This is a genomic window from Ruminococcus intestinalis (assembly GCF_014288065.1).
Classification (GTDB): domain Bacteria; phylum Bacillota; class Clostridia; order Oscillospirales; family Acutalibacteraceae; genus Ruminococcoides; species Ruminococcoides intestinale_A.
The window spans coordinates 115,344-171,513 of the sequence record NZ_JACOPS010000003.1 but is presented as its reverse complement, the minus strand read 5'-3'; the positions used below and the strand labels follow the sequence as shown (position 1 = coordinate 171,513).

65 protein-coding genes (2 of these 65 only partly in view) are annotated in these 56,170 nt (G+C 41.4%); 57 read left to right on the top strand and 8 right to left on the bottom strand.

Features of this window, described 5'->3' with window-relative positions:
- The 10 genes from H8R91_RS07730 to H8R91_RS07685 all read left to right on the top strand — a co-directional run.
- Positions 1–402, top strand: the 3' portion of a protein-coding gene (locus tag H8R91_RS07730) for a hypothetical protein (RefSeq protein ID WP_022234073.1). The gene continues 144 nt to the left of window position 1, outside the view; 402 of the gene's 546 nt are visible here — the last part of the coding sequence; the start codon falls outside the window, past its left edge; the stop codon is at positions 400–402.
- Between the two features lie 281 nt (positions 403–683).
- Positions 684–1,535 carry a hypothetical protein gene (locus tag H8R91_RS07725; protein WP_186935514.1) on the top strand — a complete coding sequence of 284 codons (852 nt, stop codon included), beginning with the start codon at positions 684–686 and terminating at the stop codon, positions 1,533–1,535.
- 18 nt (positions 1,536–1,553) lie between these two features.
- The gene (locus H8R91_RS07720; RefSeq protein WP_186935513.1) at positions 1,554–2,378 is read left to right on the top strand and encodes an Mrp/NBP35 family ATP-binding protein; all 825 of its coding nucleotides are present in this window, start codon (positions 1,554–1,556) and stop codon (positions 2,376–2,378) included.
- A 252-nt stretch (positions 2,379–2,630) separates the two neighbouring features.
- Positions 2,631–3,740, top strand: a complete 1,110-nt coding sequence (locus tag H8R91_RS07715) for a leucine-rich repeat protein (RefSeq protein ID WP_186935512.1) — start codon at positions 2,631–2,633, stop codon at positions 3,738–3,740.
- Between the two features lie 259 nt (positions 3,741–3,999).
- Entirely contained in the window at positions 4,000–4,971 is a 972-nt protein-coding gene (locus H8R91_RS07710) for a leucine-rich repeat protein (protein WP_186935511.1), read from the top strand.
- Between the two features lie 299 nt (positions 4,972–5,270).
- On the top strand, positions 5,271–5,690 hold the full coding sequence (rpsL, locus tag H8R91_RS07705) for a 30S ribosomal protein S12 (protein WP_022234078.1): 420 nt from the start codon (positions 5,271–5,273) through the stop codon (positions 5,688–5,690).
- A gap of 150 nt (positions 5,691–5,840) precedes the next feature.
- Positions 5,841–6,311: a 30S ribosomal protein S7 gene (gene rpsG / locus H8R91_RS07700; protein WP_022234079.1), complete on the top strand. Its 471-nt coding sequence runs from the start codon at positions 5,841–5,843 to the stop codon at positions 6,309–6,311.
- 36 nt (positions 6,312–6,347) lie between these two features.
- Positions 6,348–8,447, top strand: a complete 2,100-nt coding sequence (gene fusA / locus H8R91_RS07695) for an elongation factor G (RefSeq protein ID WP_022234080.1) — start codon at positions 6,348–6,350, stop codon at positions 8,445–8,447.
- 135 nt (positions 8,448–8,582) lie between these two features.
- A complete protein-coding gene (gene tuf / locus H8R91_RS07690; protein WP_186935510.1) occupies positions 8,583–9,785 on the top strand; it encodes an elongation factor Tu in 1,203 nt (400 codons plus the stop codon).
- A 672-nt stretch (positions 9,786–10,457) separates the two neighbouring features.
- Positions 10,458–11,936: a uracil-xanthine permease family protein gene (locus H8R91_RS07685; RefSeq protein WP_186935509.1), complete on the top strand. Its 1,479-nt coding sequence runs from the start codon at positions 10,458–10,460 to the stop codon at positions 11,934–11,936.
- A 303-nt stretch (positions 11,937–12,239) separates the two neighbouring features.
- Here H8R91_RS07685 and H8R91_RS07680 read toward each other — a convergent pair whose 3' ends face one another.
- A complete protein-coding gene (locus tag H8R91_RS07680) occupies positions 12,240–12,866 on the bottom strand; it encodes a superoxide dismutase (RefSeq protein WP_186935508.1) in 627 nt (208 codons plus the stop codon).
- A 218-nt stretch (positions 12,867–13,084) separates the two neighbouring features.
- On the opposite strand from H8R91_RS07680, the gene trxA reads away from it, so the two are divergent.
- Genes trxA through H8R91_RS07660 form a run of 4 tightly spaced genes read left to right on the top strand, consistent with a single transcriptional unit; the run spans position 13,085 to position 16,492 of the window.
- Complete coding sequence (gene trxA, locus H8R91_RS07675) at positions 13,085–13,405, top strand: thioredoxin (RefSeq protein WP_186935507.1); 321 nt, start codon at positions 13,085–13,087, stop codon at positions 13,403–13,405.
- Positions 13,405–14,322: a DMT family transporter gene (locus H8R91_RS07670; RefSeq protein WP_186935506.1), complete on the top strand. Its 918-nt coding sequence runs from the start codon at positions 13,405–13,407 to the stop codon at positions 14,320–14,322. The genes trxA and H8R91_RS07670 overlap by 1 nt, the downstream gene beginning before the upstream one ends.
- A complete protein-coding gene (locus H8R91_RS07665; protein ID WP_301965634.1) occupies positions 14,319–14,990 on the top strand; it encodes an HAD family hydrolase in 672 nt (223 codons plus the stop codon). Before H8R91_RS07670 ends, H8R91_RS07665 begins: the two co-directional genes overlap by 4 nt.
- A gap of 41 nt (positions 14,991–15,031) precedes the next feature.
- Positions 15,032–16,492 carry an alanine/glycine:cation symporter family protein gene (locus H8R91_RS07660; protein ID WP_243237790.1) on the top strand — a complete coding sequence of 487 codons (1,461 nt, stop codon included), beginning with the start codon at positions 15,032–15,034 and terminating at the stop codon, positions 16,490–16,492.
- Between the two features lie 228 nt (positions 16,493–16,720).
- Here the strand turns inward: H8R91_RS07660 and H8R91_RS07655 are convergent, their stop codons facing one another.
- The 4 genes from H8R91_RS07655 to hflX all read right to left on the bottom strand — a co-directional run bounded on the left by H8R91_RS07655 (position 16,721) and on the right by hflX (position 19,551).
- Positions 16,721–17,389 (bottom strand): acyltransferase, encoded by a 669-nt coding sequence (locus H8R91_RS07655; protein WP_022234088.1) that lies wholly within the window; start codon positions 17,387–17,389, stop codon positions 16,721–16,723.
- A 32-nt stretch (positions 17,390–17,421) separates the two neighbouring features.
- Positions 17,422–17,640 carry a hypothetical protein gene (locus H8R91_RS07650; RefSeq protein WP_186935505.1) on the bottom strand — a complete coding sequence of 73 codons (219 nt, stop codon included), beginning with the start codon at positions 17,638–17,640 and terminating at the stop codon, positions 17,422–17,424.
- The gene (locus tag H8R91_RS07645; RefSeq protein ID WP_022234090.1) at positions 17,637–18,215 is read right to left on the bottom strand and encodes a phosphatase PAP2 family protein; all 579 of its coding nucleotides are present in this window, start codon (positions 18,213–18,215) and stop codon (positions 17,637–17,639) included. Before H8R91_RS07645 ends, H8R91_RS07650 begins: the two co-directional genes overlap by 4 nt.
- Positions 18,216–18,300: 85 nt before the next feature.
- Positions 18,301–19,551: a GTPase HflX gene (hflX, locus tag H8R91_RS07640; RefSeq protein ID WP_186935504.1), complete on the bottom strand. Its 1,251-nt coding sequence runs from the start codon at positions 19,549–19,551 to the stop codon at positions 18,301–18,303.
- 154 nt (positions 19,552–19,705) lie between these two features.
- Here hflX and H8R91_RS07635 point away from each other — a divergent pair, with 154 nt between their 5' ends.
- The 4 genes from H8R91_RS07635 (at position 19,706) to H8R91_RS07620 (ending at position 23,860) form a co-directional block, all read left to right on the top strand.
- Positions 19,706–21,169, top strand: a complete 1,464-nt coding sequence (locus H8R91_RS07635) for an L-aspartate oxidase (RefSeq protein WP_186935503.1) — start codon at positions 19,706–19,708, stop codon at positions 21,167–21,169.
- A complete protein-coding gene (gene nadC, locus H8R91_RS07630) occupies positions 21,169–22,011 on the top strand; it encodes a carboxylating nicotinate-nucleotide diphosphorylase (protein WP_186935502.1) in 843 nt (280 codons plus the stop codon). The genes H8R91_RS07635 and nadC overlap by 1 nt, the downstream gene beginning before the upstream one ends.
- 34 nt (positions 22,012–22,045) lie before the next feature.
- Positions 22,046–22,633 (top strand): energy-coupled thiamine transporter ThiT, encoded by a 588-nt coding sequence (gene thiT, locus H8R91_RS07625; RefSeq protein ID WP_186935501.1) that lies wholly within the window; start codon positions 22,046–22,048, stop codon positions 22,631–22,633.
- Between the two features lie 210 nt (positions 22,634–22,843).
- Entirely contained in the window at positions 22,844–23,860 is a 1,017-nt protein-coding gene (locus H8R91_RS07620) for a CPBP family intramembrane glutamic endopeptidase (RefSeq protein WP_186935500.1), read from the top strand.
- A 117-nt stretch (positions 23,861–23,977) separates the two neighbouring features.
- Here the strand turns inward: H8R91_RS07620 and H8R91_RS07615 are convergent, their stop codons facing one another.
- Both H8R91_RS07615 and H8R91_RS07610 read right to left on the bottom strand, forming a co-directional pair.
- Positions 23,978–24,796 carry a COG1361 family protein gene (locus H8R91_RS07615; RefSeq protein WP_186935499.1) on the bottom strand — a complete coding sequence of 273 codons (819 nt, stop codon included), beginning with the start codon at positions 24,794–24,796 and terminating at the stop codon, positions 23,978–23,980.
- 181 nt (positions 24,797–24,977) lie between these two features.
- Positions 24,978–25,493: a cob(I)yrinic acid a,c-diamide adenosyltransferase gene (locus H8R91_RS07610; protein WP_186935498.1), complete on the bottom strand. Its 516-nt coding sequence runs from the start codon at positions 25,491–25,493 to the stop codon at positions 24,978–24,980.
- 487 nt (positions 25,494–25,980) lie between these two features.
- On the opposite strand from H8R91_RS07610, the gene rpsJ reads away from it, so the two are divergent.
- The 32 genes from rpsJ (at position 25,981) to rplQ (ending at position 41,339) form a co-directional block, all read left to right on the top strand.
- Positions 25,981–26,292: a 30S ribosomal protein S10 gene (gene rpsJ, locus H8R91_RS07605; protein WP_022234099.1), complete on the top strand. Its 312-nt coding sequence runs from the start codon at positions 25,981–25,983 to the stop codon at positions 26,290–26,292.
- A gap of 75 nt (positions 26,293–26,367) precedes the next feature.
- Entirely contained in the window at positions 26,368–27,000 is a 633-nt protein-coding gene (gene rplC, locus H8R91_RS07600; protein ID WP_178586381.1) for a 50S ribosomal protein L3, read from the top strand.
- Positions 27,001–27,016: 16 nt separating this feature from the next.
- The gene (gene rplD / locus H8R91_RS07595; RefSeq protein ID WP_022234101.1) at positions 27,017–27,640 is read left to right on the top strand and encodes a 50S ribosomal protein L4; all 624 of its coding nucleotides are present in this window, start codon (positions 27,017–27,019) and stop codon (positions 27,638–27,640) included.
- The gene (gene rplW / locus H8R91_RS07590; protein ID WP_022234102.1) at positions 27,637–27,930 is read left to right on the top strand and encodes a 50S ribosomal protein L23; all 294 of its coding nucleotides are present in this window, start codon (positions 27,637–27,639) and stop codon (positions 27,928–27,930) included. Before rplD ends, rplW begins: the two co-directional genes overlap by 4 nt.
- A gap of 78 nt (positions 27,931–28,008) precedes the next feature.
- Positions 28,009–28,842 carry a 50S ribosomal protein L2 gene (gene rplB, locus H8R91_RS07585; protein WP_022234103.1) on the top strand — a complete coding sequence of 278 codons (834 nt, stop codon included), beginning with the start codon at positions 28,009–28,011 and terminating at the stop codon, positions 28,840–28,842.
- Positions 28,843–28,864: 22 nt separating this feature from the next.
- Complete coding sequence (gene rpsS / locus H8R91_RS07580; protein WP_022234104.1) at positions 28,865–29,137, top strand: 30S ribosomal protein S19; 273 nt, start codon at positions 28,865–28,867, stop codon at positions 29,135–29,137.
- 20 nt (positions 29,138–29,157) lie between these two features.
- A complete protein-coding gene (rplV, locus tag H8R91_RS07575) occupies positions 29,158–29,496 on the top strand; it encodes a 50S ribosomal protein L22 (RefSeq protein ID WP_117705194.1) in 339 nt (112 codons plus the stop codon).
- 14 nt (positions 29,497–29,510) lie between these two features.
- On the top strand, positions 29,511–30,182 hold the full coding sequence (gene rpsC, locus H8R91_RS07570) for a 30S ribosomal protein S3 (RefSeq protein WP_022234106.1): 672 nt from the start codon (positions 29,511–29,513) through the stop codon (positions 30,180–30,182).
- Positions 30,182–30,601: a 50S ribosomal protein L16 gene (gene rplP, locus H8R91_RS07565; RefSeq protein WP_015523195.1), complete on the top strand. Its 420-nt coding sequence runs from the start codon at positions 30,182–30,184 to the stop codon at positions 30,599–30,601. Before rpsC ends, rplP begins: the two co-directional genes overlap by 1 nt.
- Positions 30,601–30,804 (top strand): 50S ribosomal protein L29, encoded by a 204-nt coding sequence (rpmC, locus tag H8R91_RS07560; RefSeq protein ID WP_022234107.1) that lies wholly within the window; start codon positions 30,601–30,603, stop codon positions 30,802–30,804. The genes rplP and rpmC overlap by 1 nt, the downstream gene beginning before the upstream one ends.
- Positions 30,805–30,821: 17 nt before the next feature.
- The gene (rpsQ, locus tag H8R91_RS07555; RefSeq protein WP_022234108.1) at positions 30,822–31,079 is read left to right on the top strand and encodes a 30S ribosomal protein S17; all 258 of its coding nucleotides are present in this window, start codon (positions 30,822–30,824) and stop codon (positions 31,077–31,079) included.
- Positions 31,080–31,111: 32 nt separating this feature from the next.
- The gene (gene rplN, locus H8R91_RS07550) at positions 31,112–31,480 is read left to right on the top strand and encodes a 50S ribosomal protein L14 (protein ID WP_022234109.1); all 369 of its coding nucleotides are present in this window, start codon (positions 31,112–31,114) and stop codon (positions 31,478–31,480) included.
- A 16-nt stretch (positions 31,481–31,496) separates the two neighbouring features.
- Positions 31,497–31,814: a 50S ribosomal protein L24 gene (rplX, locus tag H8R91_RS07545; protein WP_022234110.1), complete on the top strand. Its 318-nt coding sequence runs from the start codon at positions 31,497–31,499 to the stop codon at positions 31,812–31,814.
- Between the two features lie 14 nt (positions 31,815–31,828).
- Positions 31,829–32,368, top strand: coding sequence for a 50S ribosomal protein L5 (gene rplE, locus H8R91_RS07540; RefSeq protein ID WP_022234111.1), 540 nt, complete (start codon positions 31,829–31,831; stop codon positions 32,366–32,368).
- Positions 32,369–32,380: 12 nt separating this feature from the next.
- A complete protein-coding gene (locus tag H8R91_RS07535; RefSeq protein ID WP_022234112.1) occupies positions 32,381–32,566 on the top strand; it encodes a type Z 30S ribosomal protein S14 in 186 nt (61 codons plus the stop codon).
- A 21-nt stretch (positions 32,567–32,587) separates the two neighbouring features.
- Positions 32,588–32,986 (top strand): 30S ribosomal protein S8, encoded by a 399-nt coding sequence (gene rpsH / locus H8R91_RS07530; protein WP_022234113.1) that lies wholly within the window; start codon positions 32,588–32,590, stop codon positions 32,984–32,986.
- 13 nt (positions 32,987–32,999) lie between these two features.
- A complete protein-coding gene (gene rplF / locus H8R91_RS07525; protein ID WP_022234114.1) occupies positions 33,000–33,542 on the top strand; it encodes a 50S ribosomal protein L6 in 543 nt (180 codons plus the stop codon).
- Positions 33,543–33,559: 17 nt separating this feature from the next.
- Complete coding sequence (rplR, locus tag H8R91_RS07520) at positions 33,560–33,919, top strand: 50S ribosomal protein L18 (RefSeq protein ID WP_022234115.1); 360 nt, start codon at positions 33,560–33,562, stop codon at positions 33,917–33,919.
- A gap of 17 nt (positions 33,920–33,936) precedes the next feature.
- Positions 33,937–34,434 (top strand): 30S ribosomal protein S5, encoded by a 498-nt coding sequence (gene rpsE, locus H8R91_RS07515; RefSeq protein WP_022234116.1) that lies wholly within the window; start codon positions 33,937–33,939, stop codon positions 34,432–34,434.
- 17 nt (positions 34,435–34,451) lie between these two features.
- Complete coding sequence (gene rpmD, locus H8R91_RS07510) at positions 34,452–34,622, top strand: 50S ribosomal protein L30 (RefSeq protein ID WP_022234117.1); 171 nt, start codon at positions 34,452–34,454, stop codon at positions 34,620–34,622.
- Between the two features lie 18 nt (positions 34,623–34,640).
- Positions 34,641–35,084 carry a 50S ribosomal protein L15 gene (gene rplO, locus H8R91_RS07505; protein ID WP_022234118.1) on the top strand — a complete coding sequence of 148 codons (444 nt, stop codon included), beginning with the start codon at positions 34,641–34,643 and terminating at the stop codon, positions 35,082–35,084.
- Complete coding sequence (secY, locus tag H8R91_RS07500) at positions 35,085–36,389, top strand: preprotein translocase subunit SecY (RefSeq protein WP_186935497.1); 1,305 nt, start codon at positions 35,085–35,087, stop codon at positions 36,387–36,389.
- 36 nt (positions 36,390–36,425) lie between these two features.
- On the top strand, positions 36,426–37,058 hold the full coding sequence (locus H8R91_RS07495) for an adenylate kinase (RefSeq protein WP_117705185.1): 633 nt from the start codon (positions 36,426–36,428) through the stop codon (positions 37,056–37,058).
- A 2-nt stretch (positions 37,059–37,060) separates the two neighbouring features.
- Complete coding sequence (gene map / locus H8R91_RS07490; protein WP_022234121.1) at positions 37,061–37,813, top strand: type I methionyl aminopeptidase; 753 nt, start codon at positions 37,061–37,063, stop codon at positions 37,811–37,813.
- Positions 37,814–37,822: 9 nt separating this feature from the next.
- On the top strand, positions 37,823–38,062 hold the full coding sequence (locus H8R91_RS07485) for a KOW domain-containing RNA-binding protein (protein WP_022234122.1): 240 nt from the start codon (positions 37,823–37,825) through the stop codon (positions 38,060–38,062).
- A gap of 14 nt (positions 38,063–38,076) precedes the next feature.
- Positions 38,077–38,295 (top strand): translation initiation factor IF-1, encoded by a 219-nt coding sequence (gene infA, locus H8R91_RS07480; RefSeq protein WP_022234123.1) that lies wholly within the window; start codon positions 38,077–38,079, stop codon positions 38,293–38,295.
- A 40-nt stretch (positions 38,296–38,335) separates the two neighbouring features.
- On the top strand, positions 38,336–38,449 hold the full coding sequence (gene rpmJ, locus H8R91_RS07475) for a 50S ribosomal protein L36 (protein ID WP_015523208.1): 114 nt from the start codon (positions 38,336–38,338) through the stop codon (positions 38,447–38,449).
- A 68-nt stretch (positions 38,450–38,517) separates the two neighbouring features.
- Positions 38,518–38,886 carry a 30S ribosomal protein S13 gene (gene rpsM, locus H8R91_RS07470; protein ID WP_022234124.1) on the top strand — a complete coding sequence of 123 codons (369 nt, stop codon included), beginning with the start codon at positions 38,518–38,520 and terminating at the stop codon, positions 38,884–38,886.
- A 15-nt stretch (positions 38,887–38,901) separates the two neighbouring features.
- Positions 38,902–39,303, top strand: coding sequence for a 30S ribosomal protein S11 (gene rpsK, locus H8R91_RS07465; protein ID WP_022234125.1), 402 nt, complete (start codon positions 38,902–38,904; stop codon positions 39,301–39,303).
- Between the two features lie 32 nt (positions 39,304–39,335).
- Complete coding sequence (rpsD, locus tag H8R91_RS07460; protein WP_186935496.1) at positions 39,336–39,932, top strand: 30S ribosomal protein S4; 597 nt, start codon at positions 39,336–39,338, stop codon at positions 39,930–39,932.
- A gap of 75 nt (positions 39,933–40,007) precedes the next feature.
- A complete protein-coding gene (locus tag H8R91_RS07455) occupies positions 40,008–40,961 on the top strand; it encodes a DNA-directed RNA polymerase subunit alpha (RefSeq protein WP_022234127.1) in 954 nt (317 codons plus the stop codon).
- 36 nt (positions 40,962–40,997) lie between these two features.
- Positions 40,998–41,339: a 50S ribosomal protein L17 gene (gene rplQ / locus H8R91_RS07450; protein WP_178586622.1), complete on the top strand. Its 342-nt coding sequence runs from the start codon at positions 40,998–41,000 to the stop codon at positions 41,337–41,339.
- Positions 41,340–42,176: 837 nt separating this feature from the next.
- Here the strand turns inward: rplQ and H8R91_RS07445 are convergent.
- Positions 42,177–44,018: a trypsin-like peptidase domain-containing protein gene (locus H8R91_RS07445; RefSeq protein ID WP_186935495.1), complete on the bottom strand. Its 1,842-nt coding sequence runs from the start codon at positions 44,016–44,018 to the stop codon at positions 42,177–42,179.
- 335 nt (positions 44,019–44,353) lie between these two features.
- Between H8R91_RS07445 and fba the strand changes: the two genes are divergently transcribed.
- The 7 genes from fba to H8R91_RS07410 form a co-directional block, all read left to right on the top strand.
- Entirely contained in the window at positions 44,354–45,220 is an 867-nt protein-coding gene (gene fba / locus H8R91_RS07440) for a class II fructose-1,6-bisphosphate aldolase (RefSeq protein ID WP_022235575.1), read from the top strand.
- Between the two features lie 183 nt (positions 45,221–45,403).
- Entirely contained in the window at positions 45,404–47,287 is a 1,884-nt protein-coding gene (gene htpG / locus H8R91_RS07435) for a molecular chaperone HtpG (protein WP_186935494.1), read from the top strand.
- A gap of 162 nt (positions 47,288–47,449) precedes the next feature.
- Positions 47,450–51,631, top strand: coding sequence for an RCC1 domain-containing protein (locus H8R91_RS07430; RefSeq protein WP_186935493.1), 4,182 nt, complete (start codon positions 47,450–47,452; stop codon positions 51,629–51,631).
- The gene (locus H8R91_RS12425; protein ID WP_186935492.1) at positions 51,606–52,694 is read left to right on the top strand and encodes a dockerin type I repeat-containing protein; all 1,089 of its coding nucleotides are present in this window, start codon (positions 51,606–51,608) and stop codon (positions 52,692–52,694) included. The genes H8R91_RS07430 and H8R91_RS12425 overlap by 26 nt, the downstream gene beginning before the upstream one ends.
- 130 nt (positions 52,695–52,824) lie before the next feature.
- Entirely contained in the window at positions 52,825–54,168 is a 1,344-nt protein-coding gene (locus H8R91_RS07420) for an esterase/lipase family protein (protein ID WP_243237788.1), read from the top strand.
- 19 nt (positions 54,169–54,187) lie between these two features.
- Positions 54,188–54,667: a deoxycytidylate deaminase gene (locus H8R91_RS07415; RefSeq protein WP_186935491.1), complete on the top strand. Its 480-nt coding sequence runs from the start codon at positions 54,188–54,190 to the stop codon at positions 54,665–54,667.
- A gap of 350 nt (positions 54,668–55,017) precedes the next feature.
- A protein-coding gene (locus H8R91_RS07410; RefSeq protein ID WP_186935490.1) for a leucine-rich repeat protein crosses the window boundary here: on the top strand, positions 55,018–56,170 show its 5' portion. 404 nt of this gene lie beyond the right edge of the window; only the first 1,153 of its 1,557 coding nucleotides appear in the window; the start codon lies at positions 55,018–55,020; the stop codon falls past the right edge of the window.

Genomic DNA, 56,170 nt, shown 5'->3' with positions numbered 1-56,170 from the left:
TACACAGTGTTCGGTCTGCTTTTGTTCTACGCAACAAGAGTCGGCGACGGAAAGCCTGTAAAGCGTTTTTCACCGATTACATTAATAATTATGGTATTGCCTGCGCTTTACATAATGATTGCAAGCATAGCAAGCGGTATGCCGCTCCACAGCGCATTTGTTATAAATGACAGTTCAATCAGCATTGTAACAACACTTGCAGCCGTTGTATTCGGTTACGGTATTCCGTACACATTCTTAAGCGGTTTTGAAATTGCCGAGGAAGAGAACGAAAGCGAGAAAAAATTCGTTGAGGGCGGTATAGAAGCTGACATTCAGGATGTTGAAAATGAAGAAGAATCAGAGGAAACTTCCGAAAATGCCGAAGAAACCGAAACAAGCGAAGAAAACACAGAAGAATAATTTGTTTTACTTATTAATTTGACAGCGACTTGACAAAATCGAGCCGCTGTTTTATTATTTAAGCGGTGCCTTATACGGTTATTTAAGAATTAAAGGCTTTTTATCATAAGTTTGGGTAATTTATAGTTTAGCGTAATACTTCAGCCAAGTAATTATAAAAGTTTGGCAACCTTAAAAAAGGCTTGACCTGAATTTTTAAATTATTACACTAAACCGTGAGCCAAACAATAATTTATTATTGTTACCCCAACATTTAAAACCAAATTAAAGAGGGTGAATTTATGGACGAAAAGGATAAGTTTGACGGAACAGAAAAAATTGAAGAGGAAGAAGAAAACGTATATATTGCCCGTCACGCAAAAAAAGATGAAGAGGACAGATTTGCGGATATTGAAAATTTTGATGTTGATAATACCGAAACTGTTGAAAATAAAGAAGTTGAAAAAAATTCAAACGATGTACCGAATAATGAGCCTGCCATAGACAGCGCAGAGAATTTTGATGTTCACAGCGATAATTACGGCGATGATTTTGACTGTCAATCGATAGCAAGCAAAAATCATATACCGTCGGATAATCCGAAAAAAAGCAACAGAGATTACGGTGACGGTTTTGACGCTCAAACGGGTGAGGACAGACACGAATTTAAGCGCAGACAACCGAATAATGACGACTATTATGAGAATAATGCAGATACGGACGATTATTTGGGAAAGCCGAAAAAGCAGAAAAAAGCGAAAAAACAAAAGCAGAAAAACAGTAAGGCGGCTATGGTATGCGTAGTGGTAGCCGTTGCGGTTATAGTAGTATGTGTGCTTGCTTTTGTGCTTTCAAAATGTTCGTTTGACAATAAAAAATCGACGGTGACAACTGCACCTACCACGAAAGCGACTGTTGCCACAACTCAAGAGCCGACAACCGAGCATAACGAGCCTGAAACCGAATCGGAGTATGTTCCCGATTACACGGAGAATGTGGAGGAAACCACAGAACAGCCTTCCACAGAGGAGTACACCGAGCCGGAAACAGAGCCTTACACAGAAGAATATACCGAACCCGAAACTTACGAATCTACCCCGGATACAGAACCTGTAACGGAGTATGTTCCCGACGAAACAACACAAATTGTATAAAATGGAGATGTAAAAAATATGGGATGTAGTCATGATTGTTCTTCTTGCAGTTCGGATTGCAAGTCAAAAAATCCCGAAAGTATGAGAGAAAGCCTTAATCAATACAGCAGTGTAAAGAAAGTAATTGCCGTAGTATCGGGCAAGGGCGGAGTAGGCAAAAGCCTTGTTACTTCAACTCTTGCGGTAACTTTCAACCGTCTTGGTAAAAAAACGGCTATTCTTGACGCAGATATTACAGGCCCGTCAATTCCAAAGGCTTTTGGCATTAACGAAAGAGCAAAGGGCAACGAATACGGAATTATTCCTGTTACAACCGAAACGGGAATTGATATTATGTCAGTAAACCTTTTGCTTGAAAATCCGACCGACCCTGTTGTATGGCGTTCACCTGTCATTACAGGCACGGTAAAGCAGTTTTGGAAAGATGTTATCTGGGAAAACGAGGACTATATGTTTGTTGATATGCCTCCGGGAACAGGAGATGTTCCGCTTACCGTATTCCAGAGTTTGCCGATTGACGGAATCATTGTAGTTGCATCTCCGCAGGAGCTTGTTTCCATGATTGTCGAAAAGGCGGTAAAAATGGCAAATATGATGAATGTGCCGATCCTCGGTCTTGTTGAGAATATGAGTTATTTTGTATGTCCCGATTGCGGCAAAAAGCATAATATTTTCGGTGAAAGCCATATTGATGAAATTGCCGAGCGTTACAATACAAAGGTACTTGCAAAGCTTCCTATTGACAGCGACCTTGCCAAGTGTGTTGACGATGGCAGAGTAGAACTCTTTGAGGGCAACTACCTTGATGATGCCGCACAGGAAATCGAAAAAGCACTTGCGTGAATAATAAATTATGACTTTGCGCAAATTTAAGATAAAATCTTATAATCGCTTTACGAAATGTTTTTCTGAAACATAATTTTAAAGCTGAGGCTCTTCTGAACGGAGAGCCTTTTGTTATGCACTTTAGTTAAATAAATTGTAATTTTATGCTTTATTATATCCAAAAATATGCTTGTATTTATATGTATTAAAATGGTATAATTATGCTGTTCTATGGAATGTAATTGATATGAAATTTGGAGGAACAGAAAAATGCACAGATGTCCGGATTGCGGAGAAAGATTTGAGGGTAATATATGTACCTTTTGCGGCAGACCCGTACCGCAAGAAGAATTAGAACAGGAAAAAGCCGTTCAGGAAAAATCCGACGAACAGGCAAATATAAATAATTCTGAAGAAGCGTCGAAATTTACAGTTGAAAATGCTGCTTTAAACAGTGACGGTGTTCAGCCTGTAAACGAATACGCACAAAACGGTTACAACACACAGCCTGTAAACAACTATGCTCAAAAAAATTACAATTCACAGCATAGTTACGGAAACCCTAATTACAGCAACAGCGCAATGCCGAACGGTTATACTAATCAAAATCAGCCGTTTTCGGATGTTGTAAATACCCGTGAAAAGAAAAAATCAAAAACAGCTCGCATAGTTGTTCCTGTTGTTGTAAGTGTATTGATTATCAGCCTTTGTGTTATCGGATATATCGTCATAATGAATGTAATCAAAAATAATAAATTTAATAAGGGAATAGGTGAGTTTACGGGTGCGGATGACTCTGCTGCCGTTTCGTCCGTGAGTATGGATTTGGACGAAAACTCGTATTGCTTTTACACTGAAAACGATGACGGAACTGTTACAGTCACAGGTATTGACACCGTGGATTACTACAATGATTTTAAGGATGAAGTTGTAGATGATACTTACAATTTTTATTTTAATATTCCGAGTGAAATTAACGGCAAAACCGTAACTGCTATCGGAAAAATCAATCCGACCAATCCTCTTTCCTCGGGTACTCTCCATATTTATATTACAGTACCCGGTACAGTAAAGACAATACAGAGCGATACTTTTAAACTGTCGGAACATGTGCGTGAAATTACCTTTGAAGACGGTGTTGAAACTCTTGAGCCTGACGCTATTGTAGATTGCTATTCGCTTGATAGGGTTAATATTCCGGAATCGGTGACCGTTATAGGCGAGCATGCGGTAGGCTTTAATATTGCGGGAGATACATTTTCAGAGCCTGTCGGCAAAAGAGAATATACCCGTTCTCCGCTTACTTACATATACACTAAAGAAGGCTCGGCTGCCGACAGATACGCCAAGGATAACGATTTGTACATTAAATACAACTGATGCTTTGATTAATCGTGAGCGTTTGAATTCTAAAGGCTTTTATCGAAGGTTGAGATAATTGCTTAGATGAAATTATGTAAAATAATAAACTTAAGGTTCTCTGCTGCGGAGAACCTTTTTGTTATGAAATTATAAAAATATGCAATATATTTTTTTTTTATATGTAAATAAAAGCAATTGATTTTTGCATAAACAAAATGGTATAATTATGCAATAGTATGGCAAATATATTTTGCTTATTTAAGGAGAGGTATAGTAAATGAAATGTCCTAATTGCGGAAATAAAATCACAGGTAAGTTTTGCACAAGCTGCGGCACACCCGCTCCTGTCGAAGAGCCTGTAAAAGAGCAGGAAACTCAAACACAGCCTGCACCACAGCCGTATCAGTATAATTCATCTGCTAATCAGCCAAACGGTATGCCTGTAAATAACGGTTACACAGGTCAGCAGTTTACAAATGTTCCTAACAACAATATGCCTAATCAGCCTAAAAAAGGTATGAGCGGCGGTAAGGTTGCGGCTATTGTAATCAGCGTTATTCTCGGTATCATAATTATTCTTGCTGTTGTTTTCGGCATTGTAGCCTGCAACGTTTTTAAGACTGTCGGTTCGGTTATTGGTGGCGTTAAGGAAGGCGTAAGCATATTTGTAGAAGATAATGAAAGCAAATACAACAGTGACAGCAGCGCTGAGAGCAGTGAAAGAAATTATGACAGTGCAAGCCATTTTTACTATCAGGAGATTAACGACGGCAGCGAAATTGAAATCACAGGCTATAATTATATGGACACATTTGACGAAACATTTACCGATAAGAATTTTGAAATCAGAGTTCCGAACGAAATTAACGGCAAGCCTGTAACAAGCGTTTATGAGATATATGTTTATAATTATTCGAATATCGACACCGATGATTTGAATATGAAGCTTATAATCCCCGGCTCTGTTAAGAATATTGAGAGCTATGCTTTGTGGGGCTTAGAGGGCGTAACCGAAATTGTTTTTGAAGATGGTGTTGAAAGCATTGGAGACTATGCTGTTTATAACTGCAAGTATCTTAAAAAGATTACAATTCCGGAGTCTGTAACATATATCGACGATGTCGGTGTCGGATATTTAGATTCAAATGAAGAAAATGTTATTTCAAAAGACCTTGTTATTGTAGCAAAGAAAGGCTCAGCAGCCGAAAAATACGCTCAGGATAACGGCTTTAAGGTTGAGAATAACTGATTTGCCAAAGCTAAAAATTGATAACCTTTTATATAAAACCGCTCTCTGCTTTTACGGAGGGCGGCTTTTTCGGTATATAAAGAAAATTTTGGGGTAAAATAGTATCTGCTGCGGCACAAATTTGAAAAACTCAAGTAAAAATGCCGTAAAATCGGGATAAAAACGCTTGACAAAACGATATTTGTTGAGTTATAATACTAAATTGCAGAGCAATGTGTAATTGCACCTTGTTCGGCATATCGGCCCTGCTTGACAGGGCGGTTAATCAATTTCTTAATATTTTGGAAAGGAGGAAAAATATGCCTACATTTAACCAGTTGGTAAGAAAGGGCAGAGAGGTTTCCGAAAAGAAAGCTAAGGCTCCTGCACTCTTAAAGGGTTGGAACTCTAAGAAGCGTGTTGCTATCAACCAGAGCTCACCACAGAAGAGAGGTGTGTGCACAGCTGTAAAGACTGCTACACCTAAAAAGCCTAACTCAGCTCTCAGAAAGATTGCCAGAGTAAGACTTTCTAACGGTATCGAAGTTAGTTCTTACATTCCAGGTGTTGGTCACAACCTTCAGGAGCACAGCGTTGTTCTTATTCGTGGTGGCCGTGTTAAGGACTTGCCTGGTGTTCGTTATCACATTGTTCGTGGTACACTCGACGCACAGGGCGTTGCAGGAAGAATGCAGTCCCGTTCTAAGTATGGCGCAAAGCGTCCAAAGGCAGGTAAATAAGGAATTGACATAACTTCGGCTTAAATTGATTTTAAGTTCTGCTATGCGGCAGGATTTCTATATATATTTATGGATTTCTTGTTGGCATACGGGAGTTTGTCGCTTTCGAGTACCTATGATATCTCAATTATTGTGAAGGAGGGAAGCAAAGTGCCAAGAAGAGGTTCTATTGCGAAGCGTGACGTATTACCGGATCCGCTTTATAATTCAAAACTTGTAACTCGTCTTATCAATAACATTATGTATGACGGTAAAAAGGGCGTTGCTCAGAAGATTGTTTACGGTGCATTTGAAATCATTGCTGATAAGACAGGTAATAACCCACTTGAGGTTTTCGAGCAGGCTATGGAAAATGTAATGCCAGTTCTCGAGGTAAAGGCTCGCCGTGTAGGTGGTGCCACATATCAGGTTCCTATGGAGGTTCGTCCTGAGAGAAGACAGACACTCGGTCTTCGTTGGATTTCAACTTACTCAAGAGCCAGAAATGAAAGAACAATGAAGGAAAGACTTGCAGGAGAAATTCTTGATGCTACTAACAGCACAGGCGGTGCCTTCAAAAAGCGTGAAGACACTCATAAGATGGCTGAAGCAAACAAGGCTTTCGCTCATTACAGATGGTAATTTTTATTACCGGAGTAATTTTTAGAGGAGGATTTTATGCCAAGACAGGTTTCACTTGAACAGACAAGAAACATCGGTATCATGGCTCACATCGATGCCGGTAAAACTACAACAACAGAGCGTATCCTGTATTACACTGGCGTAAACCATAAAATCGGCGAAACACACGATGGTGCTTCAACCATGGACTGGATGGTTCAGGAGAAAGAACGTGGTATCACAATCACTTCTGCTGCAACAACAGCATTTTGGTTCGGTAGCAAGCATCAGTACAAGAAACACAGAATCAACATCATCGACACACCTGGTCACGTTGACTTCACCGTTGAAGTTGAGCGTTCACTCCGTGTACTTGACGGTTCTGTAACAGTTCTTTGTGCTAAGGGCGGCGTTGAGCCTCAGTCTGAAACCGTATGGCGTCAGGCTGACAACTACGGCGTACCAAGAATGGTTTACGTTAATAAAATGGACATCATGGGTGCTAACTTCTACCATGTTGTACAGATGATGAAGGACAGACTTAAATGTAACGCTGTTCCGATTCAGCTCCCAATCGGTGCCGAAAGCGACTTCACAGGTATTATCGACCTCGTTACTATGAAGGCCGAGATTTACCACAACGAAGACGGTACAGATTACAGTGAGGAAGAAATTCCTGAGAACATGCAGGATCTTGCTAACGAGTATCACGAGAAACTCATCGAGTCAGTTGCTGAGCTTGACGAGGATCTTATGGAGAAATACTTCGGCGGCGAGGAAATTTCTATAGATGAAATTAAGAAAGTTATCAGAAAAGCTACAATCGACAATACAATGGTTCCTGTAACTTGCGGTTCTTCATACCGTAACAAGGGCGTTCAGATGCTTCTTGACGCTATTATCGATTATATGCCTGCTCCAACCGACGTTCCTGCTATCAAGGGTACAAACCCTGAAACAGGCGAAGAAGTTGAAAGACATTCTTCTGATACAGAGCCTTTTGCGGCTCTCGCATTTAAGATTGCAACTGACCCATTCGTAGGTAAGCTCTGCTTCTTCAGAGTTTACTCAGGTATTGTTAAGGCCGGAGATACAGTTTACAACTCTGTAAAAGACAACAACGAGCGTATGGGCAGAATTCTTCAGATGCACGCTAACGACAGAAAAGATATCGACTGCTGCTATGCAGGTGATATTGCTGCTGCTGTTGGTCTTAAGAATACAACAACAGGTGACACACTCTGCGACGAAAAGAATCCTGTAGTTCTTGAGTCTATGGAGTTCCCGGAGCCTGTTATCAGAGTAGCTATCGAGCCTAAGACTAAAGCCGGTCAGGAAAAGATGGGTATTGCTCTTGCAAAGCTTGCAGAAGAAGACCCAACATTCCGTGCTTATACTGATGAAGAAACAGGTCAGACAATTATCGCAGGTATGGGTGAGCTTCACCTTGAGATTATCGTTGACCGTCTTCTCCGTGAGTTTAAGGTAGAGGCTAATATCGGTGCTCCGCAGGTTGCTTACAAAGAAACAATCCGTAAAGAGGCTTCTGTTGATGAGAAGTATGCTCGTCAGTCAGGTGGTAAGGGTCAGTACGGTCATGTTAAGATTAATGTATTCCCTAACAAGGACAAGGGTTACGAATTCGTTAATAACATTGTCGGCGGTGCTATTCCTAAGGAATATATTCCTGCTGTTGACCAGGGTATCCAGGGCGCAATGCTCAGCGGTGTACTCGCAGGTTACAATGTAGTTGACGTTAAGGTTGAGCTTTATGATGGATCTTACCACGAGGTTGACTCATCAGAAATGGCATTTAAGATTGCCGGTTCTATGGCATTCAAAGAGGCTATGAGAAAAGCTGATCCTGTTCTCCTTGAGCCTATCATGAAGGTTACAGTTATCGTTCCTGACGAATACCTCGGTGATGTTATCGGCGACCTTAACTCTCGTCGTGGTATGATCCAGAGCATGGAAGCAGAGAACGGTGCACAGAGAGTAACAGCTCATGTTCCGCTTTCAGAAATGTTTGGTTATGCTACTGATATGCGTTCTAAGACACAGGGCCGTGGTCAGTATGTAATGGAGCCTGATACTTATGCAGAAGTTCCAAAGAACATTGCTGAAAAGATTATGAGCGAGAGAGCTAAGAAGGACTAATTAATCCTTTTTGCTGAATATATTAGGTTTTTTATAAAAACCTCTTGATTTTTTGCTGATTTGTTGGTACAATAGCATTAAATCTATTGTAATGTAAATTACAATGAATTACCATATTTAAGGAGGAAATTTCCAATGGCAAGAGAAAAATTCGAAAGAAATAAACCCCATGTAAACATTGGTACAATCGGCCACGTTGACCATGGTAAAACAACACTTACAGCTGCAATTACAAAGGTTCTCAACTTAGAAGGCGACGCTGACTTCGTTGATTACGCTAACATCGATAAGGCTCCTGAAGAGAGAGAGCGTGGTATCACAATTAACACAGCTCACGTTGAGTACGAGACAGAAAAGCGTCACTATGCACACGTTGACTGCCCAGGCCATGCTGACTATGTAAAGAACATGATCACAGGTGCTGCTCAGATGGACGGCGCTATCCTCGTTGTATCAGCTGCTGACGGTCCTATGCCACAGACAAGAGAGCACATCCTTCTTTCTCGTCAGGTAGGTGTACCTTACATCGTAGTATTCATGAACAAGACAGACCAGGTTGACGATCCTGAGCTTCTTGAGCTCGTAGAGATGGAGATCCGTGACCTCCTCAACGAGTATGGCTTCCCGGGCGATGAAACACCAATCATCAAGGGTTCAGCTTACCTCGCACTTACAAGCGATTCTAAGGATCCTAATGCTCCTGAGTATGCTTGCATCCACGAGCTTATGGATGCTGTTGACGAGTTTATCCCAACTCCTGACCGTAAGGCTGACCAGCCATTCCTTATGCCTGTTGAGGACGTATTCACAATCACAGGCCGTGGTACAGTTGCTACAGGTAGAGTTGAAAGAGGTCAGATCAGAACTTCTGAGGAAGTTGAGATCGTTGGTCTTACAGACGAGAAGAGAAAAGTTGTTGTTACAGGTCTTGAGATGTTCAGAAAGACTCTTGATTATGCTGAGGCTGGTGACAACGTAGGTGTACTTCTCCGTGGTGTTCAGAGAAATGAAATCCAGAGAGGTCAGGTACTTGCTAAGCCAGGTACAATTCACCCACACACAAAGTTCCGTGGTCAGGTTTACGTTCTTACAAAGGACGAGGGTGGCCGTCATACACCATTCTTTAACAACTACCGTCCACAGTTCTACTTCAGAACAACTGACGTTACAGGTACAATCTCACTCCCAGAGGGTACAGAGATGTGTATGCCTGGCGATAACGTTGAGATGGATGTTGAGCTTATCACTCCAATCGCTATCGAAGTAGGTCTTCGTTTCGCTATCCGTGAGGGTGGTAGAACAGTAGGTTCAGGTGCAGTTATCGCTATTAACGAGTAATTCACTTTGAATTTATAACACTTTCTTAAATAATTGAGCCGATTCGCAAGAGTCGGCTCTTTTTGTGTTTATTGAAAAGTAAATTTGGGTTTTGACTATTTGTAAAATGTGGGAAAGTATGATTTCCTGTTTAAGTGAAATAATTAAAAAATTTAGGTCAAGCCTTTTTAAAGGCTTGCGGGTATGGGCAGCGCCCATAATATCTTCCAATATAACAATTTATCCGGCGCAAACAGCGACGCTGTTTGCGTGTTAAAACTAAGTTTGAAAAAACAGGCGACAGCCATTAAAAAAACCTATATTTTATTAACAAAATAATGATTTCCTTTTCTTGCTGCTTTCACTTTTCAAGGCTAACACCGTTGTGTTCAAGCCGCAAAACAGCAAACTGTTTTGCTATCATTAGATTGCATAAACGGAAAGTATTTGTGGGCTTTGCCCACACCCACAACCTTTGAAAAGGTTGACCAAACTTTTCAAATTATTTAATCACAACAGTTTGATAAGTTATTAATTAATCATTATTTTAATTATTTATTTAATTATCAAATTAAAATGCATTATTTTATGTAATAATAAAAATATATTGCTTTTATTATTTCAAGACAGTATAATTAAAAAGAATGGGGTTTTTACGGATAAAAACTCAAAAAAAGAGAAAGAGGAATTAAAATGGATAAAAACAATGGCGCAATCTATGATGCCCGCAAACTTGGCAAACCAAAGATGATAATCCTTGGTATTCAACATATGTTTGCAATGTTCGGCGCAACAATTCTTGTTCCGATTATCACAGGACTTGACATCTCGACTACCTTGCTTATGGCAGGACTCGGTACTCTGTTGTTTCACTGCATAACAAAGTTTAAAGTACCTGCTTTTCTCGGTTCTTCATTTGCTTTTCTTGGCGGTTATGCCGCTATCAAAGCGCTTGCACCCGATGACCCTAACAGTATGTTGCCGTATGCTTGCCTCGGTGTAGCGTGTGCAGGTTTGGTTTATTTCATTCTTGCCGCAATTATCAAAGCTGTCGGCATTGAAAAAGTTATGAGATTTTTCCCTCCTGTTGTTACAGGTCCAATCATTATTGCTATCGGTCTGGGACTTGCTCCGTCTGCCGTTTCAAACTGTACGACTAACTGGCTGCTTGCCTTTGTTGCTCTCGCCGTAATTGTTATATTTAACATATGGGGCAAGGGAATGGCAAAAATCATTCCGATTATTCTCGGATTGCTTATTTCTTACGGTGTAGGACTTGTCCTTTACTTTATTTCGCAGGCAAACCCTGACCTTATTCAGAATGTACCGTGGTTATTCTCAGGCGGTGCAGACGCAAACGGTGTTTATCAGCCTATTTTCGATTTCACAAGTGTAAACACAATTTGCGATAATATTGCTAAGGGCAATATTTTTGGCAGTGAAGGTCTTATCGGTATTCCGATTCATTGGGAGAAAACCGTATTCGGCGGTATCGACTATTCTAACACCGCTCTTATCGCATCATCAATTATTGCCATTGTTCCAATCGCTTTTGCCACAATGATGGAGCATATCGGTGACATTTGTGCTATCAGTTCAACAACAGGCAACAATTATATTCAGGATCCGGGTCTTCACAGAACTCTTACCGGTGACGGTTTAGCAACAACTGTTGCTTCACTTTTTGGCGGCCCTGCAAACACAACATATGGCGAAAATACAGGCGTACTTGCACTTACAAAGGTTTATGACCCACGAGTAATCAGAATTGCCGCTTTCTTTGCTGTAGGTGTATCATTCTTCCCGATTGTATCTGCAATTATCGGTTCAATTCCAAGCTGTATTATCGGCGGTATTTCATTCGTACTTTACGGTATGATTTCTGCAATCGGTGTAAGAAATGTTGTGGAAAATAAGGTTGACTTTACAAAAAGCCGTAACCTTATTGTTGCCGCTGTAATTCTTGTATGCGCGCTCGGACTTTCAAGCGATACAGTAAGTTTTGCAATCGGCAGTGCAACAATTACACTTTCACCGCTTGCCGTTGCATCAATCGCCGGTATTGTCCTCAATGCAATTTTCCCGGGTAAGGATTATAAATTTAATACTGCAAATGCCTCCGACGCCGCTAACTTTGAAAAAGAAGTTGAGCCGAAAGAGAAGAAAAAGTAAATTTATATTTAAAACCGAGTGCTGTTAATTCAACACTCGGTTTTTTGCTTTTTATCAAAAGTTTGGGTAAATTATGCTTTAGCAAAATAATTTTGCCAAGTATTATAAAAGTTTGGTCAACCTTTAAAAAGTCTTGACCTAAATTTTAAATTTATTACACTAAACCGTGAGCTAAACAACGATTTATCCTAATTCATAATTAAAGAACCTTTTTATTATCCACAATATTCAGAAGATAATCTTCTGAATATGTTACTCAAATTATAATAAATATAAAATTTCAACACTCACCACACAAAAATGTTAAAAACTTTTCTGGTTGCAAAGTCGTTTTTCTGCCATTGCCCAATTTACTGCTTTTACAAAATCCTCGATATAGGCTTTGCGGTCGTTGTAGTGCTTTAGGTAGTATGCGTGTTCCCAAACATCAATATTAAGTATCGGTATAAATCCTCTGCAAAGCGGTGTATCCTGATTTTTGGTAGTTGTAATTTTCAGTTTTTTGCCGTCATATACAAGCCACGCATATCCCGAGCCAAAGACAGACATTGCCGCATTGGTAAACTCATTTTTGAAATTTTCAAAACTTGTGAAACTTTCGCTCATTTTTCTGTGCAGAGCACCACGCTCAAGCCCATGGCAATCGGGGCTCATACCGTTAAAATAAAATCTGTGATTATATACACCACCCGCATTGTTTATAACATCTCTGCGTTTTTCCTCGGGAATACGGCAGGGATTTTTTAATATATCCTGCAAACTCAATTTTTGAAGCTGTCTGCATTCGCTCATCAGCAAATTTAACTTGTCAATATATGCTTGCAGGTGTCTGTCGTGATGCAAAATCATTGTTTTTTCATCAATGTACGGCTCAAGCGCATTGTATGGATAGCGCAACGGCGTGTTTACAAACGGGTATTTATTGTCCATAGCAAATCATCCTTTCAGATTATTTTATGCCTCAGCATTGCTATAGTTACCGGTTGTGTATGCAAAAATGATTTTTTATTCATATAATTGAATTTATGAAATGTAAAAAAAGTTGAAAAACGGCGTATGTTCTGTTATAATGTAAAATAGCAGTAAATTTTTTTATTTTATTGATAATGAGTTTATATGTGATAATAATAAAAGCAGGAGGTATTGCTATGGTTAAAGAAATTGTTGCAGAAGAATTTGAATCCGAAGTTCTTGGCGCAGATGTGCCTGTGCTTGTTGATTTTTGGGCAGAGTGGTGCAGTCCTTGCAGAATGATGGGTCCTGTTTTTAAGGAGCTCTCTACAGAGATTGGCTCACAGATGAAATTTTTTAAGCTTAATGTAGAAACCGAGCGTCAGGTTGCCGATTACTACGGTGTTATGAGTATTCCTACACTTATCCTTTTTAAAGACGGTGAAGAAGTGCTCAGACTTACGGGCCTTCGCAAAAAAGAAGCTATGCTTGAAGAATTAAAGCCTTATTTAAGCTGATGAGCATAAAAAATTACAAGGTAGCCGCTGCACTTGCAATATTTTGCACTTTGCTTTGGGGTACTGCGTTTCCTTTTATAAAAGTAGGCTATGCACAGTTTGGCATAGAGGGAAACGACATAGGCTCAAAGCTACTTTTTGCAGGTGCAAGGTTTACCCTTGCAGGAATAATGGTGCTTTTCATTTTTTTAGTCAAGAACAAGCACTTGCCTAAAATTGAGAAAAACGGCATTATGCCTGTTATGCTGCTCGGTTCGGTGCAGACTTTCGGGCAGTATATTTTTACATATATCGGCATAGGATTTACAAGCGGTGCCAACACCTCGGTTATAACCGCCTGTGCAACTTTTTTTACCGTGCTTTTTGCTCCGCTGTTTTTTAAGTCGGACAAACTGAACATTTGTAAAATAATCGGTTGCGTGCTCGGCTTTTGCGGAGTTTTGTGTGTAAACAGCGGCGGCGGTGTGACTGTCAATACGCTGTTCGGCGATTTTATGATATTGATGTCAACTTTGTCGGCGGCCGCGGGCAATTTTATTTCTAAGGGAATAGTCCGTGACCGAGAACCAATTTCGGTCACGGGATTTCAATTGCTGTTCGGCGGAATACTGCTTTTAATTGCGGGTTTTGTTACAGGCGGAAAACTTGATTTTTCAAGCATAAAAGCATTGCTTGTGCTTTTGTGGCTTGCTTTTGTATCTGCCGCCGCATTCGCAATCTGGACGGCTTTGCTAAAACATCACCCTGCAAGCAGAATTTGCGTTTTCAATTTGCTTGTGCCTGTGTTCGGCACTCTGCTTTCCGGCATTATGCTGGGCGAAAGTGTGTTTGGCATAGAAACAATTATATCGGTAGTATTGATTTGCGCAGGTATATTTATATCTAATATGCAGATAAAAAAGAGGTGTGAGCGGTGAAAATTCAAGGTGTAATATCTGATATGGACGGAGTTATTCTCGACTCCGAAAAACTTTATGTTCGCTTTTGGTGCGAGGCAGGAAGATTTTACGGATTTCCTATGGAAGAAAAACACGCTTTGTCAATAAGGAGTATGGCTCGGCCGCTTGCCTCGGCTAAGCTCAAGGGAATATTCGGCAACGGTTTCGATTATGAGGCTGTGCGCTCAAAAAGAGTTGAGCTTATGGACAACTATGTTGAGAAAAACGGTATTGAAGTTAAGAGCGGCGCAAAAGAATTGCTTTCTTTTCTGAAAGAAAACGGCTATAAAGTCGCTCTTGCAACGGCAACTCCTCCGCAGAGGGCAGAGAGATACCTTAAGGCACATGATTTATATAAATATTTTGATGTTACGGTGAGTGCGTCAATGGTAAGCGTTGGCAAGCCTGCACCCGACATCTACCTCAAGGCGGCGGAAATGCTCGGACTTTCTCCGCAAAATTGCGTTGCGCTTGAGGATTCTCCAAACGGCATTAAATCGGCAAGCTCGGCAGGCTGTGTAACAGTAATGGTGCCTGACCTTGACAAGCCGAGTAATGATATAATTCCGCTTTTGCACGGTGTTGCAGACGGACTAAGTGATGTGAAAAGGATTTTGAGGGAGCTTGAGGATTGTAATATACAGTAACCTTGAGCAATTGAGCAAAAAAGAAGAAGGGATTGAACTCGATGGATTTTCTACAAATGCTGAATGACTTTTTTACAAAGTTTGACAACATTTTATGGGGCGTGCCAATGATAGTAATTTTGCTTGGCGCACACATTTATATGACCGTCAGAACAAAGTTTGTTCAGCGCAAAACATTAAAAGCGATTAAGCTTTCTGTTACAAAAGACCCTGATTCAGACGGCGACATCAGCCCGTTTCAGGCGCTTACTACAGCACTTGCCTCTACAATAGGTACAGGTAATATTATCGGCGTAGGTACGGCTATTGCGCTTGGCGGTGCAGGTGCGGTGTTGTGGTGTTGGATTTCAGGCGTGTTTGGTATTGCCACAAAGTATGCGGAGTCGCTTATTGCGGTGAAATACCGTGTAAAAACTCGAGACGGTAAAATGCGCGGCGGCGCAATGTATGCTATTGAAAACGGCGTATCAAAGAAAACAGGAATTAACTTTAAGTGGGTAGCCGTATTGTTTGCGGTATTTGCGTTGTTTGCTTCATTCGGCGTTGGCTGCGGTGTTCAAACAAATGCGATTGCAAAGATTATGGATACAACCTTTAATCCTGACAAAACATATATGCTCCACTTCTTCGGAATGAATATTTCGACTGTTGCGCTTATTTCGGGTGTTGTAATTGCAATCTGCGTTGCTCTTGTTATTTTCGGCGGTATTAAGTCTATTTCAAGAGTATGCGAAAAACTCGTACCTCTTATGGCAATACTCTATGTTATCGGTTGTATCATTATTTTATCAATTAACTTTGATGTGCTTTGGCAGACAGTTACACTTATTTGCGAGTCGGCTTTCAGCTTTAAGGCATTAGGCGGCGGACTTGCGGGTACAGGCATTATGCTTGCGGCTCGTTACGGTGTTGCAAGAGGTCTTTTCAGCAACGAATCAGGTATGGGTTCTGCTCCGATTGTTGCATCTGCAGCCCAGTCAAGAAACTCGGTTCGTCAGGCACTTATTTCATCGACAGGTACATTTTGGGATACTGTTGTTGTATGTCTTATGACAGGTCTTGTAATTGTAAGTTCATGTATTAAGAACCCGAATATTGATACAGCTTCGGTTGAGGGTGGCGAACTTACATCTGCCGCATTTGCACAGATTCCGTACATAGGCACACCGATTCTTGTTGTCGGTATCGTATTGTTTGCATTTTCAACAATTCTTGGTTGGAGTTACTATGCCGAGAGCTGTGTTGATTATCTTTTCGGCCCCAAGGGAATTATCCCTTACAAGGTGCTGTTTATAGTTATTCTTCTTATTGCTCCGATTACATCTCTTGATATTGTATGGACAATGTCAGATATTTTTAACGCTTTTATGACATTGCCGAATATATTTGCAATGGTGGTGCTCGCACCTGTTATTACAAAGGAAACAAATTATTATCTCTACGGCAACAGACTTGATGAGTACGATAAAACTCCTGTTCCGTTTGTTAAAAGAAGAAAGTAAAATTTTGCCCGACTTTAGCATAAAACTAAGGTCGGGCTTTTGCTTTGAAGATATAAAATTACATTGAGAGTTTTATAATCAAACAGCTTAAATCAATAAAAATATATGACCCTTTAGCAAAAAAATTCGTTTTTGTAAACAGAACAACACAAACGGTAAAAAATGTCGGAATCAAAATATAAAATAAGCAGTCGGCTCGGCGACTGCTTAAGTAAGAATTTTAAGTTATCAGATTTTATCTGCAATTTCACCGAGGCGCTTGTAAATGCTGTTAGCCTCTACATAACCTCTTACAAATGAAAGCGGATAGATGTTTGTGTTTCTGCCGATTACCGAACCGGGGTTGAGTACACTGTTACAGCCTACCTCAACATGATCACCGAGCATTGCGCCGAATTTTTTAACGCCGGTTTCTATCTTTTCGTTATCGCAATTAACGGTAACAAGCGACTTGTCGCTCTTGAGGTTAGAGGTAATTGTACCTGCGCCTGTGTGCGACTTATAGCCCAAGATACTGTCGCCGATGTAGTTGTAGTGCGGAACCTGAACACCGTCAAAGAGGATAGAGTTCTTAAGCTCTGTTGAGTTGCCTACAACTGCGCCTTTGCCGACGATTGCGCAGCCCCTGATGAAAGCGCAGTGTCTTACCTCTGCATCCTCACAGATGATGAGAGGGCCGCCGAGATGAGCGGACGGATAAACAGTCGCACTTTTTGCAACCCATATATTTTCGCCACGCTGTTCGTAGATTTCGGGGTCAAGAGTTTTGCCGAGCTCGATTATAAAATCTTTGATTTTAGGAAGTGCCTCCCAAGGATAGTCGAGTTTTTCAAGAAGTGGTTTTGCAATTGTTTTGTCGAGGTCATAAAGATTTTTTATGAGCATTTTTTCATTCATTATGTATTATTTCCTTTCGGTTTAAAATCAAATTATGCTGCAAAAAATAGCCAATATCCGTGAGTGTCTTTACCTGCAATAAATTTTACACCGTCACTTGTGTATTCCGAAAAAACATAGTTCTTTTTGTCAAGCGGAGAGGTGACGGTAACGCAGTTGCCAGTGCCGCACCATCTTTCGCTAAATACATTGATGCCCTTTATTACAAAGTAGTCTTTTGAAGTTTTGCCTAAATATCTGTGTTCGGTCATTTTACATCACCTTTTTTACGAATAATCTTTTTGTTAAGACGGTTATCCCAGCCGAAATTTTTAAATATAAGACAAGTTATTATTGCAAGCGCAATACCGAGTACAGCACCGCAGATTACATCTGTAGGATAGTGTACACAGTTGTAAAGCCTTGAAAACGCAATGAGAAAAGCGAGTACAGCCGTAAAAACGGCGAACTTTTCTTTGCGTATGATAATTACCGTTGCAGCGGCAAACGACGAGGTTGTGTGTCCCGACGGAAAACTGTAGCCCGACGGAATATGCCCGTTTACGGTAAAGTCGTAGGTTACAAACGGACGGGGGCGGCAGATAATATTTTTTATGCCAAACTCACCGAGCAGCAATCCCAAAGTCATTGCGCAAAGCATTATAACTCCCGTTGCCCTTGTCTTTTTGAAAAGGCAGAGCGTAAGTCCGAGTATAATCCAGATAAGACCTTTTTCGCCGAGAAAACTCATTACAGCCATAAATGTATCAAGAAAATCACATTTTATGCCTTGTATTGACTGCAAAACCGATGCATCCCACGGAGTGATTGTTTCAAAAAAAGACATAATTTCTCCTATTAATGTTATATGCCGCTTGCTGATATGTTTATATACATATTATAGCAAACGGCGGTTGTTTTTTCAATAAATATTAATCAACAATATATTTTTCTGCTTTAGAATACAGCTTTTCGTCAAGGATTGCCTCAACCTTAACTCCCTCTGCAACATATTCTTCGCTAATCAGGGTTGCGTTTTTACGGATTTCTGCCACAAGTCCGGCATCGGAAAAAGGAATAAGCAGAGAAACTCTCTTTACTCTTACGGGGAGGTTATCGTCAACAGCTTTTAAAAGGTCGTCAATGCCTGTGCCGTTTTTGGCGCTTATCTTGACATATGAGCCTATCTCCTGCGGAAAACTCTCTTCTTCCAAAAGGTCGCATTTGTTGAGCACGGTAATGATAGGAGTGTCGCCGCAGCCGAGTGAATTTAAAAGGTCGGTTGTAACCTGCATATGCACTCTTGCCTCATCGCTCGAGGCATCGCATACATTTAAAATAATGTCTGACAGAGCCGCCTCTTCAAGAGTTGAGCGGAAAGCCTCAACAAGGTGGTGCGGAAGTCTGCGTACAAGTCCTACCGTGTCAATCATCATAACCGTAACGCCGCTCGGCAGTTTGAGCGCCCTTGATGTAGGGTCAAGAGTTGCAAAAAGTTTGTCCTGAGCAAGCACACCCGCATCGGTAAGATAATTCATAAGGGTGGATTTTCCTGCGTTTGTGTAACCGACAATTGCACAGGTGATTACTCCGTCTTTTTCTCTGCGTTTTCTCAACATTGAGCGGTGCTGTTCCACTTCGGCAAGTTCGGATTTCAAAGTTTTCATTCTTCTGCTGATGTGTCTGCGGTCGGTTTCAAGCTTTGTTTCGCCCGGGCCTCTTGTGCCTATGCCGCCGCCAAGTCGTGACATTGCCACGCCCTTACCTGTAAGTCGGGGCATCAGGTACTTTAGCTGTGCAAGCTCTACCTGCAGCTTGCCCTCTTTTGACCTTGCACGGAGAGCAAATATATCGAGAATAAGCATTGTGCGGTCAATGGTTCGTGTGTCGGTTTCTGCCTCTATATTTCGTATTTGAGTAGGTGAAAGCTCGCAGTCAAACACGAGCAAGTCGATTTCCTGTTGTTTGCAAATATCCGCAATTTCCTGCAATTTGCCTGTGCCCACATAAGTGCCTGTTTCGGGGCGCTTTAGATTTTGTGTGACTGTAAATACAGGTTCTGCACCCGCACTTTTTACAAGCTCTTTAAGTTCGGCAAGAGAAGCCTCTGCGTCATAGTCGCCTGTGTCAACGCTGACAAGTACAGCCTGTGTAATTTTTTCTTCGTTACTTATCATTTCCATAATTTCTCCGTTTTTGTCAGAAAATAAAAGATTTTGTTTACATTTTATTTACTATTCCTTTAATAAGTAGTATAATATATCGGTATAAATTTGTAAACTACATTTTTACTATTAATTATTTGCAAATTAAATTTATATAATCGGGGTTTTACAAATGGATAAAAAATTTGATGTAATAATTGTAGGTACAGGTGCTACCGGACTTTATGCGGCACTCAATCTGCCGGAGGATATTAACGCTTTGCTCGTTTCAAAAAAAGAGCTTACGCTTTCCAACTCCTCGTTGGCACAGGGCGGTGTGGCAGCAGTGCTTGATACTGTTCACGACAGTTACAAGCTGCATATTACCGATACACTTATTGCAGGTAAATACAAGAATACTCTTGATGCGGTAGAAAAACTTGTTACGGAGGGCCCGTCTGATGTACTGAACATCAAGGAGCTTGGTGTTGACTTTGACCTTAACGAGGACGGCACAATGTGCAAAACTCTTGAGGCGGGTCACAGCAGACACAGAATTGTGCATCATAAGGATTCAACGGGTAAGGCGATTGTTGACGCACTTATTGAGGTAGTTAAGACACGCAAAAATATTACAATTCTTGACAACTGCCTTGTGTATGCGATTGATAAGGTGCTTAACGGCTTTTATGTAAGTGTTGTTAAGGACGGCGAAAGCAAGACCTACGGCTGTAACTTCTGTCTGCTTGCCACAGGCGGTATAGGCAGAGTTTATAAATACACCACAAACTCGGCTATTGCCACAGGTGACGGCATTGCGTTTGCATATATGATGGGTGCAAAAATCAAGCACCTTTCAAGAATTCAGTTCCACCCGACTGCTTTTGCGGCTGAAAAGGACAGAGAAAGATTTTTGATAAGTGAGGCTGTTCGTGGCGAGGGTGCTGTTCTGCTTAACTGCGAGGGCAGACGATTTGCCTCGGATTATGACAGCAGAGGCGAGCTTGCTCCGAGAGATGTTGTGTCTAATGCCGTTATCAGAGAGTCTATCAAAACACACAGCGAGAAGTTCTATCTTGATATTACACACAAGCCTGCCGAATTTGTTAAAAACAGATTCCCTATGATTTACGAGCGCTGTCTTGAAGAGGGCGTTGACATTACGGTCGACAAGATCCCCGTATTTCCATGTCAGCACTACCTTATGGGCGGTATTGATGTTGATACCAACTCGGAAACTTCTATTGAGGGCCTTTTTGCGGCGGGCGAATGTTCGCATACAGGTGTGCACGGCGCTAACCGTCTTGCAAGTAACTCATTGCTTGAGGCGCTTGTGTTCTCAAGAACTGCCGCAAATGTAATGACGGAAAGACTCAGAAAAGAGCGCAAACCGCTCGGCAGACAACCCCTTAAAAAGCCGATTGAGGGCAAGGCGTTGCCGCACGGCTACCGTTCACAGATAAGAGAAATTTTACAGGATACATATTTTGTACTTCCAAAGCCCGAGAAAGCGGAGGAAAGCTACAACAAGGTTGAGCAGATTCTTTCCGAACTTGTATCGGACGATTTTGCTGTTACATCTGACTATGTAGAGGCAAGAAGTATTGCAATTGTTGCAAGTATTATTCTTGAAGAATTTAAGGAGGGCATAAAATAATGCTAATCAACAGTATTTATGCAGATAACATTATAAAGACAGCTTTGCTTGAGGATATTAACTACCTTGATACCACAACCGACTATCTCATTGACGAGGAACAGGAAGATACCGCTAAATTCCTTGCAAAGAGCGACGGCGTACTCTGCGGTATTGAGATTGCACTTCGTGTTTTTGAAATTTTACAGCCGACAGGTTTTGAGGCTAAGGTTTATAAAAAAGACGGCGATGTGCTCAAGAATGGCGATATTATTGCGGAAATTCACGGCAAAACCCGTACAATCTTAAAAGGCGAGCGTACAGCGCTTAACCTTATTCAGCATATGAGCGGTATTGCTACCGCAACGCACAATGCGGTTGAAATTGTAAAGGGTACCAACGCATCTATTGCAGATACAAGAAAAACTCTTCCGGGACTTCGTGTTTTGCAGAAGTACGCTGTTACAGTAGGCGGCGGCAGAAATCATCGTTACAACCTTTCGGACGCTGCTATGCTTAAGGACAATCACATTGATGCAGGCGGCGGCATTGCAAATGCTGTTGCCAAGCTTAAAACAAAGCTCGGTCATATGACAAAGATTGAACTTGAGGTAAGAAACCTTGACGAGTTAAGACAGGCGCTTGAGGCTGATGTTGATGTAATTATGCTTGACAATATGAGCCCTGCTCTTATGAAAGAGGCTGTTGAGATTACAAACGGCAAAGCGTTGCTTGAGGCAAGCGGCGGTATTACAGACGAAACTTTAAGAGAAATTGCCGAAACAGGCGTTGACATTATTTCAATGGGTGCGCTTACCCACTCTGTAAAGGCATTTGATATTTCGCTTAAAATCGCAAAATAATTTTTATACACATAATAAAGAAAAGTAGGGTAGAATGAAGAAAACAGGAATAAATAAAAATGTGATTATGCTCTGCGAATGTGCGGTTATGGTTGCGCTTGCAACTGTATTGAGCCTGATAAAAATCGAGTTCCCGTACGGCGGAAGTATTACGATTTGCAGTATGCTGCCGATTTTAATTATCGGTTATCGTTACAAGCCGTTGGTAGGTTGTCTGACAGGTGTTGTCTACGGACTTATTCAGATGCTTTTCGGTATGTCAAACTTTGCGTATGCAACTTCTTGGCAGGCAGCTCTTATGATTCTCTTTTTCGACTACCTTATTGCCTTTGGCGTAATCGGTCTGGGCGGAGTTTTCAGAGGTATTAAAAATCAGGCAGTCGGACTTGCTTTGGGCGCATTGCTTGCAAGCGTGTTGAGATTTTTGTGCCATTTCTTAAGCGGTATTACCGTGTGGGCAGGCTTTGCAGACGGTATGCCTGTGTGGCTGTATTCGCTTATATACAACGGTTTGTATATGCTCCCCGAATTTGGCATTTTGATTGTAGTGGCTATTGCTTTGGGACTTTTGGTTGATTTCAGAAGCGAAAAACTCGGAGCAATTAAAAGAAACAAAAAATAATTTCAATCATAGGCCTTCCTCTTATGAGGGAGGCTTGTTTAAAAAGTTCTTTTTCGATAGTTGGAGTAAATTATGGTTTAGCATAATTCATTGTCGGGTAATTATAAAAGTATTTTGATAAACCTTAATTATCTTCGCTTAGGAAAACATCCGTTTAAAAATATTTGCGGAAACTTTAATGTAACAGTTACAGAATGAAAGGATAACTAAATGAACAAAAAACTTATTAACCGAGAGATACGCACGCTGTCAAATTACAGCTCTCTGCCGCTTTTGTGTTTTGTGATTTTATCGCAGGTGAGCTCGTACTTTGTATATTTTATATTTGACCTGCTTAAAGGCACGGCACTTTACGATGACTACGGCTTTAAAATGCTTATTAGCTACTGCGTTATATACCTTGTTGTAATGCCGCTTATTCTGCTGATTTTCTCTGAACTGCGGGGCAAACGGGTAAGGCTTTCGCTGAAAACTTGTTTTGTAAAACCTGCAAAGCCTGCCGGTTGGGTGTGTAAGTATGTAATAATAGCAATCGGTCTGACATATTTGATTGCTGTTTCGTCATCTATTATAAGTGCAATCCTTGAGTCGTTCGGAATAAAGCTAAATACATCGGATATTTCATTCGGTGATTCGCCTTTCGGAATAATTGCAACGGTTGTGGCTTTGCCTTTGTTCGCTCCTTTCTTTGAAGAGCTTTTATTCAGAGGAAGTATTTACAGAAATAATGAGCCGATGGGACAGTGGTTTGCAATCATTGTGTCCGGTGCGGCTTTCGGACTGTGGCATACAAACTGTGTTCAGACTGTTTATGCAACGGGTATGGGAATTATTGCCTGCGCTCTTTACGCAAAAACACGCTCAATAATTCCGTCAATGATAGTGCATTTTGTTATTAATTCAATAGGAGCGCTTCAACAGCTTTGTATGAACGGACTTGATACCGATATACTTAAGGATGCAAATACAGAATACATTATGAATCATTACGGACAGATTATGTTTATAGGCCTTATGGAACTTGCTGTGTTTGGAATAATTATTGCGGCAATAGTTCTTTCTATAATTGAGCTTGTAAAACACCGTGGCCGCTTTCCTTTATATAAAGGAAGATATAATATGTCGCTCGGTAAAAAACTCGGTGTGTACTTTTCGGCTCCTGTAACTGTTGTTGCATATGCAGTGCTGATTTTTGAAACAATAGCAAATGCTTTGTACGGCGGATAAAAATATAAAATAAATGCCGAATTTTCTTTTAGACTGTAATTTCCGTTTTTAATAAAGAACCGATAAAGTTAAGCGGTGACATCTTGTGAATGTCACCGTTTTTTAATATGCTTAATTTTAAACTGTCGGTGCTGTACCTGTAATAATTGCTGTTGCGAATGAACCTGCCGGGATTGTAACAGGTTCGGCTGTGCCTGTAGGGAAGGTGAGGGTATTTCCAACCTGCGTCCATTGGTCTGCGGTGTAAATAATTGTAGGCTGACCGTTTACGGTAAGCTCAATTCCCGTTACTGTATAGCCTGTAGGCAGAGTGTCGGTAAATACAATATTTTCTGCGGCAACCGTGCCTTCGTTTTGAGCTATCAGAGTGTAAGGAAGCACTCCTCCCGAAGCAACGGTTGACGGAGCGGCCTTAAGCAAGGTTACAAGTTCCTGCTGTGCGGGTGTTATTGTTGCTGTATCAGATGCGGTAACTGTTGTGGCAAGAGGAGTGGTTGCCTTTACCGTAGCTGTGTTTGTGATTTCGTTAGCCTGTGCGGCAGAAGGAAGAAGTGACAGTGCTATTGTAATCGACTGTCCTGCCGCAAGTGTGCCGAGATTTGAAATCACGAGAGAATCGGCGGTTCTTGTAACACTTGGCGAAAGCGCTGTTGCCCCTTGGCGAGCAACTATTGATTTATCTACATAGCTAAGCAGTTTGGCGGTGGTTTCACTTCCGAGGTTATCAGACACTGTAATGTCGGTAAGATTGCCTGTTCCTGTGTTTGTTACTGTTATAACATAACCTACAGGCTCTCCCGGTACATAGTTTGTGAGCAGAGCGTCTTTTACAATAGCGACGGATTGCGACTCACGAACTTCTGTATCGACTTCGTTTGAACTTGCAGTGCGTTCATTATTAAAGGTAAGTGAAGCGGAGTTTGTGATAATTGCCATATTTTCACCTCCTTGCCTTTTTGGTGAAATCCGTAAAATTATCATCTTAACTTTTATTTGCTTTTTTATTTTTTACTTCATTTATTTTGCGAGAAACTTTACTTGTCCCTCGGTATATAGTATGATAATGAAGATAAAGTGTTACATTATATAAAGAAAAACAGACAGCCGAAGCTGTCCGTTAAAACTCAATTCCTATTCTGCCTGTAATTCCCCTGTCATACGGGTGCTTGATTTTCTTAAATTCCGTAATATAATCGGCGCAGTCCATAAATTTCTTTGGCGGATTGTGTCCCGTCATAACAATTTCCATACTTGACGGTGCGTTTGTTATAAATTCGTAAACCTCGCTCTCGGAAAGCATATGGGCATTGATTGCCTCAAACACCTCGTCAAGCACAACCATATCATACTTTTCGGTAAGAGCGGTTGTAACGGCGTTGTCGAAAATACCTTTAAATATTTTTGCAGCCTGTGCCTTTTCTTTATCGTCCATATCAAAAGTAAATTTAAGCTCAAGCGGGCAGAATGTAAGAGTAACATTTTCGGTATGGCTCAGTATATGCCTTTCTCCCGAAAATTCTGTTTTTAAGAATTGTACAAACAGCACTTTCATTTTACTGCCTGCCGCTCTGACCGCAAGACCTATTGCAGCTGTGGTTTTGCCCTTGCCGTCGCCGTAATAAATGTGTTTCACAAAAATCAACTCCAAAACTTTGTATGAGTATAATTATATATGTTTAGCGCTGATTTGACAATAATGTCAAATTGCACAAAAATATATTTAAAATTTCTCAAAAGTTCTATAACGCTATATTTGCTAAAAGCTTGCAAAATAGGGGAACATATTGTATAATAATGCTTGCGTGACTGCAATATAGATATGCGATGAAGCGGGAGGTTGCGGCTGAAACAGGTCGGTTTTTCCGTGGAGTATGTCCGATTTTAAACCGGGCGATTTACAATGAAACAGTGAACATACTTTGACATAGGGGTTGCTGTGTCTATAGCTATGCTCAAGAAGCTTTCAGAACGTCCCGGTTAACTGAATAGTTAAACGGGTTTTTTAATGCAGGGTGGTGAAACACCCGGCTGTGTTATTAAAAAAGTTCTAAAGCGAACGCCCGCCAACTAACGAAGAACCGCAAAAACGGTTCGGCAAAATTTTTAAGGAGGCGACGATAATGGCAGTCAAGGAAAAGATTAGAATAAGATTAAAGGGTTACGATCATCAGCTCGTTGATCAGTCAGCTGAGAGAATCGTTGCAACAGCAAAGCGTACAGGTGCCAGAGTTTCAGGTCCTGTTCCACTTCCAACAGAGAAGCAGGTTGTTACAATTCTTCGTGCTGTTCATAAGTATAAGGACAGCCGTGAGCAGTTTGAGATGAGAACTCACAAGCGTCTTATCGACATCTTAAGACCGTCAAACAAGACAGTCGAAGCTCTTATGAGCTTAGAGCTCCCTGCCGGCGTTGATATCGAGATTAAGTTATAATCCGTACCAACCTACAAGCAGACAGGGTCAAGTTGGTGAAAACCAACCAATAACCTAACAAGGAGGATACATTTTATGCAGAAAGCAATCATCGGTAAGAAAATCGGTATGACACAGATTTTCGATGAAAAGGGAGTGTTCGTTCCCGTAACTGTTATCGAAGCAGGCCCATGTGTGGTTACAGCTAAGAAGACAGTTGAAAACGACGGCTACGCATCAGTTCAGCTTGGCTATGGCGATTTAAAGCCACACAAGGTTACAAAGCCAATGAAGGGCTTTTTTGACAAGAACGGTGTAGCACCAAAGAAAACTCTTAAAGAATTCCGTTTTGCTGACACAGACGCTTACAATGTAGGCGATCTCGTAAAGGCAGACGTATTCACCCCTGGTGACAAGATCGATGTTACCGGCAAGAGCAAAGGTAAGGGTACAGCCGGCGTAATTAAGCGTTGGAACTTCCAGCGTCTTAAGGAAACTCACGGTACAGGTCCTTGCGTTCGTCACGGCGGTTCAATCGGCGCTTGTTCATCTCCTTCAAGAGTATGGAAGGGCAAGAGAATGGCAGGCCATCTCGGCGCTGAGCAGGTAACAGTACAGAACCTCACAGTTGTTAAGGTTGATGTTGAAAACAACCTTATCGCTATCAAGGGTGCTGTTCCAGGCCCAAATAAGGGAATCGTTGTAATCAAAGATTCCGTAAAGGCTTAAGGAAGGGGGATTATAAATGCCTAATTTTGCAGTAGTAGATATGGAAGGCAAGCAGGTTGGTTCTATCGACCTTAGCGAGTCCGTATTCGGTATTGAGCCAAACACAGCAGTTATGCATCAGATGGTTGTAAACTATCTTGCTAACCAGCGTCACGGCACACAGTCTGCTCTTACAAGAGCTGAAGTTTCAGGTGGCGGCAGAAAGCCATGGAGACAGAAGGGTACAGGCCGTGCAAGACAGGGTTCAACTCGTTCACCACAGTGGACACACGGTGGTATTGTATTTGCTCCAAAGCCAAGAAGCTACAGATTTACTGTAAACAAGAAAGTAAGAAGACTTGCTATGAAGTCAGCTTTCTCAGCTAAGGCTGTGGATAAGGGAATCATCATTGTTGATTCAATCGCAATGACAGAGTACAAAACAAAGAAAATCGCTGCTATGCTCGAGGCTATCGGTGCAGAGAAGAAAGCTCTCATCGTTCTTCCTGAGAATAACAGCATGATCGTTAAGTCAGCATCTAACATTCCGGGTGTTAAGACTGCACAGGTAAACACACTTAATGTTTACGATATTCTTAATGCAGGCACACTCGTAATCGCAAAGGATGCTGTAAGCAAGATTGAGGAGGTATATGCATGATTGCTCAGGATATCGTAATTCGTCCGATTATTACAGAGAAGAGTATGTCAGGTGTTTTAAACAAGGTATATACCTTTGAAGTTGCTAAATCGGCTAATAAAATTGAAATCGCAAAAGCTTGCGAAGAGCTTTTCAAGGTTGAGGTTGCTAAGGTTAATACAGTAAGCGTTCGTGGTAAGTTCCGCCGTCAGGGCAGAAACAACGGCGGTTACTCAAAGAGCTGGAAGAAAGCAATCATAACACTTAAGGAAAACAGCAAGCCTATCGAATTTTTTGAAGGCATGATGTAAGCCTGAAAAATTATTCAGGCAGAATGTATGGGAAAGAGCCATTTTCCCGCAAAGCCATCATGAGGAGAGTGAAACCAAATGGCAATTAAAGTATTTAAGCCGACCATTAACTCCAGAAGAAATATGTCGGTAACAGATTTTTCTGTTCTTTCAAAGGTTGCACCTGAAAAGAGCTTACTCGCTCCTTTAAACAAAAAGTCAGGTCGTAACAGCTACGGCAGAATTACTGTTCGTCACAGAGGCGGCGGTAACCGTAGAAAATATCGTATCATTGATTTCAAGCGTCAGAAATTTGATGTAGAAGGCACAGTTAAGACACTTGAGTACGATCCAAACCGTTCAGCATTCATCGCTCTTATCGAGTATACTGACGGCGATAAAGCTTACATTATTGCTCCGGAAGGACTTAAGGTAGGCGACAAAGTTACAGCAGGTGAGAACGCAGATATTAAGCCGGGTAACGCATTACCTCTTACTGCTATTCCTGTAGGTACATTCATTCATAATGTTGAGCTTTATCCGGGCAGAGGTGCTCAGCTTGCTCGTTCAGCAGGTAATATGGCACAGCTCATGGCTAAGGAAAACGGTCTTGCACTTTTAAGACTTCCTTCAGGCGAGCTCAGAAATGTTCCTGAAAGCTGCATGGCTACAATCGGCCAGGTAGGTAACGTTGATCACGAGAATGTAAAGATCGGTAAAGCCGGTCGTAAGAGAAATATGGGTTGGAGACCTACAGTTCGTGGTTCTGTAATGAACCCTAACGATCACCCGCACGGCGGTGGTGAAGGTAAATCTCCTGTTGGTCGTCCGGGACCTGTTACTCCTTGGGGTAAGCCTGCACTCGGTTACAAGACTCGTAAGAACAACAAGAGCAGCGACAAGCTTATCGTTCGCAGAAGAAACGGTAAGTAAGGCAGAGAAAGGAGCTTAAATTATGAGTAGAAGTACTAAAAAAGGCCCTTTTGTACAGCCTGTATTGCTCAAAAGGGTTCAGGAGATGAACGAAAAGGGTGAAAAGAGAATTCTTAAGACTTGGTCAAGAAGCTCAACAATTTTCCCTGAATTCGTTGGTCACACATTCGCAGTTCACGACGGTCGTAAGCATGTTCCTGTATATGTTACAGAAGATATGGTTGGTCACAAGCTCGGTGAGTTTGCTCCTACCAGAACATTTAAGGGACACGCAGGATCTAAGACATCTAAGTAAGCGGAAGGAGAGTATTGCAGATGGAAGCTAAAGCAATTGCAAAATTTGTTCGTATCTCACCCCGCAAGGTAGGCGTTGTTCTTGACCTTATCAGAGGTAAAGACGCTAAATATGCGGAAGCTGTTCTCAAGCACACTCCTAAGGCCGCTAGCGAGCCACTTTTAAAGTTGCTCCATTCAGCTATGGCTAACGCTGAGAATAATCATGATATGGATGTATCAAGACTGTATGTTGCAGAATGCAACGCAACAGCAGGCCCCATCCTTAAAAGAATTCGTCCGAGAGCACAGGGCAGAGCGTTCAGAATTAACAAGAGAACATCTCACATCAGCCTTGTCCTCAAGGAAAAAGAAGACTAAGGGGAGGTTTAAATATGGGTCAGAAAGTTAATCCGCACGGTTTGCGTGTCGGTGTAATTAAAGATTGGGATTCCCGTTGGTTTGCAGACAAGAAGAACTTTGGTGCAACACTCGTTGAGGACTATAACCTCCGTAAAACACTCAAGGCTCAGCTCTACAACTTCGGTATCGCAAAAATTGAAATTGAGCGTGACGGCAAAAAGGTTAAGATTAGCATTCACTGTGCTAAGCCGGGCCTTGTTATCGGTAAGGGCGGCGCAGAGATTGAGAAGCTCAAGGCTCAGTGCGAAGCTATGCTTAAGAAGCCTGTTGCTATCAATATAGTAGAAGTTAAAGCTCCTGAGCTTGACGCTCAGCTTGTTGCTGAAAATGTTGCTCAGCAGCTTGAAAAGAGAATTTCATTCCGTCGTGCTATGAAGCAGTCAATCGGTAACGCAATGCGTCGTGGCGCTAAGGGTATTAAAATTATGTGTTCAGGTCGTCTTGGCGGCGCTGAAATCGCTCGTTCAGAGCAGTACCACGAGGGTACTATTCCGCTTCAGACACTTCGTGCCGACATCGACTACGGCTTTGCCGAGGCTAACACTACTTACGGTAAGATTGGCGTTAAGGTATGGCTTTACAAAGGCGAGGTTTTAAACGAAGTTAAGTCAAGAAAGCCACGCAGAGAAGGAGGCAGAAAGTAATGTTATTACCAAAGAGAGTTAAGTACAGAAGAGTACACAGAGGTCGTATGACAGGTAAGGCTCTTCGTGGTAACAAGGTTACTTACGGTGATTTCGGTCTTCAGGCTACAGAGCCTGCATGGATTACTTCAAACCAGATCGAAGCTGCCCGTGTTGCTATGACTCGTTACTGCAAAAGATTCGGTAAAGTATGGATCAAAATTTTCCCTGACAAGCCTGTTACTGCAAAGCCTGCAGAAACTCGAATGGGTTCAGGTAAAGGTTCACCTGAGTATTGGGTAGCCGTTGTTAAGCCGGGCAGAGTTATGTTTGAGCTTGGCGGTGTAGATGAAGCTACTGCAAGAGAGGCTCTTCGCCTTGCTGCAAATAAGCTTCCAATTAAGTGCAAGTTTGTAAAGAAAGAGGAGGGTGAGCAGTAATGAAAGCATCAGAAATTAGAGAAATGTCTGTAGAAGAGCTCGAGTTAAAGCTCGCAGACCTCAAGGAAGAGTTATTTAACCTTCGTTTCCAGCTTGCTGTTAATCAGCTTGAAAACTCATCCAGAATTGGCGCCGTAAAGAAAGACATCGCAAGAGTTTCTACAATTCTTCGTATGCGTGAACTCAATGGCGCTGAGGCTTAAGAGAGGAGGACTTAACAGTGAGTGAGAGAAATATGAGAAAAGTTGTTGTCGGTAAGGTTGTAAGCAACAAGATGGACAAGACTATTGTTGTAGCAGTCGAGGACAGCGTAAAGCATAAGCTTTATAACAAAATTGTTAAGCGTACAGTTCGTTTTAAGGCACATGACGAGAATAACGAGTGTGGCATTGGCGACCGTGTAAAGATTATGGAGACCCGTCCTCTTTCTAAGGATAAAAGATGGAGACTCGTCGAGATTATTGAGAAAGCAAAATAAGTTGCGGCTTTTGAGAAAAGGAGGAATACACTGTGATTCAACAGCAGACACTTCTCAAGGTTGCCGATAATACAGGTGCAAAAGAACTTATGTGCATTCGTGTACTCGGCGGTACCAGAAGAAGATATGCCAACATTGGCGATGTAATCGTTGCTTCAGTTAAAAAAGCAGCACCCGGCGGTGTTGTTAAAAAAGGCGACGTTGTTAAGGCTGTGGTAGTTCGTTCTGCAAAGGGCGTAAGACGTGAGGACGGTACTTATATCCGTTTTGACGAGAATGCAGCTGTTATTATTAAGGAAGATAAGAACCCTAAGGGTACTCGTATCTTCGGACCAGTAGCAAGAGAGCTCCGTGATAAGGATTATATGAAGATCTTATCACTTGCTCCTGAAGTACTTTAATTGGAGGTGTCACAATATGAGTAAAGTTCATGTAAAAACAGGCGACACCGTTATCGTTATCAGCGGTAAGGATAAGGGCAAGCAGGGTCAGGTTCTTGCTGTCAGCCCAAAAGAAGGCAAAGTTATTGTTGAGAAGGTAAACATGGTTTCTAAGCATGTTAAGCCAAGAAAGATGGGCGAGCAGGGTGGCATCGTTAAGGCTGAAGGCGCTATGTATGCATCTAAGGTTCAGATCGTTTGCCCTCGTTGCAAGAAGCAGACAAGAGTTGCTCACAAGATTTACGAAGACGGTTCTAAGGGCCGTGTTTGCGCTAAATGTGGCGAAGCACTTTAAGGAGGATATAAGATATGGCAAGACTTAAAGAATATTATTCAAAAGAAGTTGCACCTGCTCTTATGAACAAGTTCTCCTATAAGAGCACAATGCAGATTCCAAAGCTTGACAAGATTGTTATCAATGTTGGTGCAGGCGAAGCAAGAGAAAATTCAAAGGTTATCGACGCTATTTCTAAGGACCTTGGTATTATCACAGGTCAGAAGGCACTTGTTTGCCGTGCAAGAAAGTCAGTTGCTAACTTTAAGCTCAGAGAGGGTATGCCAATCGGCTGTAAGGTAACACTTAGAGGCGAGAGAATGTATGAGTTCCTCGACAGATTCTTTAATGTAGCACTTCCGAGAGTAAGAGACTTCAGAGGTATTAACCCTAACTCTTTTGACGGCAGAGGCAACTACAATATGGGTCTTAAAGAGCAGCTCATTTTCCCTGAAATTGAGTATGACAAGGTTGACAAGGTTCGTGGTATGGACATTTGTTTCGTTACCACTGCAACTACAGACGAAGAGGCTCGTGAGCTTTTAACACTTATGGGCGCACCGTTTTCAAAGTAAGGAGGGATTGTTGTGGCTAAGACTTCAATGAAAGTTAAGCAGCAGAGAGAGCAGAAGTTCTCAACAAGAGAGTACACAAGATGTAACATCTGTGGTAGACCACACGCCTACCTCCGTAAGTTTGGTATTTGCCGTATTTGCTTCCGTGAGCTCGCTTACAAGGGCGAAATTCCGGGCGTAAAGAAAGCAAGCTGGTAAGGACAAGGGAGGTAACATCTAATGCAGATTACAGATACAATTGCTGATTTACTTACAAGAATCCGTAATGCTAACTCAGCTAAGCACGATACTGTAGAAATTCCTTCTTCAAACCTTAAGAAGTCAATCTGTCAGATTCTTCTTGACGAGGGTTATATCAAGAATTTCACAGTTATAGAAGATGGTAAGCAGGGCGTTATTAAGGTTACTCTTAAGTACGTTGACGGCAAGACTCCTGTTATTACAGGTCTTCGCCGTGTATCTAAGCCCGGTTTACGTATTTACAGCAATGTAGAAGATATGCCAAAGGTTATGAAGGGCCTCGGTATTGCCATTATTTCAACATCAAAGGGCGTAATGACAGATCGTCAGGCTCGTGCTGAACATATTGGCGGCGAAGTTCTTGCTTACATTTGGTAAGGAGGTACGATAAATGTCTCGAATTGGAAGAAAACCTATAAATATTCCCGCCGGAGTTACAGCTTCAATCGCTGACGGCGTTATCACTGTTAAGGGACCGAAGGGCTCACTTGATTTCAAGTACAACCCTGCTATGACAGTAGAAGTTAAGGGCGATGTAATCGAAGTTACCCGCCCTGACGACACAAAAGAAAACCGCTCACTTCACGGCCTTACAAGAACACTTATCCACAATATGGTTATCGGTGTTACAGAGGGCTACAAGAAGACTCTTGAGGTAAACGGCGTTGGTTACCGTGTTCAGAAGCAGGGTAATAAGTGCGTTATGAACCTTGGTTATTCACACCAGGTTATCGTTGAGGATACAGACGACATCAAGATTGAAGTTCCTGATCCAAACAAAATCATAATCACAGGCATTGACAAGCAAAAGGTTGGTCAGTTTGCTGCCGAGGTTAGAGAAAAGCGTCCACCGGAGCCATATAAGGGCAAGGGTATTAAGTACGATTATGAAGTTATCCGCCGCAAGGAAGGTAAAGCAGGTAAGGGTAAATAATTAAGGAGTGAATGACTATGGTAAGCAGACCTGAAACAAAAAAAGCACGCATTAAGCGTCATAAGAGAATCCGCAGCAAGATCAGCGGTACTGCTCAGTGTCCACGTTTATGCGTATTCCGCTCCACAAACAACATCTACGCTCAGCTTATTGATGACGTAGCTGGTGTTACTCTTGCTCAGGCTTCAAGCCTTGACAAGAGCATTGAAGGCAATGGCGGAAACAAAGAAGCAGCTAAGGCAGTAGGCAAGCTTATTGCACAGCGTGCAGCTGAAAAGAATATCGTTGATGTTGTATTTGACAGAGGCGGTAACATTTATCACGGCCGTGTTAAGGAATTGGCCGAAGGCGCTCGTGAGGGCGGACTCAATTTCTAAGGATAGGAGGAATAACTTTGGCTAAAACAGTAGAAGTAACAGGCGAATTAAAAGAAAGAGTAGTTACTATCAACCGTGTATCAAAAACGGTTAAAGGCGGTCGTATTTTTAAGTTTGCAGCTCTCGTAGTTGTAGGCGACGGCAACGGCGTAGTAGGCTTTGGTATCGGCAAGGCTGGTGAGGTTCCTGATGCTATCCGTAAGGGCATTGAGGATGCAAAGAAAAACCTTATGAAGGTTTCACTTAGAGGTACAACAATCCCTCATGAAATCGTTGGTGAATTTGGTGCAGGCAGAGTTCTTATGAAGCCTGCAGCTCCCGGTACCGGTGTTATCGCAGGTGGTCCGGTTCGTGCCGTTATAGAGGCAGTAGGTATTAAGGATATCAGAACAAAGGCTCTTCGTTCAAACAATCCTTGCAATGTTGTAAGAGCAACACTTGCAGGTCTTGCAGCTCTCAGAACTGCTGAAGAAGTTGCCGCTGTACGTGGTAAATCCGTTAAGGAAATCGTATAACAGGGAGGTTGTAAACTATGACAATTAAGTTAGTAAAGAGCCTCATCGGCTGTACAAAACCACAGATTGCAACCGCCCAGGCTTTAGGTCTGAAGAAAATCGGCGATGTAACAACTCAGCCTGATAACGCTCAGACAAAAGGCAAGGTAGCAAAAATTTCTCACCTCGTAGAGGTTATCGAAGCATAAGCAAGGAGGTGCGTACTTATGAAGTTACATGAACTTTCACCGGTTGAGGGCTCAAAGAAGGACTCAAAGAGAATTGGCAGAGGTCACGGCTCAGGCTGGGGTAAGACTGCAGGCAAGGGACACAAGGGCCAGAAGGCTCGTTCAGGCGGAAGTATTCGTCCGGGTTTTGAAGGCGGTCAGATGCCACTTCAGCGTAGAGTTCCAAAGAGAGGCTTCAATAACATTTTCGCTAAGAATGTTGTTGCAATTAACCTCAGTACTTTAAACAGAAAGTTTGAAAACGGTGCTACAGTTGACGTAGAAGCTTTAGTAAATGCCGGCGTTATTAAGAACGGTTTTGACGCAGTAAAGGTTCTCGGCAACGGTAAAATCGACAAAAAACTTACAGTAAAGGTATCTGCTTTCTCCGAATCTGCTAAAGCAGCCATTGAGGCGGCAGGCGGAAAGGCAGAGGTGGTATAATTGTTAAAAACAATTAGAAATGCCTGGTCAATACCTGACCTTCGTAAAAAACTTTTATTTACACTTATGATTATCATCGTATTCAGAATCGGTTCAGTTATTCCTGTTCCGTTTCTGGATATGAGTGCACTCGCTACCGCCATGAACGGTATGAACGAGGGCAATACTATGCTTGCATATCTTAACACATTGTCAGGCGGCGCTTTTGCAAATGCAACACTTTTTGCAATGGGCGTTACACCTTACATCAACAGCTCAATTATTATGCAGCTCCTTACTGTTGCAATTCCTCCTCTTGAGAGAATGGCAAAAGAGGGAGAGGCAGGCAGAAGAAAAATCGGTACTATTACCCGTTATGTAACAGTTGGTCTTGGTCTTGTTCAGGGCGGTGCTTATTGGTACTATCTCCATAAGTCAGGTGTTACAGTTTACACAGAGGGTTTCTCACTTGTTTTCTCTGCTATTGTTATTATTCTTGTTTTCACAGCCGGCACAGCACTTATGATGTGGCTTGGCGAGCAGATTAACACAAACGGTATCGGAAACGGTATTTCAATTCTCCTTTTCGCAGGTATCGTTGCTCAGCTTCCTTACACATTAAGTATGCTCGGTCAGTTCTGGAAACTTGCAGGCGAGGGTTCAACTCAGTTCTATTTCCTCGTTCCGCTTTGGATTGTTATTTTTGTTGCCATTGTATGGGTTATCACATTTATGCAGGACAGCGAAAGAAGAATTCCGATCCAGTATGCAAAGAGAGTTGTTGGCAGAAAGATGTATGGCGGTCAGTCAAGTCACCTTCCAATCAAGGTTGCACTCGGCGGCGTACTTCCAATCATCTTTGCAAGCTCAATTCTTTCTATCCCGGGTACTATTAATCTTTTCGCAAAGGTTAAAGACGGTTTCTGGGGTGCTTTCTTCAATGCATTTGATACAAGCGGTTGGCTTTATAATGTATTGTACTTTATCTTAATTATAATGTTCGCATATTTCTATACTACTATTCAATACAATCCGATTGAAATGGCAAACAACCTTAAGTCAAACAACGGTACAATTCCGGGTATTCGTCCGGGCGCACCGACAGCTGACTACATAAGAAATATTCTTTCAAGAATTACTCTTATCGGCGCTCTCTTCCTCGCAGTAATCGCACTTGTTCCAAGTATTTACGGTTCTGCTACAGGCATGGGTCGTATGGCTATCGGCGGTACTTCAATCATCATTCTCGTTGGTGTTGCACTTGAAACAGTAAAACAGCTTGAGTCACAGATGATGATGAGACATTATAAAGGTTTTCTTGACTAATTTCTTGACTTATTGAGATAAAAGGAGTATAATAAAATGAACATTATTATGTTAGGTGCTCCGGGTGCAGGTAAAGGTACTCAAGCAGCTGTACTTTGTGAGCATTTTGGAATTCCCACTATTTCAACCGGAAATATGATCCGTGAAGCGCTGAAAAACGGCACTGAGATGGGTTTGAAAGCTAAGTCTTTTATGGACGAAGGCAAACTCGTTCCCGACGAGGTTGTTATCGGCATCGTAAAGGAAAGACTTTCACAGGATGACTGCTCTAAGGGTTTTATACTTGACGGTTTTCCAAGAACCATTCCTCAGGCTGAGGCTCTGGATAAAATGGGCGTTGAAATTCAGTATGTTATCAACATTGATGTTGCCGACGAAAGAATTATCAAGCGTATGTCCGGACGCCGTGTTTGCGAAAATTGTGGCAAGCCTTATCACCTCACTAACCTTCCACCAAAGGTTGAGGGCGTTTGCGATGATTGTAACGGCACCCTTGTTCAGCGCAAGGACGACCACCCAGATACTGTACTTGCTCGCCTTGCTGTATATCACAAAGAGACTGAGCCTCTCGCAGCTTATTACGAGAAGCAGGGCAAGCTCATTAATGTAGAGGGTAAAGACGATGTAGTTTCTACTACAAAGCTTATCTTAGAAGCAATCGAGGCTTAAGTATGGTTATTGTAAAAACAGCACGGGAAATTTCTAAAATGAAAGATGCATGCAGAATATCAGCGGAGGCACTCCGTGTTGCAGGTGAGGCTGTAAAGCCGGGTATCACCACTTACGAAATTGATACTATAGTTCGCAAATATATCGAGAAACAGGGTGCTACACCCTCGTTTCTCGGTTATGGCGGTTTTCCTGCAAGTGCTTGCATTTCCGTAAATAATGTGGTTATCCATGGCATACCGAGTAAAAAACAGATTCTTAAAGAGGGCGACATTGTAAGCGTTGATGTCGGCGCATTTTACGAAGGCTTTCACGGCGATAATGCCTATACGTTTGCCTGCGGCAAAATCAGTGACGAAGCTCAGCGTTTGCTTGACGCAACTAAAGAAGGCCTTTTTGAGGGAATTAAAATGGCTGTTGCCGGAAATCGTGTAGGCGATATAGGCAGCGCTGTTCAGAAGTATGTCGAAGCTCGCAGTTACTCGGTGGTACGAGATTTTGTCGGCCACGGCGTAGGTGCGAAATTACACGAAGACCCAAGTATCCCCAATTACGGCACACCGGGCAGAGGCGTAAGACTGTTGCCGGGTATGACAATCGCTATTGAACCTATGGTAACTCAGGGCTCCTATGAGGTGCGTGTTCTTGATGATGAGTGGACTACCGTTACGGTTGACGGTAAGCTTGCCGCACATTTTGAACATACAGTAGCAATTACTCCTGACGGTCCTAAGATTATGACTCTTTGTGATTAAAGGTGATTTATGAACATTCAAAAGGGTAGCATAGTCAGAGCAAAGTCAGGGCGTGACAAAGGTAAATTTTTCCTTGTACTCTCGGTTGAGGGTCATTTTGCGTTTATAGCAGACGGTAAAACCCGTAAGCTTGAAAAACCGAAGAAGAAAAATTTACTTCATCTTGCGGCTACAACTGTAGTTTATACAGGTTCAGCAGAAACCAATCCGCAGATAAAACGAATTTTAAGTGATTTAAAAAACGACTAACGGAGGTTTATGATATGTCCAAACAGGATGTAATTGAAATCGAGGGTATTGTAAGGGAGGCTCTCCCTAACGCACAGTTTAAGGTTGAGCTGCCTAACGGTCACGTGATCTTAGCTGTTATTTCAGGTAAATTGCGTATGAATTTTATCCGCATTTTGCCGGGCGACAAGGTAACGGTGGAAATGTCACCGTATGACCTGACAAGAGGAAGAATTACCTGGCGTTCTAAATAAGCCGGGGCAATACGACTTTTTAGAAAGGAATGATTAACTAATGAAAGTCAGACCTTCAGTAAAGAAAATGTGCGATAAGTGCAAAGTAATCAAAAGAAAAGGTAAGATTTTAGTTATTTGCGAAAACCCTAAGCACAAACAGCGTCAGGGTTAATTACCTTAAAAACATTAAAACACAGACTACTAATTTAATTTATTGATTTTTGATGGAGGTGCAACTGAATGGCTCGTATAGCAGGTGTTGACTTACCAAGAGATAAAAGAGTTGAAATCGGTTTAACTTATATCTACGGTATCGGCCGTAAAACTGCAGGCGACATTATTGCTGCAACAGGTGTAAATCCTGACACTCGTGTTAGAGATTTAACAGAAGAGGATGTATCAAAGCTCAGAGAATATATTGAGCATCATTGTCGTGTTGAAGGTGACCTTCGCCGTGACATAGCTTATGATATAAAAAGACTTATTGATATTGGTTGTTACCGTGGCGTTCGTCACAGAAAAGGTCTTCCGGTAAGAGGTCAGCGTTCTAAGACTAACGCTCGTACCCGTAAGGGCCCACGCAAAACCATGGCTAACAAGAAGAAGTAAGGAGGGCAATGGATTATGGCAGCACCAAAGGGTGGTAAGAAAGTTATTCGCCGTCGCCGTGAACGCAAAAATATTGAAAAAGGCGCAGCACATATTCAGTCAACTTTTAATAACACAATCGTTACTATTTCCGATACACAGGGCAACGCTGTATCTTGGGCAAGTGCCGGCGAACTCGGCTTCAGAGGCTCAAAGAAGTCAACTCCGTTTGCCGCACAGTCAGCAGCAGAGACAGCTGCAAAGGCTGCAATGGAACACGGTATGAAGTCCGTTGAAGTATATGTTAAAGGTCCGGGACAGGGCCGTGAAGCTGCAATCAGAGCTTTACAGTCAGCAGGTCTTGAGGTTACTATGATTAAGGATGTAACTCCAATTCCTCACAACGGATGCCGTCCTCCTAAGAGAAGACGTGTATAGTATTTAAAATATTCTATTGGAGTGAAAATAAAATGGCAGTAAACAGAGATCCTATCTTAAAAAGATGCAGATACCTGGGCATTAGCCCTACTGTTGTAGGCATAAACAAGGAATCTTTCAGAAAGCCAAATGCAAATGGTAGAAGGAAGGTTTCAGAATACGGCTTACAGCTCAAAGAGAAGCAGAAGTTAAAGTTTATCTACGGCGTTCTTGAGAAGCAGTTCTATCACTACTATGAAAATGCTACAAAAATGGAAGGTCAGGCAGGTACTAACCTCATCGTTTGTCTTGAAACAAGACTTGACAACATCATCTTCAGAATGGGTATGGCTCAGACAAGAAGAGATGCAAGACAGGTTGTTACTCACGGTCATTTCCTCGTAAATGGTCAGAGAGTTGATATTCCATCTTACAGAGTTAAGGTTGGCGATGTTATCACAATCAGAGATAAGAGCAAGAACAGCGTTAAGTTTAAAGAAATTCTTGACAAGACAAGCGGCAGACTCTCACCAAAGTGGCTCGAGGTAAATAAGGATGAATACACAGCAAAGGTTGTTGCTTTGCCAAGTCTTGAGGACATTGACTACGAAGTAGCTCCTCACCTTATTGTTGAGTTGTACTCCAAGTAATCCCTTTTTTCACAGGCAGGTTACACACGCATTGGCTGCATTATGCAGCCGCATAATGTTTAGGAGGATTCGCGAATGATCGAAATTGAAAAGCCAAGAATTGAAACCGAGGAATTAACCGAGGATGGAAAGCACGGCAGATTTGTTGTTGAACCGCTCGAGCGTGGCTTTGGCAACACATTGGGCAACAGCCTGCGCAGAGTTTTGCTTTCTTCTCTTGAAGGCTGTGCCGTTACATCTATCAAGATTGACGGAGTTCTTCACGAATTTTCAACTATTCCCGGCGTAAAGGAAGACGTTACGGAAATTGTTCTTAATATGAAAAGCGTTGTTGCAAAGCTTTACGAAACAAGCCCAAAGGTTGTTGAAATCTCAGCACAGGGTCCTTGCGTAGTAACTGCCGGAGATATTAAATGTGACAGCGAGGTTGAGATTCTCAATCCTGAGCAGCACATTGCAACTCTCGGTGAGGATGCAAAGCTCAATATGGAAATCACCATTGACAAGGGCAGAGGATACATCCCTGCTGAACGCAACAAGCTTATTAGCGGCAATAATGTTATTGGCGTTTTACCTATTGATTCTATTTATACTCCCGTATTAAAGGTAAATTACACAGTTGACAACACTCGTGTAGGTCAGATTACTGACTATGACAAACTCACACTTGATGTTTGGACAAACGGTGTTATCAATGCACAGGAGGCTGTTTCACTTGCAGCTAAGGTGCTTACCGAGCACTTAAACCTCTTTGTAAACCTTTCGGATAAGGCTTCAAGCGCAGAGGTTATGGTTGAAAAAGACGATAAGGGCAAGGAGAAAATCCTTGAAATGACAATTGAAGATCTCGATTTGTCAGTTCGTTCTTTCAACTGCTTAAAGCGTGCCGGTATTAATACGGTAGAAGATTTGATCAACAAGTCAGAAGAGGATATGATGAAGGTAAGAAACCTCGGCAGAAAATCTCTCGAGGAAGTAATCCAGAAACTCAATTCTCTCGGATTTAGTCTTCAGAAGGAAGACGAATAAACACTTTAAAAACCCAACGGTAAAGGAGTGAACACAATGCCAGGTACAAGAAAATTAGGAAGAACAACTGCTCAGAGAACAGCTATGCTCCGTGCAATGGTTACATTCCTTCTCGAAAACGGCAAAATCGAAACAACTCTTACTCGTGCCAAGGAAGTTCAGGCTATGGCTGAGAAGATGATTACTACAGCAAAAGAAGATAACCTTCACAACAGAAGACTCGTTTTAGGTTTTGTTACTAAGGAAGAGGTTACAGTAAAGCTCTTTACTGAAATCGCTCCAAAGTATGCTGACAGAAACGGCGGTTATACAAGAGTAACAAAGATCGGTCCTCGTCGTGGTGACGGTGCAGAGATGGCTGTTATCGAGTTAATCTGATTTTTCGGTAATAATATTTGCTGATATACGCTCTCAACTTCAGTTGAGAGCGTTTTTGCGTTTGCTTTAATGTTATGCTTAGATTTTTATGGTTTTGTTCTATATGTTGGGGTAACAATAATAAATTATGGTTTAGCGGAATACTCCACAAGGCAATTATAAAAGTTTGGTCGACCTTTTCAAAGGCCGTGGGTGTGGGTAAAGCCCACAAATACTTTCCGTTTATGCAATTTAACGATAGCCAAACAGGCGAAAGCCTTTAAATGCGATAGCAACAAGAAAGCCATTCGATATATAATGAAAAGTTAATCATTTCTTTTATAAATGGCTGTCGCCTGTTTTAACAAACTAAGTCTTAACACGCAAACAGCGTGGCTGTTTGCACCTGATAAATTGTTATATCGAAAGATTTTATGGGCGCTGCCCAAACCCGCAATTTTTGAAAAAATTGAGTAAACTTTTTTGCTTTTAGGAGGATAATTTAGCGTTAGCTAAATTTCAATGCCCAACCGACACTCCGCTAAACAACAATTTACCCCAACTTTTGATAAAGAATCATTTTTATTAAAGGTTTGGTAAATTACGATTTAACAATTGCTTTGCCAATTAATTATAAAAGTTTAGTCAACCTTTTCAACGGTTGAGGTTGTGGGTAAAGCCCACAAATACTTTGCGTTTACACAATCTAACGATAGCAAACGGCTAGCTGTTTGGCAGCCTAAACACAACGGTGTTACCCTTTAAATGCGACAGCAACAGGAAAAGCCACTCGTTATATAATTAAAAAAACGACCGCTGTCCGATAATGACAGCGGTCGTTATGATTATATAATTTTATTACTTGCTTTCCTGCAAAGTTATGGTAACTTTATCTGTACTGCCGTTTGAGCTGCGGTAATATTCAAGCTCAATTGTATCGCCTGCTTTATGGCTTTCGAGTATATCATAGAACTCGGCAAAGTTGCTTACCTTTTTGCCGTCGGCACCTGTGATAATATCGTTTTCTTTAAGGTCTGTGTTTGCGCAAGGACCGTCCTCGTCAATGCTGTAAATCGCAATGCCCGCAGGCGTGTTTCCACTGCTCTGTACATTTTCACCTGTAACGCCAATTTTTACTCTGCCCTGCACATAGCCGTATTTCATAATGTCATCAATAACATCTTTTACTGTGGCAGAAGGAATTGCAAAGCCCATACCCTCGTAATCTGTAGCGGCTATTTTTGCGGATGAAACTCCGATTACCTGACCGTACATATTTACAAGAGCGCCGCCGGAATTGCCGGGGTTAATGGCTGCATCTGTCTGAATGAATTTTACATTTGTCGTAATACTGCTCTGTCTGTCAACTGCAGATACAATACCCTGAGTGATTGAGTTGTTATACTTAACTCCGCCGGGATTACCTATAGCTATTACACTTTCACCAAGTGAAACATCTTTGGAGTTACCGAAGTTTGCGACCTTAAGTCCGCTTGCATCGTCCATTTTCAAAAGAGCAAGGTCTGTGCGTGTATCGTAACCAACAACACCTGCTTTATACTGCTTGCCGTCGGAAGTAACGACCTGTATAAGGTAGAGAGTTTTGCTGTTGCCAACTACATGAGCATTTGTAATCACATAACCGTCTGATGTAATTATAATTCCGCTGCCCTGCGAAGTGCACTGTGAATCATCTGTGATTTCGTCTGAATAGCAAAGAACGCCGACAATAGAATCTGTTACTTCGTTGCTTGCATATTCGGTGTTGTATTTGGAATCTTTAGCATCGCTCGGTTTAGCTTTTAAGTCAATTCCCTCATAAGTAGAATTTGTCTTGTTGCTGTAATCGGATTCATTATGCTCTTGAGTGCTTGAACTGTCATTGTTAAAGTACGGACTGTCACTCGGTAATGTAAATGTATAGCTGTTATTTGTATTATTTTTGTTGCCGTTTGAATTTGATGCAACATAGGCAATCATTCCGCAGATACTGCCTACACAAAGCAATGACAGCACAACTATTATTACAATTATGCCGGGTGTCATCTTTTTGCGTGGCATATTCGGCATTGGCGGTTGTGCGTATGTATTTGAATAATCAACAGGCGGCTTTTGCTGCGGCACATAAGGCTGTCCGTATGGCTGCTGATTAAAGTTTGGCTGTTGATTAAAGTTTGGCTGTTGATAATTCTGCTGTCCGTACTGCGGTTGATATTGTTGATACTGTGGTGCGTACGGTTGAGAATATTGCTGCTGTGGATTAGCGTATTGTCCATACTGAGGCTGATACACAGGTCTGCCGCCAGCCTGCGGATTGCCGTACGGCTGATATTGAGGCGGTTGCGGATTAAACGGCTGTTGATATTGCGGATTCGGATTATACTGCTGATTAAAGTTTGGGTTGTATTGTCCGTTGCAGCCGTTGTTTTGATAATATCCGTTTTGCTGTGGCTGTTCAAAATTCGGTGTTTGAGGAGCAAAGTCATTTTGCGGTTGCTGAGGTTGAGAAAATCCATTTTCAAACGGTTTTTCAGGCTCAAAATTTCGATACTGCGGTGTTACCGATTGTTCGTTAGTCGTTTCTGCGTTGTTTTCTGTATTTTCGGTTTCAAAAACAGGCGCAGTCTGCGGCTCGGTCGGTTTTTCGGTAAAAGGCTTTTCAGGTTCAAACTGATTATTAGAATTGAAATTATTATCCATAAAAATATCTCCTTATTAGTAATGCATAATTCGTAATTGTATAAAATAATTAAGTCAAAGTTATATGTTGCAAATTTTTAATTATGAATTACTAATTTATAGCTTTCATAAGTATTATATAACTTTATTGTTTTAAAAGCAACAAAATTATATCACGCTTATGTGAGTATATATTGAAAATTAGGTGATTTTACAAGATTTTTCCTGTAATTTCTTCAAAAAACCAAAAAACTTTTGCAAAAGACTTTATATTTGAAATGATTTATTGTATAATAAAAGTAACTCGGAGCGACTATGTTTTTTGTTCCGAAAATTTACTACAAAGGAAGATTAATATGCCATTAGTAAACGCTAAAGAAATGCTTACAAAAGCAAAAGCAGGCCACTATGCAGTTGGTCAGTTCAACATCAATAACCTTGAGTGGACAAAGTCAATTCTTTTAACTGCTCAGGAGCTTAACTCACCTGTAATTCTCGGTGTATCTGAGGGCGCAGGTAAATATATGTGCGGTTACAAGACAGTCGTTGGTATGGTAAACGGTATGCTCGAAGAGCTTAACATTACTGTTCCGGTTGCTCTCCACCTTGATCACGGTTCATACGAAGGCGCTAAGGCTTGCATTAAGGCAGGTTTCAGCTCAATTATGTTTGACGGTTCACACTACCCAATCGAAGAGAACATTGCTAAGACTAAGGAACTCGTAGCTGCTTGTAACATTCTCGGTCTTTCACTTGAGGCTGAAGTTGGTTCAATCGGCGGTGAGGAAGACGGCGTTATCGGTATGGGCGAGTGCGCAGATCCTAAGGAATGTAAAATGGTTGCTGACCTCGGCGTAACAATGCTCGCTGCAGGTATCGGTAACATTCACGGTAAGTATCCTGCAAACTGGAAGGGCCTTAGCTTTGAAACTCTTGATGCGATTCAGCAGCTTACAGGCGATATGCCACTCGTTCTCCACGGCGGTACAGGCATCCCTGCTGATATGATCAAGAAGGCTATTTCACTCGGCGTTTCAAAGATCAATGTAAATACAGAGTGCCAGCTTGCATTTGCCGATGCTACAAGAAAGTATGTTGAGGCAGGTAAGGACTTAGAGGGTAAGGGCTTTGACCCAAGAAAGCTCCTTGCTCCGGGTGCAGAGGCTATCAAGGCTACTGTTAAAGAGAAAATGGAACTCTTCGGTTCAGTCGGTAAGGCTTAATCGTATAGCTTAATATTTTCACAAATTTAAGGCTTCGTCTTTTGACGGAGCCTTTTTTGTGCGCAGACAATATTACACATAACCAATACTTTATCTATTGAAAATTTAACCAAAATGATGTATAATATAATATTAGTACGAAAGAATGTAGTACGCATTATTAATTAAAAAGGAAGTAATTTTATGGCTAAGAAAGAATTTAAATCAGAGTCAAAAAGACTTCTCGACCTGATGATTAATTCAATTTATACTCATAAGGAGATTTTCCTTAGAGAGCTTATTTCAAATGCAAGCGATGCTATTGATAAGCTTTGTTTTATTGCACTTACAGACGATAAGCTTAATATGAGCAGAGATGATTTTAAGATTTTTATAAAGCCCGACAAGGAAAACCGTACACTTACAATTACCGATAACGGTATCGGTATGGATAAAGACGACCTTGAAAACAACCTTGGCACAATCGCATCTTCGGGTTCATACAAGTTTAAGCAGGAAATGAGCGAAAAGCAGGACGATATTGACATTATCGGTCAGTTCGGCGTCGGCTTTTACTCCGCTTTTATGGTAGCAAAGAAAATTACCGTTGTTACTAAGAAATACGGCTGTGACACAGCTTACAAGTGGGAATCTGACGGCGCAGACGGTTACGAAATCACCGAAACAGAGAGGGACGAAATCGGTACAACAATTGTACTTGAAATTAAGGACAATACAGAGGAAGAAAACTATGATGAGTTCCTTGAGCAGTACAGAATCCAGGGACTTATCAAGAAGTATTCCGACTATATCCGCTATCCGATTATGATGGATATGACTCACAGCAGAGTTAAGGAAGAAACCAAGGACAGCGAAAAACCGGAGTATGAGGATTATACAGAAACCGAAACTCTTAACAGTATGCTCCCAATCTGGCAAAGAGCAAAGAAAGATGTTAAGCAGGAAGAGTACGATAATTTTTATCGTGAAAAGTTTATGGCTATGGACAAGCCTTTGCATACAATCGTAACTTCCGTAGAGGGTGTTGTTACATACAAGGCATTGCTTTTCATTCCGTCACAGGCACCTTACGATTACTATACAAAGGAATACAAAAAGGGACTTCAGCTTTATTCAAGCGGTGTTCTTATTATGGAAAACTGCGAGGAGCTTTTGCCTGAACATTTCAGATTTGTAAAGGGTATTGTTGACAGTGCAGACCTTTCTCTTAACATTTCAAGAGAGATGCTCCAGCATGACCGTCACCTTATCACTATTGCACAGAACATTGAGAAGAAGATTAAGAACGAGCTTACTTCAATGCTTGCAAATGACAGAGAAAATTATGAAAAGTTCTTCAATGCCTTTGGCAGACAGCTTAAGTACGGAGTATCTGCCGACTACGGTATGCATAAAGAAGAGTTGCAGGACTTACTTATGTATTACTCTTCTACAGAGAAAAAACTTGTAACTCTTTCGGAATATGTTGACAGAATGAAAGAGGATCAGAAGTTTATTTACTTTGCAGTCGGCGAGAACATTTCTTCAATTGACAATCTCCCGCAAACAGAGCTTTTGCGTTCAAAGGGTTACGAAATCCTCTATTGTACAGAAGAAATTGATGAGTTCTCACTCCAAACACTTATGCAGTATAAGGATAAGAAATTCTGCTCGGCAACAAACGATGACCTCGGCATTGAGAATGACGAGAACAAAGAGGAAGAAAAGGACAGCAGTGCAATCCTTACTTTTGTAAAAGAAACACTCGGCGACAAGGTAAGCGAAGTTGTTGCGTCTAAAAAGTTGGTTTCTCACCCTGTTTGCCTTACCGCAAAGGGCGGCATTTCATTTGAAATGGAAAAATACTTCAATGCGGTTCAGCCTGACAGCGGTATGAAAGCACAGAGAGTGCTTGAACTTAATATGAATCACTCGGCTGTAAAGGCAATGGAAAGCGCAGTGCAGACGGATATTGAAAAAGCAAAGAAGTACGCAGAGCTTCTCTACGATCAGGCTCTCCTCATTGCAGGACTTCCGATTGAAAATCCCGGCGAATATGCAGATCTTGTTTGCAGTCTTATGGTGTAATTTAATATTTTGAATTTATACTCCCGTTTAACCGACTGATTATGGTTAAACGGGAGTTTTTATGTTAATTTTTACATCAAAACGATTAATTTCAACAAATATATTGAAACATATATTTTTATATTGTATAATAATGTTGAAATAAGGCTTGAGGAGGATATTATGAAAAGGCAACAATTTTTCAGCAAATTTTTGGCAATTACACTTGTAGCTACAATTATTTTTTCGGTATTTACAGTTAGTGTAAGTGCGGTAACAAATGATGAAAATGCAAGCGCACAGAATGCAAGCATTCAGAACAACCTATCCGTTCAGGGTACAAACTCGGTGGGCGCAATGCTTGCGAATGAAATTGAAGATAAAAACGAAGAAACAGAGGAGAACAACGGCTGTAATGTATTTTCTGTTGCAGTTTCGGGCAACAATGCCGTAATTTCGTTTGAAACCATTGTTGACGCAACCTTGCTTGTGGCTATTTACAACGAGAGCTGCGACACACTTATTGCAACAGGCACAACAGAGGTAAAAAAGGGTGAAACCGAGAGGAATGTTACCCTTGATACCGAAGATATGCCACAGTATTTTTATGTAAAGGGTTATCTTATTGACACAGCTACAAACAAGCCTTTGTGTACCGCTTATTCTTCACCGATGTATACAAAGGAAATGCAGGAATTTCTTGCAAAAACCACCGATGATTTTGACGAGAACAAGGTGCTTAATTTCGATAACGAAGACGATAATAACTTTGCTGTTTATAATGAAGATGTAAAACTTGTTGATGATTCGGGCGATAAAAACAAGGTTACAAAAAGTGACGATACCACAAAAACCTATGTAATCGAAAATATAGACGAGAGTATTTCTTCTCTTAATGAGGGCGATATTTTCTCTTATAATTACAGTGACGGCGACGCACTTGTGGTAAAAATTGCAAATATCACCATAGACGGCACAACTGCAACTATTACAGGTGCGGATACCGGACTTGACGAGGTATTCGATTATGTAAAGATAGACAGTACCGCTAAAAAGTCGGATTTTACATATGACGATTCAAAGCTCAGTGATGAGTTAAAGGTTGAAGAGGCGTCAAGCAGGAGCAGAACCTCAAGAGCGGTGGATATGGAGGCTTCGGCAGCATTTTCTACGGGGTTTGCGATTAATTATGCCCCTAATGATACCATTTCTGTAACAGGCTCATTGAGCTTTGGACTTTCGGTTTCGGCAAAGGTTTATGTATCTCTCAGCTATCAGTACCTTGAGCTTATATCAAAGCAATCCTTGGGTGTAGAAATCAGCGTGTCGGCAACTATGTTTTCGCACGATTTTAGTTTGGGCGAGTACGGAGCATCTCCCGTTCCGGGATTATACATATCAATAGAGCCGGCTGTTTCTTTTGAGGGTGAAATTGAAGTATCGTTTGGTGCTTCTGTTGAAACTCAATTCGGCTTTAGTGTGTCGAGCAGTGAGGGCTATAAGGATTTAAGCAAAGCGGCAGAAATAAAAACAGAGCTAAAGGTAAAAGGAAAGCTGTTTATCGGCTTAAAGGTTACAGGCAAAGTAAAGCTGCTTGGCGCTGTTGCGGAGGGCGGAATTTCGGGAAAAATAGGGCCTGAAATAAGTGCCGAGTTTGCAGAAACGGGCAATAACGAGGACTATAAGCACGATTGCGGCACCTGTCTTAAGGGTGAAATAAATTATATAAAAGGTATAAGCGTTTATGCAAAGTTTTTTAATTCAGATAAGCTAAAGCTTGAGTGGTCGGCATCTAAAAGCTATAAGGGCGGCGACTTTTACTATTCATTTGATTATAATCAGTTTGGTTTTACCACCTGCCCACATATTACATACAAGGTAACGGTTGCGGTAAGGGATAAAAGCGGAAAGCCTGTAAGCGGTACGACTGTAAACGGTACAGAAACAACCGACTCCGACGGCAGGGCAATATTATATTTACCAAACGGCAACCATGGTATTACCGCCTCATATAGCGGTCAGGCAGAGTCAACCGTTATAACCGTAAATAATGCGGCAACATCTGCCGAACTTGTACTTGGTGGCTCGCAGGGTAATACGGATTACGACTTTACTCCGGCAGGCGAAATAACCCAAATAGCGGCAGGGGACAGTCACTCGGCGGCAGTAACAAAAGACGGCGATTTGTATATGTGGGGAGCTAACGGTAGCGGACAGCTTGGCATACAGTCAAATGCTGCCAGTAACATTCCCGTAAAGGTAAATAACTCGTCATCTACGCTTCCTGAAAAATCGGTAAAATATGTTGCTCTTGGCACTTATCACAGTGCGGCAATAACCAAAGACGGCAGTCTGTATATGTGGGGATATAACAATTACGGACAGCTTGGCAACGGAAGCACAACAAACAGCTATACTCCTGTAAAAATAATGGAGAATGTAGCGGCGGTAAGTCTTGGCGATTATCACAGTGCGGCAATAACCAAAGACGGCAGTCTGTATATGTGGGGATATAACAATTACGGACAGCTTGGCAACGGAAGCACAACATACAGCTACACTCCGGTAAAAATAATGGAGAATGTAGCGACGGTAAGTCTTGGTGCGTGGCACAGTGCGGCAATAACCAAGGACGGCAGTCTGTATATGTGGGGATATAACAATTACGGACAGCTCGGCAACGGAAGCTCAGGCAACTATGAGAAATCAGTATCTCCGATAAAAATAATGGAAAATGTAGCGGCGGTAAGTCTTGGCCGCTGGCGCAGTGCGGCAATAACTAAGGACGGCAGTCTGTATATGTGGGGATGGAACCGGTTCGGAGAGCTTGGCAACGGAACAACAAATGAATTAACAAGACCGCAAAGAGTCGCCGCAAATGTGCAGAGCGTAGAGCTTGGTAATTATCATACAACGGCAGTATCCAAGGACGGCGGACTGTATACTTGGGGATATAACAATTACGGACAGCTTGGCAACGGGACAACCAATAACAGCTATACCCCTGTAAAAATAATGAGTGATGTTGTAAGCAGTGCGGGCGGTTCCCATACAATAGCCTTAAAAAAGAACGGTACGGTATACACCTGGGGAGATAACGAATACGGAGAGCTTGGCAACGGTAATAAATCAAACCAAACCTCGCCTGTTGCTATTCAGATTTATGACCGTACTAATGTGCTGACAGCAAACGGTATAAAATACGGCGTAGTACCCGATAACGGCGGATACAGCTTTACCCCGACAGGCGAAATAACCCAAATAGCGGCAGGTCACGACCATTCGGCGGCAGTAACAAAAGACGGCGATTTGTATATGTGGGGAGCTAACGGTAGCGGACAGCTTGGCATACAGTCAAATGTTGACAGTAACATTCCCGTAAAGGTAAATAACTCGTCATCTACGCTTCCTGAAAAATCGGTAAAATATGTTGCTCTTGGCAGTTATCACAGTGCGGCAATAACCAAAGACGGCAGTCTGTATATGTGGGGATATAACAATTACGGACAGCTTGGCAACGGAAGCACAACAAACAGCTATACTCCTGTAAAAATAATGGAGAATGTAGCGGCGGTAAGTCTTGGCAGTTATCACAGTGCGGCAATAACCAAAGACGGCAGTCTGTATATGTGGGGATATAACAATTACGGACAGCTTGGCAACGGAAGCACAACATACAGCTACACTCCTGTAAAAATAATGGAGAATGTAGCGACGGTAAGTCTTGGTGCGTGGCACAGTGCGGCAATAACCAAGGACGGCAGTCTGTATATGTGGGGATATAACAATTACGGACAGCTCGGCAACGAAAGCTCAGGCAACTATGAGAAATCAGTATCTCCGATAAAAATAATGGAAAATGTAGCGGCGGTAAGTCTTGGCTGCTGGCACAGTGCGGCAATAACCAAAGACGGCAGTCTGTATATGTGGGGATATAACAATTACGGACAGCTCGGCAACGGAACAACAAATAACTTAACAAGACCACAAAGAATAGCCGTAAATGTGCAGAGCGTAGAGCTTGGTAATTATCATACAACGGCAGTATCCAAGGACGGCGGACTGTATACTTGGGGATATAACAAATACGGAGAGCTTGGCAACGGGACAACCAATAACAGCTATACCCCTGTAAAAATAATGAGTGATGTTGTAAGCAGTGCGGGCGGTTCCCATCATACAATAGCCTTAAAAAAGAACGGTACGGTATACACCTGGGGAGATAACGAATACGGAGAGCTTGGCAACGGTAATAAATCAAACCAAACCTCGCCTGTTGCTATTCAGATTTATGACCGTACTAATGTGCTGAGGGCAAAGCAGGCGCTTGAACCCGTAGGTGCGTCATCGGCTAAGCATACCTAAGCTTGCAGGATATAAGGCAAACGGTATTTATAATTTTTATTCTTTAAAAGATAAGAATGTCAATAAGCTCTTAACAGATGATAATGTTTTGTATGTGGATCAGGTACGGGCTGACGCTAACGGCAATATATCTGTAACCTACACTCCAAAGGCAGATTGCGATACACCGTATGAGTTTGTGGCAAGCATTACACAAATTAACCTGAGCAACGCAGAGGTAACTGCCGAAAACCTTACCTACAACGGAAAAACGCAAGCTGTTAAGCCTGTTGTAAAGGTAAACGATTACACCCTGTACGAGGGCATTGACTACACACTTACAGGTGCGTACGAGGCTAAAAACGTCGGCGAATATACATACACAATAGTGGGCAAGGGCGATTTTGTTGGATACACTACAAAGACCTTTACAATTAACAATGTTGATGTGAATGACTGCAAGGTTTCGAGCATTAACTCGGTGCCGTATTCGGGCAAGGAAATTAAGCCTGATGTTGCAGTATCAATGGACGGCTACACCTTAGCTAAAGATATTGATTATACCGTAGAATACCAAAACAACCTCAATGTGGGCATAGGTATTGTTGTAATTAAGGGTATTGGTAATTTCACAGGAAGAAATATTTGCTGGTTTGATATTACAAGGTGCGATATTTCAACAATTCCTAAAATTGTTGTTAAAAACTGCGAGTACTCCGGCAAGGCGGTTGTTCCCGAAATGATACTCGAAAACAACGGCATTGCCCTTGTTAAGGATAAGGACTATACCGTAACATTCAAAAATAACACTTCTGTCGGCACTGCCACTGCTATTATCAGCGGTATTGGTAATTACAGCGGAACTGTTGAAAAAGCATTTACAATCGGCAACACAATGGTTGGAGATGTTGATATGAACGGCAAGGTTGATGTAAATGATGTAACTTTGATTATGAAATATAATGTTGATTTAATTAATTTATCAAGCGAGCAGTTAAAATTTGCGGATGTTAATGAAGACGACTATGTGGATATTTTAGACGCAACTTTGCTTCAGCAGTACATTGCAAATTGTGTTTCTTAATAAAAATATTAAATCATAGGTAATATAAAAGCGGTCGCAATATGTGACCGCTTTTGTTATGCCGCAACGCAAGTTTTACTTTTAGTTGCAATTTTTGTGTGTGCGTGTTATTATAAAAACGGGTGATTTAATGAAAAAATCCGGAGTGTTTACATTCTTTTATAGGCTGTTGCTCACGCTTATGCTTATGGTCGGTATTAACGGCATTTTTCTTGCAGAGATGCTTGACAGGTGGTATTTGCCGCTTATCAGTGTTTTTGCGTTTGTTGCCGCAAATGTTTTTCCGTCCGGTGCAAAGGGCGGCTATCCGTCTTTTAAATTCAGAATGATTGCACACGGCAGTGAATTGCTCTTGCAATTTTTAATAACAACTCTGCTTTCAAGTGTGATTTATATTCAGTCGGCTTTTCAAATGTTACCCGACAATTGGGTAAAATGGGCGCTGTGCCTTGGAGGTGCTCTGCTTGCGGAGTTTATTTTGTTTTGGAACGGTATTATTTCCGTTTATTGCACATCGGTTCAACTTGGCATAAAGCATAGGTTTATCGGAATAATTTGCGGTTTTATTCCGATTGTAAATTTATTTTGTCTTGGCGTTATTATAAAAATAACTATCCAAGAGGTTAATTTTGAGATTGATAAAGCCAAACAAGACAGAAAAAGAATCAATGAGAAAATTTGCAAAACAAAATACCCTGTGTTACTTGTGCACGGTGTGTTTTTTCGTGACAGCGCATATTTCAATTATTGGGGCAGAGTGCCGGCAGAGCTTATTGCAAACGGCGCAGAAATTTACTACGGTAATCACGAATCAGCCGCATCTGTAGATGACAGCGCAAAAGAGATTGCCGAGAGAATTAAACAAATCGTTGCAGAAACAGGTTGTGAAAAGCTGAACATTATTGCTCATTCAAAGGGCGGGCTTGATTGCAGAAAGGCGATTGCCTGTTACGGCGTTGAAGATATGACAGCATCGCTCACCACAATAAACACTCCGCATCGTGGCTGCGGTTTTGCCGACTATCTTTTAACAAAAGTTTCGCCTAATGTTAAAAACAAAATTGCTTTTGCATACAATAACGCACTTTTAAAGTTTGGCGACAAAAATCCCGACTTCATCTCTGCCGTAACCGACCTTACGCAGGCAAATTGTACGAAACTTAACGCTGATGTATTTGACTCACCAAAGGTTTATTATCAGAGCTTTGGTTCAAAGCTGAACAGAGCGTCGGGAGGAAAATTTCCGCTTAACTTTTCATACAATCTTGTAAAATATTTTGACGGCGAGAATGACGGCTTGGTTTCAGAAAACTCCTTTGCCTGGGGCGAAAAATATACATACATTACTACAAAAGGTAAAAGAGGTATTTCTCACGGAGATATGATCGACCTTAACCGTGAAAATATTAAGGACTTTGACATAAGAGAATTTTATGTGCAGATACTTGCAGACTTGAAAAAATCAGGTTATTGATAAGGAGGATAAAGATAATATGAAGAGAAAAGACTATATTTCATGGGACGAATACTTTATGGGTGTGGCTATTCTTGCCTCAAAGCGCAGTAAAGACCCGAACACTCAAGTAGGTGCGTGTATTGTAGACAATAACAATATCATTCTTTCAACAGGTTACAACGGCTTTCCTTTCGGCTGTTCCGATGATGATTATCCGTGGTGCAGAGATGGTGAAGACACAAAGTACAGCTATGTGGTACACGCCGAGCTTAATGCTATACTTAATGCAAGAGGCAAAAATCTTAAGGGCGCAAGGCTGTATGTTGACCTTTTTCCTTGCAACGAATGTGCAAAAGCCATTATTCAGTCGGGTATAGCAGAGGTCGTTTATCTTTATGATAAATATGCCGACAGCGCCGCAACTGTTGCGTCTAAAAGAATGTTGCAGTCGGCAGGGGTAGCGTGCCGTAAATTTACTTCCGACAAAAAGAGCCTTTCAATTGATTTTGAAAAGTAATATTGAGAAAAATATATAGCCTTTGATTTGTTTTCGGTCAAAGGCTATAAGATTATTTGAGATAGCATTAATAAATTATGGTTTAGCAAATTGATTTTCCAAGCAATTAGAAAAGTTTGGTCAACCTTTTCTAATGCTGTGGGTGTGGGCAAAGCCCACAAATACTTTCCGCTTATGCAATGATGTGACCTTTTTGTGTTAAAGTTGACAAATAAAAAAATTTATATTTTTGATGATTGTATATGTAACTGAATTGCACAATTTTGTATTGACAGTAAATTTCATATTTGCTATTATTATATTGAGAAGTATATAAAATATTTTGTCATAATGACAAGGAGAGAAAATAAATGAAAAAATTTTTAGCATTAATTATTGCTGTGGTTTTAGCTGTAAGCGGGTTATCTGTGATTTCAATTACAGCAAATGCGGCAACTATTTTTATAAGCGGCAACTATGAATATACTGTAAATTCAGATGATACCGTAAATATTGCGGGATATAAGGGTATAGCAACCGATATTACAATTCCGTCACAAATTTTAAATAAAAATGTTGTAAAAATTTCTGATAATTCTTTTTACAACAATAGCACATTAACTTCTGTTAAAATACCAAATACAATAAAAGTTGTCGGTTCAATGGCATTTCACAATTGTACAAAACTTTCAAAAGTTACATTACCAAGCAATCTTACGGAAATTGGCTATAATGCATTTGAAGGAACAACAGCACTTACAACAATTACAATTCCAAAAACAGTTACAACAGCCGGTAATAATGTATTTAACGGTTCGGCACTTAAAACAGCCGCTATAGAAAACGGCGCAACAGCAGTAGCAGACAATCTTTTCAGTAACGCTAAAAATTTAACTAAAGTAACTATACCGAATACAGTTAAAAAAATAGGCTCAATGTCATTCTACGGTTGTAAAAGTCTATCATCGTTAACTTTGCCAAATACTCTTACCGAAATCGGCTATAGCGCATTTAACGGAACAACAGCGCTCACAACAATTACAATACCGAAGACTGTAACCAAAGCAGGCATTGATGTATTTAACGGTTCGGCACTTAAAACAGCCACAATCGAAAACGGCGCAACAGCAGTAGCAGACAATCTTTTCAGTAACGCTAAAAATTTAACTAAAGTAACAATTCCGAATACAGTAAAGAAAGTAGGCTCAATGTCATTTTATCATTGTGAAAAACTTTCGTCGGTAGCATTGCCAAATACTCTTACCGAAATCGGCTATAGTGCATTTAACGGAACAACAGCGCTCACAACAATTACAATACCGAAGACTGTAACCAAAGCAGGCATTGATGTATTTAACGGTTCGGCACTTAAAACAGCCACAATCGAAAACGGCGCAACATCAGTGCCGAATAATTTGTTTAGTAAAGCAACAAATCTGACACAGATAACCATTCCAAATACAGTTAAAAAAATAGGTTCAATGTCCTTTTATGACTGTACAAAATTATCCTCGGTAACTTTGC

Excerpts from the sequence above, each read along its gene's own strand:
- rpsC (WP_022234106.1), top strand. The coding sequence starts at position 29,511 with ATGGGTCAGAAAGTTAATCCGCACGGTTTGCGTGTCGGTGTAATTAAA.
- H8R91_RS07420 (WP_243237788.1), top strand. The coding sequence starts at position 52,825 with ATGAAAAAATCCGGAGTGTTTACATTCTTTTATAGGCTGTTGCTCACG.
- hflX (WP_186935504.1), bottom strand. The coding sequence starts at position 19,551 with ATGGAAATGATAAGTAACGAAGAAAAAATTACACAGGCTGTACTTGTC.
- H8R91_RS07645 (WP_022234090.1), bottom strand. The coding sequence starts at position 18,215 with ATGTCTTTTTTTGAAACAATCACTCCGTGGGATGCATCGGTTTTGCAG.
- rplQ (WP_178586622.1), top strand. The coding sequence starts at position 40,998 with ATGCCAGGTACAAGAAAATTAGGAAGAACAACTGCTCAGAGAACAGCT.
- rplV (WP_117705194.1), top strand. The coding sequence starts at position 29,158 with ATGGAAGCTAAAGCAATTGCAAAATTTGTTCGTATCTCACCCCGCAAG.
- rplE (WP_022234111.1), top strand. The coding sequence starts at position 31,829 with ATGGCAAGACTTAAAGAATATTATTCAAAAGAAGTTGCACCTGCTCTT.
- rpsJ (WP_022234099.1), top strand. The coding sequence starts at position 25,981 with ATGGCAGTCAAGGAAAAGATTAGAATAAGATTAAAGGGTTACGATCAT.
- H8R91_RS07725 (WP_186935514.1), top strand. The coding sequence starts at position 684 with ATGGACGAAAAGGATAAGTTTGACGGAACAGAAAAAATTGAAGAGGAA.
- rpmD (WP_022234117.1), top strand. The coding sequence starts at position 34,452 with ATGACAATTAAGTTAGTAAAGAGCCTCATCGGCTGTACAAAACCACAG.
- map (WP_022234121.1), top strand. The coding sequence starts at position 37,061 with ATGGTTATTGTAAAAACAGCACGGGAAATTTCTAAAATGAAAGATGCA.
- rpsD (WP_186935496.1), top strand. The coding sequence starts at position 39,336 with ATGGCAGTAAACAGAGATCCTATCTTAAAAAGATGCAGATACCTGGGC.
- rpsL (WP_022234078.1), top strand. The coding sequence starts at position 5,271 with ATGCCTACATTTAACCAGTTGGTAAGAAAGGGCAGAGAGGTTTCCGAA.
- H8R91_RS07635 (WP_186935503.1), top strand. The coding sequence starts at position 19,706 with ATGGATAAAAAATTTGATGTAATAATTGTAGGTACAGGTGCTACCGGA.
- H8R91_RS07660 (WP_243237790.1), top strand. The coding sequence starts at position 15,032 with ATGGATTTTCTACAAATGCTGAATGACTTTTTTACAAAGTTTGACAAC.
- rpmJ (WP_015523208.1), top strand. The coding sequence starts at position 38,336 with ATGAAAGTCAGACCTTCAGTAAAGAAAATGTGCGATAAGTGCAAAGTA.
- H8R91_RS07445 (WP_186935495.1), bottom strand. The coding sequence starts at position 44,018 with ATGGATAATAATTTCAATTCTAATAATCAGTTTGAACCTGAAAAGCCT.
- H8R91_RS07455 (WP_022234127.1), top strand. The coding sequence starts at position 40,008 with ATGATCGAAATTGAAAAGCCAAGAATTGAAACCGAGGAATTAACCGAG.
- rpsH (WP_022234113.1), top strand. The coding sequence starts at position 32,588 with ATGCAGATTACAGATACAATTGCTGATTTACTTACAAGAATCCGTAAT.
- trxA (WP_186935507.1), top strand. The coding sequence starts at position 13,085 with ATGGTTAAAGAAATTGTTGCAGAAGAATTTGAATCCGAAGTTCTTGGC.
- thiT (WP_186935501.1), top strand. The coding sequence starts at position 22,046 with ATGAAGAAAACAGGAATAAATAAAAATGTGATTATGCTCTGCGAATGT.
- H8R91_RS07680 (WP_186935508.1), bottom strand. The coding sequence starts at position 12,866 with ATGGACAATAAATACCCGTTTGTAAACACGCCGTTGCGCTATCCATAC.
- H8R91_RS07485 (WP_022234122.1), top strand. The coding sequence starts at position 37,823 with ATGAACATTCAAAAGGGTAGCATAGTCAGAGCAAAGTCAGGGCGTGAC.
- rpsS (WP_022234104.1), top strand. The coding sequence starts at position 28,865 with ATGAGTAGAAGTACTAAAAAAGGCCCTTTTGTACAGCCTGTATTGCTC.
- nadC (WP_186935502.1), top strand. The coding sequence starts at position 21,169 with ATGCTAATCAACAGTATTTATGCAGATAACATTATAAAGACAGCTTTG.
- rplX (WP_022234110.1), top strand. The coding sequence starts at position 31,497 with ATGAGTAAAGTTCATGTAAAAACAGGCGACACCGTTATCGTTATCAGC.
- fba (WP_022235575.1), top strand. The coding sequence starts at position 44,354 with ATGCCATTAGTAAACGCTAAAGAAATGCTTACAAAAGCAAAAGCAGGC.
- H8R91_RS07670 (WP_186935506.1), top strand. The coding sequence starts at position 13,405 with ATGAGCATAAAAAATTACAAGGTAGCCGCTGCACTTGCAATATTTTGC.
- H8R91_RS07430 (WP_186935493.1), top strand. The coding sequence starts at position 47,450 with ATGAAAAGGCAACAATTTTTCAGCAAATTTTTGGCAATTACACTTGTA.
- H8R91_RS07655 (WP_022234088.1), bottom strand. The coding sequence starts at position 17,389 with ATGAATGAAAAAATGCTCATAAAAAATCTTTATGACCTCGACAAAACA.
- rplR (WP_022234115.1), top strand. The coding sequence starts at position 33,560 with ATGGTAAGCAGACCTGAAACAAAAAAAGCACGCATTAAGCGTCATAAG.
- tuf (WP_186935510.1), top strand. The coding sequence starts at position 8,583 with ATGGCAAGAGAAAAATTCGAAAGAAATAAACCCCATGTAAACATTGGT.
- rplD (WP_022234101.1), top strand. The coding sequence starts at position 27,017 with ATGCCTAATTTTGCAGTAGTAGATATGGAAGGCAAGCAGGTTGGTTCT.
- rplW (WP_022234102.1), top strand. The coding sequence starts at position 27,637 with ATGATTGCTCAGGATATCGTAATTCGTCCGATTATTACAGAGAAGAGT.
- rpsM (WP_022234124.1), top strand. The coding sequence starts at position 38,518 with ATGGCTCGTATAGCAGGTGTTGACTTACCAAGAGATAAAAGAGTTGAA.
- H8R91_RS07720 (WP_186935513.1), top strand. The coding sequence starts at position 1,554 with ATGGGATGTAGTCATGATTGTTCTTCTTGCAGTTCGGATTGCAAGTCA.
- rplP (WP_015523195.1), top strand. The coding sequence starts at position 30,182 with ATGTTATTACCAAAGAGAGTTAAGTACAGAAGAGTACACAGAGGTCGT.
- H8R91_RS07650 (WP_186935505.1), bottom strand. The coding sequence starts at position 17,640 with ATGACCGAACACAGATATTTAGGCAAAACTTCAAAAGACTACTTTGTA.
- htpG (WP_186935494.1), top strand. The coding sequence starts at position 45,404 with ATGGCTAAGAAAGAATTTAAATCAGAGTCAAAAAGACTTCTCGACCTG.
- H8R91_RS07495 (WP_117705185.1), top strand. The coding sequence starts at position 36,426 with ATGAACATTATTATGTTAGGTGCTCCGGGTGCAGGTAAAGGTACTCAA.
- H8R91_RS07615 (WP_186935499.1), bottom strand. The coding sequence starts at position 24,796 with ATGGCAATTATCACAAACTCCGCTTCACTTACCTTTAATAATGAACGC.
- infA (WP_022234123.1), top strand. The coding sequence starts at position 38,077 with ATGTCCAAACAGGATGTAATTGAAATCGAGGGTATTGTAAGGGAGGCT.
- H8R91_RS07715 (WP_186935512.1), top strand. The coding sequence starts at position 2,631 with ATGCACAGATGTCCGGATTGCGGAGAAAGATTTGAGGGTAATATATGT.
- H8R91_RS07685 (WP_186935509.1), top strand. The coding sequence starts at position 10,458 with ATGGATAAAAACAATGGCGCAATCTATGATGCCCGCAAACTTGGCAAA.
- H8R91_RS07620 (WP_186935500.1), top strand. The coding sequence starts at position 22,844 with ATGAACAAAAAACTTATTAACCGAGAGATACGCACGCTGTCAAATTAC.
- rplF (WP_022234114.1), top strand. The coding sequence starts at position 33,000 with ATGTCTCGAATTGGAAGAAAACCTATAAATATTCCCGCCGGAGTTACA.
- H8R91_RS07415 (WP_186935491.1), top strand. The coding sequence starts at position 54,188 with ATGAAGAGAAAAGACTATATTTCATGGGACGAATACTTTATGGGTGTG.
- H8R91_RS07710 (WP_186935511.1), top strand. The coding sequence starts at position 4,000 with ATGAAATGTCCTAATTGCGGAAATAAAATCACAGGTAAGTTTTGCACA.
- rplB (WP_022234103.1), top strand. The coding sequence starts at position 28,009 with ATGGCAATTAAAGTATTTAAGCCGACCATTAACTCCAGAAGAAATATG.
- rplC (WP_178586381.1), top strand. The coding sequence starts at position 26,368 with ATGCAGAAAGCAATCATCGGTAAGAAAATCGGTATGACACAGATTTTC.
- rplO (WP_022234118.1), top strand. The coding sequence starts at position 34,641 with ATGAAGTTACATGAACTTTCACCGGTTGAGGGCTCAAAGAAGGACTCA.
- rpsK (WP_022234125.1), top strand. The coding sequence starts at position 38,902 with ATGGCAGCACCAAAGGGTGGTAAGAAAGTTATTCGCCGTCGCCGTGAA.
- rpmC (WP_022234107.1), top strand. The coding sequence starts at position 30,601 with ATGAAAGCATCAGAAATTAGAGAAATGTCTGTAGAAGAGCTCGAGTTA.
- fusA (WP_022234080.1), top strand. The coding sequence starts at position 6,348 with ATGCCAAGACAGGTTTCACTTGAACAGACAAGAAACATCGGTATCATG.